Origin of the sequence: Bacillus vallismortis (assembly GCF_004116955.1) — a bacterium.
Taxonomy (GTDB): domain Bacteria; phylum Bacillota; class Bacilli; order Bacillales; family Bacillaceae; genus Bacillus; species Bacillus vallismortis.
In genome coordinates, this window is sequence record NZ_CP026362.1 from 869,256 (window position 1) to 926,926 (window position 57,671).

55 protein-coding genes and 3 pseudogenes (2 of these 58 cut by a window edge) are annotated in these 57,671 nt (G+C 40.2%); 34 read left to right on the forward strand and 24 right to left on the reverse strand.

The window, feature by feature from the left end:
• Positions 1 to 1,416: the 5' end (the start) of a formate dehydrogenase subunit alpha gene (gene fdhF / locus BV11031_RS04710; protein WP_082246272.1), read on the reverse strand. It extends 1,527 nt beyond the left edge of the window; only the first 1,416 of its 2,943 coding nucleotides appear in the window; the start codon lies at positions 1,414 to 1,416; its stop codon lies beyond the left edge, outside the window.
• Between the two features lie 314 nt (positions 1,417 to 1,730).
• Here fdhF and BV11031_RS04715 point away from each other — a divergent pair, with 314 nt between their 5' ends.
• From BV11031_RS04715 to cypB, 7 genes are all read left to right on the forward strand, one after another.
• Positions 1,731 to 2,099, forward strand: a complete 369-nt coding sequence (locus BV11031_RS04715) for a Na-translocating system protein MpsC family protein (RefSeq protein WP_010327850.1) — start codon at positions 1,731 to 1,733, stop codon at positions 2,097 to 2,099.
• A 256-nt stretch (positions 2,100 to 2,355) separates the two neighbouring features.
• Positions 2,356 to 3,156, forward strand: coding sequence for a formate/nitrite transporter family protein (locus tag BV11031_RS04725; protein ID WP_010327848.1), 801 nt, complete (start codon positions 2,356 to 2,358; stop codon positions 3,154 to 3,156).
• 388 nt (positions 3,157 to 3,544) lie between these two features.
• Positions 3,545 to 3,694 carry a YrzI family small protein gene (locus BV11031_RS04730; protein ID WP_010327846.1) on the forward strand — a complete coding sequence of 50 codons (150 nt, stop codon included), beginning with the start codon at positions 3,545 to 3,547 and terminating at the stop codon, positions 3,692 to 3,694.
• A 155-nt stretch (positions 3,695 to 3,849) separates the two neighbouring features.
• On the forward strand, positions 3,850 to 4,008 hold the full coding sequence (locus BV11031_RS04735) for a hypothetical protein (RefSeq protein WP_121642964.1): 159 nt from the start codon (positions 3,850 to 3,852) through the stop codon (positions 4,006 to 4,008).
• Positions 4,009 to 4,196: 188 nt separating this feature from the next.
• A complete protein-coding gene (locus BV11031_RS04740; protein WP_010327845.1) occupies positions 4,197 to 4,739 on the forward strand; it encodes a class I SAM-dependent methyltransferase in 543 nt (180 codons plus the stop codon).
• A gap of 219 nt (positions 4,740 to 4,958) precedes the next feature.
• Positions 4,959 to 5,543 (forward strand): transcriptional regulator FatR, encoded by a 585-nt coding sequence (fatR, locus tag BV11031_RS04745; RefSeq protein ID WP_010327844.1) that lies wholly within the window; start codon positions 4,959 to 4,961, stop codon positions 5,541 to 5,543.
• 20 nt (positions 5,544 to 5,563) lie between these two features.
• Positions 5,564 to 8,728, forward strand: coding sequence for a bifunctional cytochrome P450/NADPH--P450 reductase CypB (gene cypB, locus BV11031_RS04750; RefSeq protein WP_010327843.1), 3,165 nt, complete (start codon positions 5,564 to 5,566; stop codon positions 8,726 to 8,728).
• A gap of 231 nt (positions 8,729 to 8,959) precedes the next feature.
• Here cypB and BV11031_RS04755 read toward each other — a convergent pair whose 3' ends face one another.
• Together BV11031_RS04755 and BV11031_RS04760 are read right to left on the reverse strand one after the other, a co-directional pair.
• Positions 8,960 to 9,256, reverse strand: coding sequence for a YrhK family protein (locus BV11031_RS04755; RefSeq protein ID WP_010327842.1), 297 nt, complete (start codon positions 9,254 to 9,256; stop codon positions 8,960 to 8,962).
• Between the two features lie 346 nt (positions 9,257 to 9,602).
• Entirely contained in the window at positions 9,603 to 10,430 is an 828-nt protein-coding gene (locus BV11031_RS04760) for a TrmB family transcriptional regulator (protein ID WP_010327841.1), read from the reverse strand.
• 150 nt (positions 10,431 to 10,580) lie between these two features.
• Here BV11031_RS04760 and BV11031_RS04765 point away from each other — a divergent pair, with 150 nt between their 5' ends.
• Positions 10,581 to 11,213 (forward strand): LysE family transporter, encoded by a 633-nt coding sequence (locus BV11031_RS04765; RefSeq protein WP_010327840.1) that lies wholly within the window; start codon positions 10,581 to 10,583, stop codon positions 11,211 to 11,213.
• Positions 11,214 to 11,344: 131 nt separating this feature from the next.
• Here the strand turns inward: BV11031_RS04765 and BV11031_RS04770 are convergent, their stop codons facing one another.
• Complete coding sequence (locus BV11031_RS04770; RefSeq protein WP_010327839.1) at positions 11,345 to 12,733, reverse strand: amino acid permease; 1,389 nt, start codon at positions 12,731 to 12,733, stop codon at positions 11,345 to 11,347.
• Between the two features lie 701 nt (positions 12,734 to 13,434).
• On the opposite strand from BV11031_RS04770, the gene BV11031_RS04775 reads away from it, so the two are divergent.
• The 7 genes from BV11031_RS04775 to BV11031_RS04810 all read left to right on the forward strand — a co-directional run bounded on the left by BV11031_RS04775 (position 13,435) and on the right by BV11031_RS04810 (position 21,973).
• Complete coding sequence (locus tag BV11031_RS04775; RefSeq protein ID WP_010327838.1) at positions 13,435 to 13,836, forward strand: hypothetical protein; 402 nt, start codon at positions 13,435 to 13,437, stop codon at positions 13,834 to 13,836.
• Between the two features lie 356 nt (positions 13,837 to 14,192).
• A complete protein-coding gene (locus BV11031_RS04780) occupies positions 14,193 to 17,000 on the forward strand; it encodes a sigma-54-dependent transcriptional regulator (RefSeq protein WP_010327837.1) in 2,808 nt (935 codons plus the stop codon).
• A 179-nt stretch (positions 17,001 to 17,179) separates the two neighbouring features.
• Positions 17,180 to 17,620, forward strand: a complete 441-nt coding sequence (gene levD / locus BV11031_RS04785) for a PTS fructose transporter subunit IIA (protein ID WP_010327836.1) — start codon at positions 17,180 to 17,182, stop codon at positions 17,618 to 17,620.
• Positions 17,620 to 18,108 carry a PTS fructose transporter subunit IIB gene (levE, locus tag BV11031_RS04790; RefSeq protein WP_010327835.1) on the forward strand — a complete coding sequence of 163 codons (489 nt, stop codon included), beginning with the start codon at positions 17,620 to 17,622 and terminating at the stop codon, positions 18,106 to 18,108. Before levD ends, levE begins: the two co-directional genes overlap by 1 nt.
• Before the next feature lie 16 nt (positions 18,109 to 18,124).
• The gene (gene levF, locus BV11031_RS04795) at positions 18,125 to 18,931 is read left to right on the forward strand and encodes a PTS fructose transporter subunit IIC (protein ID WP_010327834.1); all 807 of its coding nucleotides are present in this window, start codon (positions 18,125 to 18,127) and stop codon (positions 18,929 to 18,931) included.
• A 21-nt stretch (positions 18,932 to 18,952) separates the two neighbouring features.
• On the forward strand, positions 18,953 to 19,780 hold the full coding sequence (gene levG / locus BV11031_RS04800; protein ID WP_010327833.1) for a PTS fructose transporter subunit IID: 828 nt from the start codon (positions 18,953 to 18,955) through the stop codon (positions 19,778 to 19,780).
• Positions 19,781 to 19,939: 159 nt separating this feature from the next.
• Complete coding sequence (locus BV11031_RS04810; RefSeq protein ID WP_010327832.1) at positions 19,940 to 21,973, forward strand: levanase SacC; 2,034 nt, start codon at positions 19,940 to 19,942, stop codon at positions 21,971 to 21,973.
• 101 nt (positions 21,974 to 22,074) lie between these two features.
• On the opposite strand, the gene BV11031_RS04815 is transcribed toward BV11031_RS04810, so the two are convergent.
• From BV11031_RS04815 to BV11031_RS04835, 5 genes are read right to left on the reverse strand one after another with little or no spacing between them, the layout of a single operon-like run.
• Positions 22,075 to 22,374, reverse strand: a complete 300-nt coding sequence (locus BV11031_RS04815) for a spore coat protein (protein WP_010327831.1) — start codon at positions 22,372 to 22,374, stop codon at positions 22,075 to 22,077.
• Between the two features lie 15 nt (positions 22,375 to 22,389).
• Entirely contained in the window at positions 22,390 to 22,587 is a 198-nt protein-coding gene (locus BV11031_RS04820; RefSeq protein ID WP_010327830.1) for a hypothetical protein, read from the reverse strand.
• Positions 22,588 to 22,605: 18 nt separating this feature from the next.
• Complete coding sequence (locus BV11031_RS04825) at positions 22,606 to 23,742, reverse strand: zinc-dependent alcohol dehydrogenase (RefSeq protein WP_010327829.1); 1,137 nt, start codon at positions 23,740 to 23,742, stop codon at positions 22,606 to 22,608.
• An 18-nt stretch (positions 23,743 to 23,760) separates the two neighbouring features.
• The gene (locus tag BV11031_RS04830; RefSeq protein WP_010327828.1) at positions 23,761 to 24,129 is read right to left on the reverse strand and encodes a spore coat protein; all 369 of its coding nucleotides are present in this window, start codon (positions 24,127 to 24,129) and stop codon (positions 23,761 to 23,763) included.
• A gap of 17 nt (positions 24,130 to 24,146) precedes the next feature.
• Complete coding sequence (locus BV11031_RS04835; RefSeq protein ID WP_010327827.1) at positions 24,147 to 24,392, reverse strand: hypothetical protein; 246 nt, start codon at positions 24,390 to 24,392, stop codon at positions 24,147 to 24,149.
• 328 nt (positions 24,393 to 24,720) lie between these two features.
• Between BV11031_RS04835 and BV11031_RS04840 the strand changes: the two genes are divergently transcribed.
• Together BV11031_RS04840 and BV11031_RS04845 are read left to right on the forward strand one after the other, a co-directional pair.
• Positions 24,721 to 25,476: a ZinT family metal-binding protein gene (locus BV11031_RS04840; protein WP_010327826.1), complete on the forward strand. Its 756-nt coding sequence runs from the start codon at positions 24,721 to 24,723 to the stop codon at positions 25,474 to 25,476.
• A gap of 386 nt (positions 25,477 to 25,862) precedes the next feature.
• The gene (locus BV11031_RS04845) at positions 25,863 to 27,638 is read left to right on the forward strand and encodes a phosphatase PAP2 family protein (protein ID WP_010327825.1); all 1,776 of its coding nucleotides are present in this window, start codon (positions 25,863 to 25,865) and stop codon (positions 27,636 to 27,638) included.
• On the opposite strand, the gene BV11031_RS23165 is transcribed toward BV11031_RS04845, so the two are convergent.
• From BV11031_RS23165 to nikA, 6 genes are all read right to left on the reverse strand, one after another.
• The gene (locus BV11031_RS23165) at positions 27,621 to 27,743 is read right to left on the reverse strand and encodes a hypothetical protein (RefSeq protein WP_276569932.1); all 123 of its coding nucleotides are present in this window, start codon (positions 27,741 to 27,743) and stop codon (positions 27,621 to 27,623) included. The genes BV11031_RS04845 and BV11031_RS23165 overlap by 18 nt on opposite strands.
• A gap of 132 nt (positions 27,744 to 27,875) precedes the next feature.
• The gene (nikE, locus tag BV11031_RS04850) at positions 27,876 to 28,694 is read right to left on the reverse strand and encodes a nickel import ATP-binding protein NikE (protein ID WP_010327824.1); all 819 of its coding nucleotides are present in this window, start codon (positions 28,692 to 28,694) and stop codon (positions 27,876 to 27,878) included.
• Between the two features lie 30 nt (positions 28,695 to 28,724).
• Positions 28,725 to 29,552 carry a nickel import ATP-binding protein NikD gene (nikD, locus tag BV11031_RS04855; RefSeq protein WP_026014420.1) on the reverse strand — a complete coding sequence of 276 codons (828 nt, stop codon included), beginning with the start codon at positions 29,550 to 29,552 and terminating at the stop codon, positions 28,725 to 28,727.
• A 17-nt stretch (positions 29,553 to 29,569) separates the two neighbouring features.
• Positions 29,570 to 30,400 (reverse strand): nickel ABC transporter permease subunit NikC, encoded by an 831-nt coding sequence (gene nikC / locus BV11031_RS04860; RefSeq protein ID WP_010327822.1) that lies wholly within the window; start codon positions 30,398 to 30,400, stop codon positions 29,570 to 29,572.
• A complete protein-coding gene (nikB, locus tag BV11031_RS04865) occupies positions 30,397 to 31,341 on the reverse strand; it encodes a nickel ABC transporter permease subunit NikB (RefSeq protein ID WP_010327821.1) in 945 nt (314 codons plus the stop codon). Before nikB ends, nikC begins: the two co-directional genes overlap by 4 nt.
• 9 nt (positions 31,342 to 31,350) lie before the next feature.
• Positions 31,351 to 32,970: a nickel ABC transporter substrate-binding protein gene (gene nikA, locus BV11031_RS04870; protein ID WP_010327820.1), complete on the reverse strand. Its 1,620-nt coding sequence runs from the start codon at positions 32,968 to 32,970 to the stop codon at positions 31,351 to 31,353.
• 86 nt (positions 32,971 to 33,056) lie between these two features.
• On the opposite strand from nikA, the gene BV11031_RS04875 reads away from it, so the two are divergent.
• Positions 33,057 to 33,290, forward strand: coding sequence for a hypothetical protein (locus BV11031_RS04875; protein ID WP_010327819.1), 234 nt, complete (start codon positions 33,057 to 33,059; stop codon positions 33,288 to 33,290).
• 630 nt (positions 33,291 to 33,920) lie between these two features.
• On the opposite strand, the gene BV11031_RS04880 is transcribed toward BV11031_RS04875, so the two are convergent.
• Together BV11031_RS04880 and BV11031_RS04885 are read right to left on the reverse strand one after the other, a co-directional pair.
• Positions 33,921 to 34,709, reverse strand: coding sequence for an SDR family oxidoreductase (locus BV11031_RS04880; protein ID WP_010327817.1), 789 nt, complete (start codon positions 34,707 to 34,709; stop codon positions 33,921 to 33,923).
• Positions 34,696 to 34,947: an Atu4866 domain-containing protein gene (locus BV11031_RS04885; RefSeq protein ID WP_010327816.1), complete on the reverse strand. Its 252-nt coding sequence runs from the start codon at positions 34,945 to 34,947 to the stop codon at positions 34,696 to 34,698. Before BV11031_RS04885 ends, BV11031_RS04880 begins: the two co-directional genes overlap by 14 nt.
• Before the next feature lie 125 nt (positions 34,948 to 35,072).
• On the opposite strand from BV11031_RS04885, the gene BV11031_RS04890 reads away from it, so the two are divergent.
• The 8 genes from BV11031_RS04890 (at position 35,073) to BV11031_RS04925 (ending at position 42,261) form a co-directional block, all read left to right on the forward strand.
• Positions 35,073 to 36,026 (forward strand): AraC family transcriptional regulator, encoded by a 954-nt coding sequence (locus BV11031_RS04890; RefSeq protein WP_010327815.1) that lies wholly within the window; start codon positions 35,073 to 35,075, stop codon positions 36,024 to 36,026.
• Positions 36,027 to 36,212: 186 nt separating this feature from the next.
• Positions 36,213 to 36,872 carry a helix-turn-helix transcriptional regulator gene (locus BV11031_RS04895; protein ID WP_010327814.1) on the forward strand — a complete coding sequence of 220 codons (660 nt, stop codon included), beginning with the start codon at positions 36,213 to 36,215 and terminating at the stop codon, positions 36,870 to 36,872.
• A gap of 11 nt (positions 36,873 to 36,883) precedes the next feature.
• The gene (locus BV11031_RS04900) at positions 36,884 to 37,258 is read left to right on the forward strand and encodes a RidA family protein (RefSeq protein ID WP_010327813.1); all 375 of its coding nucleotides are present in this window, start codon (positions 36,884 to 36,886) and stop codon (positions 37,256 to 37,258) included.
• 76 nt (positions 37,259 to 37,334) lie between these two features.
• Entirely contained in the window at positions 37,335 to 38,441 is a 1,107-nt protein-coding gene (locus tag BV11031_RS04905; protein WP_010327812.1) for a threonine synthase, read from the forward strand.
• A gap of 43 nt (positions 38,442 to 38,484) precedes the next feature.
• On the forward strand, positions 38,485 to 39,459 hold the full coding sequence (locus BV11031_RS04910; RefSeq protein WP_010327811.1) for an asparaginase: 975 nt from the start codon (positions 38,485 to 38,487) through the stop codon (positions 39,457 to 39,459).
• Between the two features lie 21 nt (positions 39,460 to 39,480).
• Positions 39,481 to 39,870 (forward strand): RidA family protein, encoded by a 390-nt coding sequence (locus tag BV11031_RS04915; RefSeq protein WP_010327810.1) that lies wholly within the window; start codon positions 39,481 to 39,483, stop codon positions 39,868 to 39,870.
• Positions 39,867 to 40,973 carry a D-TA family PLP-dependent enzyme gene (locus tag BV11031_RS04920; protein ID WP_010327809.1) on the forward strand — a complete coding sequence of 369 codons (1,107 nt, stop codon included), beginning with the start codon at positions 39,867 to 39,869 and terminating at the stop codon, positions 40,971 to 40,973. The genes BV11031_RS04915 and BV11031_RS04920 overlap by 4 nt, the downstream gene beginning before the upstream one ends.
• A gap of 73 nt (positions 40,974 to 41,046) precedes the next feature.
• Positions 41,047 to 42,261, forward strand: a complete 1,215-nt coding sequence (locus BV11031_RS04925) for an alanyl-tRNA editing protein (RefSeq protein ID WP_010327808.1) — start codon at positions 41,047 to 41,049, stop codon at positions 42,259 to 42,261.
• A gap of 135 nt (positions 42,262 to 42,396) precedes the next feature.
• On the opposite strand, the pseudogene BV11031_RS04930 reads toward BV11031_RS04925, so the two are convergent.
• Positions 42,397 to 42,795 (reverse strand): annotated as a pseudogene (locus tag BV11031_RS04930) (sigma-70 family RNA polymerase sigma factor); the annotation flags it as partial.
• Positions 42,795 to 43,313, reverse strand: a complete 519-nt coding sequence (locus BV11031_RS04935; protein ID WP_010327807.1) for an ImmA/IrrE family metallo-endopeptidase — start codon at positions 43,311 to 43,313, stop codon at positions 42,795 to 42,797. The pseudogene BV11031_RS04930 and the gene BV11031_RS04935, both read right to left, overlap by 1 nt.
• 171 nt (positions 43,314 to 43,484) lie before the next feature.
• On the opposite strand from BV11031_RS04935, the gene BV11031_RS04940 reads away from it, so the two are divergent.
• A complete protein-coding gene (locus BV11031_RS04940) occupies positions 43,485 to 43,973 on the forward strand; it encodes a GNAT family N-acetyltransferase (RefSeq protein ID WP_010327806.1) in 489 nt (162 codons plus the stop codon).
• Positions 43,974 to 44,450: 477 nt separating this feature from the next.
• On the opposite strand, the gene cdiI is transcribed toward BV11031_RS04940, so the two are convergent.
• The 4 genes and pseudogenes from cdiI to BV11031_RS04965 all read right to left on the reverse strand — a co-directional run bounded on the left by cdiI (position 44,451) and on the right by BV11031_RS04965 (position 47,415).
• Positions 44,451 to 44,810 (reverse strand): ribonuclease toxin immunity protein CdiI, encoded by a 360-nt coding sequence (gene cdiI, locus BV11031_RS04950; protein ID WP_010327805.1) that lies wholly within the window; start codon positions 44,808 to 44,810, stop codon positions 44,451 to 44,453.
• Between the two features lie 130 nt (positions 44,811 to 44,940).
• Positions 44,941 to 45,382 (reverse strand): annotated as a pseudogene (locus tag BV11031_RS23250) (SMI1/KNR4 family protein).
• A 9-nt stretch (positions 45,383 to 45,391) separates the two neighbouring features.
• A complete protein-coding gene (locus tag BV11031_RS04960) occupies positions 45,392 to 45,784 on the reverse strand; it encodes an immunity 50 family protein (protein WP_010327804.1) in 393 nt (130 codons plus the stop codon).
• Between the two features lie 20 nt (positions 45,785 to 45,804).
• Positions 45,805 to 47,415, reverse strand: coding sequence for a T7SS effector LXG polymorphic toxin (locus BV11031_RS04965; protein WP_010327803.1), 1,611 nt, complete (start codon positions 47,413 to 47,415; stop codon positions 45,805 to 45,807).
• Positions 47,416 to 47,878: 463 nt separating this feature from the next.
• Between BV11031_RS04965 and BV11031_RS04970 the strand changes: the two genes are divergently transcribed.
• The 4 genes from BV11031_RS04970 (at position 47,879) to BV11031_RS04985 (ending at position 52,279) form a co-directional block, all read left to right on the forward strand.
• Positions 47,879 to 48,751 carry a LysR family transcriptional regulator gene (locus BV11031_RS04970; protein ID WP_010327801.1) on the forward strand — a complete coding sequence of 291 codons (873 nt, stop codon included), beginning with the start codon at positions 47,879 to 47,881 and terminating at the stop codon, positions 48,749 to 48,751.
• Positions 48,752 to 49,142: 391 nt separating this feature from the next.
• Positions 49,143 to 49,811 carry an aspartate/glutamate racemase family protein gene (locus BV11031_RS04975; RefSeq protein WP_010327800.1) on the forward strand — a complete coding sequence of 223 codons (669 nt, stop codon included), beginning with the start codon at positions 49,143 to 49,145 and terminating at the stop codon, positions 49,809 to 49,811.
• Positions 49,812 to 49,900: 89 nt separating this feature from the next.
• The gene (locus BV11031_RS04980) at positions 49,901 to 50,968 is read left to right on the forward strand and encodes an isocitrate/isopropylmalate dehydrogenase family protein (RefSeq protein ID WP_010327799.1); all 1,068 of its coding nucleotides are present in this window, start codon (positions 49,901 to 49,903) and stop codon (positions 50,966 to 50,968) included.
• Positions 50,969 to 51,128: 160 nt separating this feature from the next.
• A protein-coding gene (locus BV11031_RS04985) for an IS3 family transposase (RefSeq protein ID WP_129550692.1) occupies positions 51,129 to 52,279 on the forward strand; the annotation gives its coding sequence in 2 pieces (ribosomal slippage) (positions 51,129 to 51,402 and positions 51,402 to 52,279; 1,152 coding nt in all).
• A gap of 199 nt (positions 52,280 to 52,478) precedes the next feature.
• Here the strand turns inward: BV11031_RS04985 and BV11031_RS04990 are convergent.
• Entirely contained in the window at positions 52,479 to 53,702 is a 1,224-nt protein-coding gene (locus tag BV11031_RS04990) for a cytochrome P450 family protein (RefSeq protein WP_129550693.1), read from the reverse strand.
• A 1,206-nt stretch (positions 53,703 to 54,908) separates the two neighbouring features.
• On the opposite strand from BV11031_RS04990, the pseudogene BV11031_RS04995 reads away from it, so the two are divergent.
• The 3 genes and pseudogenes from BV11031_RS04995 to pssA all read left to right on the forward strand — a co-directional run.
• Positions 54,909 to 55,729, forward strand: a pseudogene (locus tag BV11031_RS04995) (MerR family transcriptional regulator).
• A 183-nt stretch (positions 55,730 to 55,912) separates the two neighbouring features.
• A complete protein-coding gene (locus BV11031_RS05000; RefSeq protein ID WP_129550694.1) occupies positions 55,913 to 56,500 on the forward strand; it encodes a TetR/AcrR family transcriptional regulator in 588 nt (195 codons plus the stop codon).
• 1,162 nt (positions 56,501 to 57,662) lie between these two features.
• Positions 57,663 to 57,671, forward strand: partial view of a CDP-diacylglycerol--serine O-phosphatidyltransferase gene (gene pssA, locus BV11031_RS05005; protein WP_010330743.1) — the 5' end (the start) only. 483 nt of this gene lie beyond the right edge of the window; the window shows 9 of its 492 coding nt (coding positions 1-9); the start codon lies at positions 57,663 to 57,665; its stop codon lies off the right edge, out of view.

The window sequence follows — 57,671 nt, forward strand, 5'->3', positions numbered from 1 at the left end:
GAACAGGTCAGACCGCTCAGCCATTTCATTTTTACGCAGGTCGGCAACAATCAGTTTTTGGCCATGGAGCTTGTGCGCCCGTTTGACACGTGTTGCAAGCACAGGGTGTCCTTCCGCCGGATTGGCGCCGACAATGATGACGAGCCCCGCTTTGGCAATATCTTTAATCGTGCCGGCGTCGCCGCCCATCCCGACAGTGCGGAACAATCCGTCTGTAGCAGGAGACTGGCAGTAGCGTGAGCAGTTATCGACGTCGTTTGTTTCAAATACCTGACGCGCTAACTTTTGAATGGCATAGTTTTCTTCATTCGTAATCTTAGAAGAAGAAATAAATCCGACAGAACCTTTGCCGTACTGCTCCTTAATTGATCCTAATCTGCTTGCGACAAGATCGAGGGCTTCTTCCCAAGAAGATTCAACAAAAGCCCCATTTTTACGGATTAAAGGCTTTGTGATCCGCTCTTCAGAATTGACGAAGTCCCAGCCGAATTTTCCTTTGACACATGTAGAAATCGCGTTAACCGGAGCGTCAGAAACAGGCTGGATCTTTAAAATATCCCGTCCTTTTGTCCATACTTCAAAAGAACATCCGACACCGCAGAACGTACATACCGTTTTTGTTTTTTTCGTTCTCGTTTCACGCATAGCCGCTTCGACTTCAGAAATGGCAAAAATGCTGCCGTAATCGGGTTCAACGTTTTTTACGAGATCAATCATCGGTTCCATGACATCCTCTTTGATGCCTGTCATAAAGCCAGCCTGCCCGAGCATTGATTTTTCCATCAGCGCATTACATGGGCATACGGTGACACACTGGCCGCAGCTGACACAAGAAGATTCATTGATTGAAACTCCCTCATCCCATATGACACGAGGACGTTCACGTTCCCAGTCGATTGAGAGTGTTTCATTTACCTGAAGGTTTTGACATACTTCAACACACTGGCCGCAGGCGATACATTGGTTTGGATCATAGCGGTAAAACGGATGAGACATATCAACAGCGCAAGACGGATCTTCTTTTGGCGTGTATGGGTATTTTTGATGCTCGATCCCCATCATTTCCGCTGTGTTGTGCAGTGTACAGTTCCCATTGTTGTTATCACAAACTGTACAATACAGCAAATGATTTTCAAGAAGGCGATCCATCGCTTCAGTTTGCGCTTCTTTCACCCGATTTCCCGAAAGATCAATTGACATTCCGTTTTCTGCGATAGTAGAGCATGAACGAACCAGCTTGCCGTTGGCCTCTACAATGCAAGTATCACAAGTTTGAATCGGGTCAACCTCTGGAACGTGGCAAATCTGCGGGTACTCAATCTTGTGTTCATTTAAAATATCTAAAATTGTGGCCCCTGCTCGTGCTTGAATTTCTGTTCCGTCTACACGGACACTGATCGACTTAACGTCCATCATATTCATATTCCCCTCCATCTTTCTTTCAAGAAGTCAAAAAAAGCCATGTATAGATACACCTGCCCTTAATGCTAAGAAGGTGTAAACACACATGGCGGAATAGTTCACTAGCAAGTCTTACTAACAGACCAATCCTTGATTTTTATAAACCGATAGACTCATAACAAGATCCTATTACAAATCCATCAACACTGCTTTTATTATAAAGTGATATTTATTATAATACAATATAGCAGGAAAATTTTAACCAAGTGAAATGTCCTGAGGGGAACCGGGAAAAGCCTTACGAGGCAATATCGGAAGGGGTAATCAGCGTGTCTAAAAAAATTCATGAGTTCAATGATATTATTCGAAAACTTCGCAAAGAATTGTTCGGCAAAGGGCCTGAACGGATACATACTGTATTTGTGGAAAACATGGCGGTCTCAACACTGTACGGAAATCTGAGTGCAAGCGAGCAGTTTATCGCCCGCACACCTGAAGGCAGAGAAATGGTGCATGCGGCCCGGACAAGCCTGATTCAAGATCTGTATTCCAAACAAACGCCGGAAGGAATGGAGGAGCTGATCGGGGCTAAGCTAGTCCATTTGTTTTCTGATATAAAAATTGAGGAAAATATCGCTGTATCTGTGTTTGTCTTTGATCAAAAAATAGATGATCAAAAAGAAGCGGTGCAAAGCTAGCACATTTGTCGTTGACACATTTTTGTCACATTTGATATGATGTGGCTACAGTTATAGAAGGCAAAAACAATGGAATGTATGCACGAACTGTATATATTCTCTTTCAATATCTCAATTCTGCTTGATATTGTTGTATGGGTATGCATACAAGTTAGGCAGCATTCGAACGCCTGGTTGACAGGTTATTTGAGTGCTGCCTTTTTTTATTGCCTTTCTGCCATAACTGAGAAAAGAAGAAATAATGGAGGGTTTTAGTATGGGTTTTCGGAAACCGGATGAAATAGCGGATGCAGCAATTGAAGCAGGGGCGAAAAAAGTAAAGCTCCCGCTGCCGTCTCTGCTTGTATTGGGGTTTTTAGGCGGCGCATTTATCGCGCTCGGGTACTTGCTTGATATCAGGGTAATCGGTGATTTGCCGAAAGAATGGGGAAGCCTGTCCAGCCTTATCGGAGCTGCGGTATTTCCTGTCGGCCTGATCCTTGTGGTGCTCGCTGGCGCTGAATTGATAACAGGGAATATGATGTCCGTTGCGATGGCTTTATTTTCGAGAAAAATATCACTAAAAGAATTGGCGGTTAACTGGGGAATCATCACGATTATGAACTTAATCGGCGCCTTGTTTGTTGCTTACTTTTTCGGGCATTTGGTTGGGCTGACTGAAACAGGCCCTTATTTAGAAAAAACAATCGCTATTGCGCAAGGAAAGCTCGATATGAGCTTCGGCAAGGTTCTCATATCCGGCATCGGATGTAACTGGCTTGTATGTCTCGCAGTGTGGCTTTCTTTCGGGGCACAAGATGGAGCAGGAAAAATCCTTGGCATTTGGTTCCCTATTATGGCTTTTGTGGCAATCGGATTTCAGCACGTTGTCGCCAATATGTTTGTGATTCCAGCAGCCATTTTTGCAGGCTCGTTCACGTGGGGGCAGTTTATCGGAAACATCATTCCGGCTTTTATCGGCAATGTCATCGGCGGAGCCGTGTTTGTCGGTCTCATTTATTTTATTGGATATCACAAGAAAGACCGCTCCAGAAAAGAAATGAAGCAGGTCTCATAAAAAAGGGGCAAATCCACTTGATGAATCGCACAATTTCCGTCCATTTTTAGAAAAAGATGTTTACAAAATGGAATTTGGTGGATATACTTACAAAGGAAGAAAAAAGCAAAGGAGGCTGAACAAAATGACAATGAGACAGCGACGTCAACCTGTACGTGATACACAAGGAAAAGTTCATGGTTCATTCAGCCTGTGGAAGAGTTCGTGTCCTTCCTTAACCGATGCTTATCGCACGCATTAAATTCGGAATAGACGGACATACGCAACTCCCCGCAGGCAGTAGAGGCATTGGTGTCTTCTTTTGTCTGCGGTTTTTATTTGCCCGCGGCAGAAGGAATGATGCCGGGGGTTATTTCGCTTGAAGCGGATTTGAAAGGGGGTGAGCGATATGACGATTAACCTATTCTTTTTAACGTTAACGATTAACAAACGGTTTAAAAGCCCGGAAGAATTCGAACGAGAACAGCAGATTGAGCAGATCTACGGTGAAATGAAAGAGTCTCAGTTAAAGCATCTTTATTTAACAAACTGGCGCTAAAAGCAATGAAAAACTGAAGGGGGAGATGACAAATGCTTAGAATGGAATTATTGATGCATTATACAATGGAGAAGGACCAAGTTTAGCGAAACAGCTGTCAAGAAAATGCCGGCCTGCATATGATAAATCAACGTTACGGTAAGGCAGGTGATGGCATGATGGGCGATTATCAAAAAAGGCTGCCGTCGATAGGCCATGGTTATGCGTCCATGCCGCATTCCTTCAAACATGGTTATGGAAATCCATTCCGCCAGCAGAGGCTGATGGCCATGCAGCAGCAAAGGTTGTATGTATTCCCTTATTATTGGGGCTAGAAAGAGGGCAGAAAACATGTTGTTTTCTGCTTTTTTTGCGGGAAAAAATGAAAAAGTTCAGTTCAGTTGAAACATTTTTAAACACATTGCCGTCTAGTTGATACCTTCATTCCTATTTGGAAATGAAGGGGATGTTTATTTTTAAAATATAATAAATAAACATAGGAAACCAAAAGCAGGTGTTTAAAATGCTAGAAAATAGACTCTATAAACGAACGAATCTTTTCACATTATTTTCTCGGAAATATAAGCAGGCCAAAACAATTGAGCATATGATGATTGACTTTATAGACATACAAGGAAATGACAGAATTTTAGAAATTGGAACCGGAAATGGCACTCTCTTTAAGAACATAACCGAGAAACTAGAAAAGGGAAGCCTAAAAAGCATTGACCCTTCTAAGCGAAAGGTAAGGAACATATCACGGGCGAATCGAAAGAACATGGGGACAGGGGAGATTATTCATGGCCATCCTGAGAACATTCCCTTTGATGACCGTACCTTTAATAAAGTGTTTTCGTTACATACGGTTCAGAGCTGCACTGATATGAGGCTTGCATTAAGGGAAATTTACCGTGTGCTTCAGATTGACGGCCGATTTTTCATCAATATTGATACAAATACCGGTGAAAAAGAGAAAAAGTATATTCAATTGCTGAAAGACCAGCATTTCAGGGATCTTTCTGTCATTAGGCGTGATTCCTGCCTTTGCATTGTGGCTGTTAAATAAAATCATTTCTCGGGAAATATATCCAGATCCTTCATTTTGGGATTTGGGTATATTTTCTTAATTTTTTATTTTTTGCATATACTTTATATTAAAAAAAGTTTTTTTCTTATAAACTGATAACATAAGAAAGAGTAAAGAGGTGATATCAGCCAGATCGGACATTATGATGAACAAGCGGAATGAATATTCATTCCGCTAAAATGGGGGTTGTAAGATTACATGTTATCCGCATCCAGCAGTAAGTACGACATGATTATGAAAGCATCGGTTTCATTATTTACGGAAAGAGGATTTAACGCTACTACTATCCCTATGATAGCTGAACGGGCTCATGTGGGGACAGGAACGATCTACCGCTATTTTGACAGTAAAGAAACGCTCGTCAACGTATTGTTTCAAGAAAGCATCCAGCGCTTTATGGAAAAGCTGAAGCAAGATTTTTCGGAATTGCCTGTCAGAGAAGGCTTTCACCACGTATTTTGCTGTCTCGTTCAATTTACGAAAGAGAGTGATTATGCGCTGTTTTTTCTTGATACGAAGAAAGATGCTCACTACTTAAATGCGACAAGCAGAACCATGATAGAACATCTGACTCAAATGCTTGATGACTATTTTAATAAGGGAAAAGCGGAAGGTGTCATTCGCAGCCTGCCCTCAAACGTGTTAATTGCGATTGTGTTAGGGGCGTTTCTCAAGATATATCAGCTTGTCCAAACGGGTGATATAAAGATGGACACTGATTTAATGACTGAGTTGGAACAATGCTGCTGGGACGCCATTAAGCTTCATTCATGTACTTCATAAAAAAAGAAAGGAAGATGTTGATGAAACAGGCAAGCGCAATACCTCAGCCCAAAACATACGGACCTTTGAAAAATCTTCCGCATCTGGAAAAAGAGCAGTTATCTCAATCTTTATGGCGATTAGCTGATGAATTAGGGCCGATTTTCCGATTTGAATTTCCTGGTGTTTCCAGTGTTTTTGTATCCGGTCACAGTCTTGTGGCTGAAGTGTGTGATGAAAGCCGCTTTGACAAAAACCTTGGCAAAGGCTTGCTAAAGGTGCGAGAGTTTGGCGGAGACGGTTTATTTACAAGCTGGACGCATGAGCCGAACTGGCAAAAAGCCCACCGCATTTTGCTGCCGAGTTTCAGTCAAAAAGCGATGAAAGGCTATCATTCTATGATGCTGGATATCGCAACCCAACTGATTCAAAAATGGAGCCGCCTTAATCCCAATGAAGAAATTGATGTAGCGGATGACATGACCCGTCTGACGCTTGATACGATTGGATTATGCGGGTTTAACTATCGTTTCAACAGCTTTTACCGTGATTCTCAGCATCCGTTTATCACCAGTATGCTCCGTGCCTTAAAAGAGGCGATGAACCAATCGAAAAGACTGGGTTTGCAAGATAAGATGATGGTGAAAACGAAGCTGCAGTTCCAAAAGGATATAGAAGTCATGAACGCACTTGTCGATCGAATGATAGCGGAGCGAAAAGAGAACCCGGATGAAAACATTAAGGATCTTTTATCACTTATGCTTTATGCCAAAGATCCAGTAACAGGTGAAACGCTGGATGATGAAAACATTAGATACCAGATCATCACATTTTTGATTGCAGGCCATGAAACAACAAGCGGTTTGCTATCCTTTGCGATCTACTGTCTGCTCACACATCCGGAAAAACTGAAAAAAGCCCAAGAGGAAGCGGATCGCGTGTTAACGGATGACACGCCGGAATATAGACAAATCCAGCAGCTGACATACATTCGGATGGTTTTAAATGAAACGCTAAGACTGTATCCAACAGCTCCGGCCTTTTCACTCTACGCGAAGGACGATACTGTTCTAGGCGGAGAATATCCGATCAGCAAAGGGCAGCCCGTCACTGTTTTGATTCCGAAACTGCACAGGGATCAAAACGCTTGGGGCGAGGATGCGGAAGAGTTTCGTCCGGAACGCTTTGAAGACTCTTCACGTATTCCTCACCACGCGTATAAGCCGTTTGGAAACGGACAGCGCGCTTGTATCGGCATGCAGTTTGCTCTCCAAGAAGCGACGATGGTTCTCGGTCTTGTATTGAAGCATTTTGAATTGATAAACCATACTGGATACGAGCTGAGGATCAAAGAGGCATTAACGATTAAGCCGGATGAATTTAAAATCACGGTGAAACCGCGGAAACGAGCAGCAATCCATGTACAGAGAAAAGAACAGGCTGACATCAAAACAGAAACGAAGCCAAAAGAATCAAAACCTAAACACGGCACACCTTTGCTTGTTCTTTACGGTTCAAATTTGGGGACAGCGGAAGGAATAGCCGGTGAACTGGCTGCTTACGGCCGCCAGATGGGCTTTACAGCTGCAACCGCTCCGCTTGACGATTATATTGGCAAGCTGCCAGAACAAGGCGCAGTCGTCATCGTTACGGCTTCTTATAATGGGACGCCGCCAGATAATGCAGCCGGCTTTGTAGAGTGGCTGGAGGAGCTTGAGGAAGGGCGGTTGAAAGGTGTTTCCTATGCGGTATTCGGCTGTGGAAACCGGAGCTGGGCCAGCACGTATCAGCGGGTTCCCCGATTGATAGATGACATGATGAAAGCAAAGGGGGCAACGCGTTTAACAGCGATCGGGGAAGGCGATGCCGCCGATGATTTTGAAAGCCATCGCGAGTCTTGGGAAAATCGCTTCTGGAAGGAAACGATGGACGCATTTGATATCAACGAAATATCTCAGAAAGAAGACGGGCCTTCATTATCGATTACTTTTCTCAGTGAAGCGACAGACACGCCGCTTGCCAAAACATATGGCGCGTTTGAAGGGATTGTCTTAGAGAACCGGGAGCTCCAGACAGCAGAAAGCCCGCGTTCGACCCGCCATATTGAATTGCAAATTCCTGATGCCAAAACCTATCAAGAAGGCGATCATATCGGAATATTGCCGAAAAACAGCCGGGAGCTTGTTCAGCGGGTTCTCAGCCGATTCGGTTTGGAAGCCAATCATGTCATAAAAATGAGCGGAAGCCCCCATATGACTCATCTTCCGATGGAACGGCCGATCAAAGTGGCGGATGTATTGGCATCCTATGTGGAGCTGCAAGACCCTGCTTCAAGGCATCAGATTAGGGAACTTGCTTCTTATACAGTCTGTCCGCCGCATAAAAAAGAGCTGGAACAGCTCATTTCAGATGATGGCACTTACAAAGAGCAGGTGCTGGCAAAACGACTCACCATGCTGGATCTTTTAGAGGATTATCCTGCCTGTGAAATGCCGTTTGAACGGTTTTTAGAACTTTTGCCATCATTAAAACCAAGATATTATTCCGTCTCAAGCTCACCGAAAGCCCATTCCAATATTGTAAGCGTGACAGTAGGTGTTGTTAAGGCCTCAGCATGGAGCGGGCGAGGCGAATACAAAGGCGTCGCCTCTAATTATTTAGCAGAGTTGAATACAGGTGATGCAGCAGCCTGTTTCATCCGTACGCCGCAATCCGGATTTCAGATGCCGGACGACCCTGAAACACCTATGATTATGGTTGGGCCGGGTACAGGAATTGCGCCATTCAGGGGCTTTATTCAGGCAAGATCTGTCTTGAAGAAGGAAGGAAGCACGCTTGGCGAAGCTATTTTATACTTCGGCTGCCGGCGCCCTGATCATGACGATCTATACAGAGAAGAGCTGGATCAAGCGGAACAGGATGGTATTATCACCATCCGCCGATGCTACTCACGCGTCGAAAACGAACCAAAAGGATATGTCCAGCATCTGCTCAAACAAGATACGCAGAAATTGATAGCACTCATTGAAAAAGGGGCACACATATACGTATGCGGTGATGGATCGCAAATGGCTCCTGATGTAGAAAATACGCTGCGTCTGGTGTATGAAGCTGAAAAAGGAGCGAGCCGGGAAGAATCAGCTGAATGGCTGCAGAAGCTGCAAAACCAAAAACGATATGTGAAAGACGTTTGGACAGGAATGTAAAAAAAATCCCGCCAATCAGATTGGCGGGATTGCTTTGCATGTGAGAAAACCGGCACGATAATGAAATCTACTGAAAAGGATGTTATAGGGAGTATCGCGCCGGCCTTATTGTTCATATCGTCAAACCAGGACAAAAGTTTAGGTTTTTGGCTTATTTTTAAAATTAAATAGTCTAAAAGACTTGTTTTTGATTTTGCATTCATTTTATGGAAATTTGTTCTCGCTTATGCCTCAAGATGAGCCATCTGTTGAAGATCGATGTTTAAATTGGCTTTCCACATGTTTACGGTAATGAACGTCATGAATCAGCCGAATCGTCGGCCTGATTAACAGCAGCAAGCTCCCAATTGCAAACAGCCATATCCCTGCTGACTTGAACTGCTCATAAAAAAAGAAAAAGCTCCCGACAAGAAACAGGGCACCAATGATAAAGTCATTTACTGTATAGAGGATCTTATATCGTTTTTTGAAAAATTGCTCGTATCGTTTCAGTTCTTGTTTGATATCATTTTCTTCTTTAGGTGCCATCATTCTCCCTCCATTCAATCATTCATTACCCTAATAGAAATTGTAGATAAACATACAGTGAAAAAGGAAAGGGAGATATTTAAGTCTCCAGTCAATTCCTTCATACTTAACAGCTGGCCCAAAAGGATGCTGGTTTTATACAATGAATTCTGTAAGGTGTTCAACATGACTCAGCTTGAACATATAAAAGAAGTATTTTTTACAAAAAAAGGCTTACAAAAACTGGTTTTTATAAAAGGAGGCAGGCTGTGAATGATCTTGCAGCCGTGTGCCAGACTGACCAACCGATAAAGAAAATAATGTGTAAAAAAAGCTTGCCAAAAAAATCGACAAGCTTTATGTTGCCCTATTCCAGATAATGTTTTTTGAAATCGGAATGGATAGAAAATTTGCGGCGCAGCTGGATGAGATTTTCCCCAAAGCTTTCTTCTAAAAGCCCTCTATGCTTTTTCAGGATTTCCATGAGGTACAGATCATGAATGATCACCTCAGTAATGGGCATAACCAAACCTACATGCATCGTCCATGCAGCACGGCTGTCGTTGCCAAGGGAGACGATGCCTGCTACTACTTCTGAATCATCTCCGCTATAGACAAGCCACCTTCCGTCATACTCTTCTGTGATTTCACTGCTCATATCATGAAGGTAAACAGAAGCAAAATCAGATGTGATGTCTCCGTACGCAATAATGGTGACAATGACGCCTTGATTTGCCGCCTGTCTTAGCTCTGATTCTATCTCTTCAAAATCCTCTTTCCATATTTCTAATAGAATCCTTTTTTTGGCGGATAAGATACAAGCTTTCACCTTTTCAAGAATTTCATTGCGTCCGGTGATATTCCAGATATTTTCCCGGTCGTTTGCGGTCTGCTCGAAGTTTTCAAAGTATTTCTCAGCCTGGTCAAAATGCTCTTCCGCTTTGAGCCGACGGTTTTTAATCAGTTCCTTGGCGGGCACAGGCACATACTGAGGCGTATTTCCATGGCTTACAAAAACATCTCCTCTTAAGACAAGGCTTTCTAAGACTTCATAAATTTTAGAACGGGGCACTCCGGAATTTTTGGCGACGGCATAGCCTGTTAAAGGCGATTCCTGCAATAAAGCAAGATATGCTTTTGATTCATACTCTGTAAAATTAAGGTTTTTTAAAATGTCTAACATATTTTCCTTCATAGATCCTCCAATATAAAAGCAGTCGCTGCCTTTGTCATCGCTATTTTAACAAACGATATTGATTTATTCCAAACGCATTGATACAATTTTATGAGTAGTTACTTTCGTAGTCACTATATGGTGCAGGGATATATCAAAGGGGGAGAAGAAATGCACAGCTTACTCACATACATACCGATTGCGGCCATGATGGTGATCATACCCGGAGCTGATACGATGCTTGTGATGAAAAATACGCTTAGATATGGCGCAAAAGCTGGCCGTTATAACATTCTAGGATTGGCAACAGGACTTTCCTTTTGGACGGTTATCGCCATTTTAGGTTTATCGGTCGTTATCGCAAAGTCAGTATTTCTTTTCACGACAATTAAATATTTGGGCGCAGCATACTTAATTTATTTAGGAATCAGAAGTTTTTTTGCCAAAAGCACGTTTTCTTTAGATGACATGCAATCCCAAGCAAAAAGCAAGGAACATTCTCCGAAACGTTATTATAAAACTTCCTTTATGCAAGGATCACTCAGTAATATTCTCAACCCTAAAACTGTCTTGGTTTATGTGACAATCATGCCCCAATTTATCAATCTAGAGGGAAATATAAACCAACAGCTTATTATTTTAGCTTCAATCCTTACCTTACTAGCGGTGTTATGGTTTCTCTTTCTTGTTTATGTAATTGATTATGCGAAAAAATGGCTGAGAAATTCGAAGTTCCAGAAAGCCTTTCAAAAAGTAACGGGCATGATATTAGTAGGTTTTGGCATCAAAACCGGTATGAATTAAATTCCTAATAGGAAAGAATCAATATGGTAGATGTAAAGCAGTTGTTTTGCCTGTTTGAATCTTCTTTTTGTTCCGGCAGTATCATTTTCTATACAAAAAAGACAAGGGCGTGTAAATCCCTTGTCTTTTTGTTATTTCCTCACATGTCCTCTGCTCGTCTGCACCTTATACATGATAATCAATAAAAAAAACCAGACCGGAGTGACAAACAGAGCAACGCGTGTATCATTCGCCAGTGCCAATACGACAAGAATGAACGCGAGAAATGCGAGCGTGAAGTAGTTGGATAATGGGTAAAAAGGCATTTTAAATGTATTTGCTTTCGCTTCATCCTGCCTTGTTTTTCGATATTTCAAATGGCAAATCACTGTAATGCCCCAAATGAAAATGAAGCATATAGTAGAAACACTTGTAATCAGCGTAAAGACTTGTTCCGGCATGATATAATTCAGGCTAACGCCAATCAGAATGGCGATGGTTGAAAAGAACAGCGCATTGCTTGGAACTTTAGATGAAGTCAATTTCTGCAGTAATCCAGGTGCGTGATGATCCTTAGCAAGTGAATAGACCATGCGGCTTGTGCTGAATAAAGCGCTGTTGGCCGCTGATGCAGCTGATGTGATGACAACAAAATTGATTATACTGGCGGCGGCAACGATGCCTACGACAGAAAAGACTTGAACAAATGGGCTTTCACTTGGGTTCAAAACATTCCAAGGGTAGATGCACATAATGACAAAAAGTGCGCCGACATAAAAAAGTAAAATCCGGGCAGGGATTTGGTTGATGGCTTTAGGGATCACTTTTTGGGGGTTATCTGTCTCACCTGCGGTCAGTCCAACAAGTTCAATTCCCACAAAAGCGAAGACAACCATTTGGAATGAAAGGATAAACCCATGCCATCCATTTGGAAACATGCCGCCATGGCTCCAAAGATTCGTGATGCTGGCTGAGCCGGAAGCTGTGGAAAAACCTTTGGCAATTAAAATAATACCAGTTACGATAAGAGCCAGTATGGCAATAACTTTGATCAATGCAAACCAGAATTCTAATTCTCCGAACAGTTTAACGGTGGCAAGGTTCATGATTAGCAAGATAATCAGGGCAAGAAGACCAGGCAGCCATTGAGGCACCGCAGGAAGCCAATATTGCGTATAAATCCCGACCGCCGTTAAATCAGCCATCGCGAGAGAAATCCAGCAGAACCAGTAGGTCCAGCCAGTGATAAATGCCGCCATGTCGCCTAAATAGTCTCTTACGAAATCAACGAAAGAGTGATACCCCGTATTTGACAATAGCAGTTCTCCGAGCGAACGCATAATAAAAAAGCAAAAGACTCCGGTGACCAAGTAAGCAAATAAAATGGATGGTCCCGCAAAGTGGATTGATTTTCCTGAGCCTAAGAATAAGCCTGTTCCGATTGCACCCCCAATCGCCATTAATTGTATATGCCTGTTTTTAAGGCCTCTAGACAATTTTTGTTGTTGTCCCAAATTGTCTCTGTTAGAATTGCCAATCAATTTTATGTTCCTCCAATAATAAAAGATGAATAAAGTTTTATCGGATATTATAACATCTAAAAGATAAAAAGTTTTATTTTTAAATTTTTAAAATAATTGATTTGCAAGTGAAAACTGCTGAAGGCCTCTAGCTGTATCAAGGTCTTGGTTCACCATCTATCTGGCTGTATAAGGATACGCCGGGAGTCGGTTTGGACGGTATTTCCGGTGCAAAATCGATTATTGTGATACATGATTGGGACGGTTTTATGTACCAATATCATGTAGGCGCAGATAACTGGGCATTCATTCGGTTTCCATTGCGGATTTCGATGCTGAACCAAGAAAGAAGATCTCGATGAAACGTCCTACTGGCCTACCTGTCTGTCATGAGCGAGTAAAAACAAACATATATGTAATAGCAAAAAGACATCGTTTTGGCGGTGTCTTTTTCAATCTGTTAAGATGTATCTAATCACCAATTCAGTGAAATGAATGATACGAGGCAGGACAGATCATGAAATGACAAACGGCACGGCTATTGAAAATCTTATCTGTATCAGTTTTTTGATTGGGAACACCAAGAGAAGAATAAACATCGCATTGTAATTGGCCTTTCGGAAAATAAGCTTGAAATAAAAGATTTCTATCAATCATTCGGTTTTGAATCAGTCGAGAATCCGTATTCACACATAAAAATCTCGAAAAAACAGTGGGGCCATTTGGAAGATCTATTTTTTCAATGGATATCTCCTGATCTTTCCACTTTCAGTCAAACGGTTGTTACACCATTTTTAAATCATGATTGGGAGGGGAAATGTCACCTTGGCGATTTGCAGGATGATGAGTTTACTGATGCTTACCAAGTGTGCAAGGCTTTTTTAATGCGTAACGATCTCTATGATCATTCGCTCTCTTTTGCGGAAAACAGCAGGGGATATCGCATCGACCATACAGACGATTTTGAAACCCTGGGTAAGATGGCTGCACGAAATGATCACTATTATTTATTTTTTGCAGATAGAGATAAAGTTTTTATGTTTACAGATGCACTGACCTTACAGATGTATTGTAAAGATGAAGACGTTTTGGATCATGAAAAGAAGATGGAGCAGAGCTGCTGAAACCTCATTTCTGATCGTGAAATCACTGTGGCGGACACAAAGAGTGTCCGCTTTTATATTTTTTAGGACATTTGGCCTGATCTGTTAGATTCATTTTTTGTCATTCATGATTTTGCCATCATGACATTCCTTAAGAATGATAAACTGTTTACTGATTATTACTTTGGGAGGAGCACAGTCCTGAAGAACGGAGATTCTAAAATACTAGTATGGGATGGAAATGATCAATACCTAACATAGAAGGCCAGTTTGTCAATCTGCTTTAAGACCTTTCTGGAAGTATCAGGCTGTCTGTTGTGAAAGATTCGGAATATTCTTGTTAATGGCTTATCTAATAAGGAAAAAGGATGATAGACGTGAAAAGAATAGATAAAATATACCACCAGCTCATGCATCATTTTCATGATGTCAATTTAGATCATCTTTTAAAGGTACAGGGGAGTTCAGCAAAGGAAATTGCTGAGCAGCTGAAAATGGAGCGGTCCAATGTCAGTTTTGAGTTGAACAATCTCGTCCGATCTAAAAAGGTCATAAAAATTAAAACGTTTCCTGTGCGATACCTCCCAGTCGAAATAGCGGAAAGGTTATGTAACAAAAAATGGGATACAGAGATGATGGAAGTGAAAGGCCTTGAGCCGTTTGCTGAGAATCCAAAACAGAATCATCAACCTATCGCTACAAATCCTTTAGAGCTTATGATTGGGGCAAAAGGCAGTTTGAAGAAAGCAATCTCCCAGGCACAAGCAGCTGTCTTTTATCCGCCGAACGGCCTGCATATGCTCCTTTTAGGCCCGACTGGTTCCGGTAAATCCCTTTTTGCCAACCGGATTTACCAATTTGCCATTTACTCAGACATTCTGAAGGCCGGCTCCCCATTTATTACATTTAACTGTGCAGATTATTACAACAATCCTCAACTATTGCTATCTCAATTATTTGGACACAAAAAAGGTTCATTTACAGGTGCCGGTGAAGATAAGGCTGGTTTAGTCGAACAGGCTAATGGAGGCATTCTTTTTATGGATGAAATCCACCGTCTCCCTCCTGAGGGCCAGGAAATGCTGTTTTATTTTATTGACAGCGGTTCTTATAACCGGCTTGGAGAATCTGAACATAAACGAACATCAAACGTATTGTTTATTTGCGCCACTACAGAAAATCCGAGTTCTGCATTATTGAAAACATTTTTGCGTAGAATCCCTATGACCATTCATATTCCTTCGCTTGAAGAACGATCGCTTAAAGAAAGAGTGGATTTGACGACGTTTTTATTAGGGAAAGAAGCAGAGCGAATCAAGAAAAATCTAAGTGTGCACATTGATGTCTATAATGCGCTGATTCATTCTGCTAAATTTGGCAATGTGGGACAGCTGAAATCAAATGTCCAGTTAGTTTGTGCACACGGCTTTTTGCACAATCTTGACAGACATGAGGTTATTGAGCTGACTGTTCGGGATCTGCCGGATGAAATCAAGCAAGAATGGATGTCCAGCAGTAAAAACATGCAAAGAAGCAAAGCCATTTCTGAATATGTCAATATTACAACGATTATATCTCCGATTATAGAAGATGAAACGACAAAAATTGACGAAGACCTCTCATTTAACTTGTATCATTTGATCGAGGAAAAAGTAAAAACCCTCCAAAAAGAAGGATTATCCAAAAAGGATATTAATCAGTACATCTTGACTGATGTCCATTTGCATGTGAAAAGTTTTTTTCATCACCGGGCGTTTCAAAAGGACAACTTGATGACATTCGTAGAAGATGACGTGATTCAATTGACAAAACAGTTAAAAGAAATAGCTGAACATGAGCTGGATTGCACATTTGACCGTAAATTTATTTATTTCTTGAGTATGCATATTGACGCATTTTTAAAGCGCGGAAAACACATAGATGTTTTCAATACACAGGAGACGGATGAAATCCGTGACACTCATATGCAAGAGTATCGGGTGGCGATGATTTTTAAAGATCAAATTCAGGAATATTTTAAAGTGGCCATCCCCGAAATAGAAGTCATCTACTTAACAATGCTGATTCATTCCATCAAATCATTAAAAGAGAACAAAAGGGTCGGGATTATCGTGGCTGCACATGGAAATAGCACGGCGAGCTCAATGGTTGAAGTCGCGACAGAGCTGTTAGGGAGCACCCCAATTGCAGCAGTTGACATGCCGCTTTCGGTTTCGCCTTCGGACATGATTGAATGTGTAGCGGAAAAAATGAAACAGGTTGACGAAGGTGAAGGTGTTTTAATGCTCGTGGATATGGGGTCACTTGCGATGATGGAAAGCAAGCTGGAGGAAAGGACAGGCATTGCCGTCAAAACCATCAGCAATGTGACGACCTCAATGGTGCTGGATGCTGTCAGAAAGGTGAATTATTTGGATTTGAATTTGCATGCGATCTATCAATCGGTCACGAAAGATTTTATTGAGTTATGGGAGCGGCAGCCAGCGGTATCCGGCAAAAAGAAAGCATTGGTTTCCATCTGCACGACAGGCAGCGGGACGGCCAAAAAGCTGGAAGACATCCTGACTACGATCGTGAACAAGGCCTCTGATACCCAGATTCACATATTGACCGTCTCATCCATTAAACTGGCAAACAGCATAAAAGAAATCGAAAAAAAGTATGACATCCTTGCGACAGTTGGAACGAAAGACCCTAAAATCAATGCGCCCCATGTATCATTAGAAGTGTTAATTGAAGGGGAGGGGGAAAGGCTGATTCAACAGGTGATTACAAAGGGCAGCATTCCGTTGAGCAATGGGTTAAACGAAGCTAATATCATTGTCAGGGAGCTTTGCGAGGATAGCTTGAAAAAATATCTTGTCTTCTTGAACCCCCACCATATGATCGAGATGTTATTAGAGTGGCTGCAAACTGTTCAAGGTGAGTTGGGAGTTATTTTCAATAATGCTGTTTTGATCAAAGTCATCATGCATACGGCTTTCGCTTTTGAAAGGGTGTTAAAGCAGAATCCGATCGCATTCTCAGAGGAAGATGAAATAAATGAAAAGCTAAAAAGAATGTTAACCGTGACAGAACGGACATTAGCCCCATATGAACAAAAGCTTGGACTTCGCATAAGTGATGATGAAAAATTATTTATAGCCGCGCTATTCGCTGAAGAAGTGCCTGTCCAGCTGTTTTAATAGCGATTTTTTTCTTCAAACCTGTATTAAATGGAACGCCATTTTAATACAGGTTTATTTTTTTCATTTTAAGTGTTTCAACAAAAGGCGAAAAATAAATGAAAACGCTTAACACAACTTTGTTGGCACGATCCTTGCATTATATATGGATGTACGAAACAAGGAAAGGAGCAATGGATATGATTTCAGTTATTATCAGCGGCCATGGAGATTTTCCCATCGCATTAAAAGAGTCTTCGGGGATGATATTCGGTGAAGAACATAACCTGATTGCAGTGCCGTTTTTGAAAGGGGAAGGCATTCAAACGCTGCAAGGAAAATATCATCAGGCGCTCAAGGGCATTCCGAAAGAACATGAAGTGCTTTTTCTAGTCGATATTTTTGGAGGAACGCCTTATAACGCAGCAGCGTCTTTCATTGCTGAGGATCAAAGAATGGATATGGCAGCCGGCGTAAACCTGCCGATTCTGCTGGAGGTATTAAGCTTGAGAGAACACCTGACGCTCAAAGATTTGCTGAACAACTTAAAAACAATGAGCCAGCAAAGCTTTCAAGTGTGCAGTGAACATTTAGAAAAAGTGAAAACAGCCAATCAAGAAACAAGAGAGGATGAATTGTGATGAACATTGTGTTAGCCAGAATTGATGACCGCTTTATTCACGGCCAAATCCTGACAAGGTGGATTAAAGTCCATGCGGCAGACCGAATTATCGTTGTCTCCGATGATGTCGCACAGGATGACATGAGAAAAACGCTGATCCTGTCTGTTGCACCTTCAAATGTAAAAGCGAGTGCCGTTTCGATTTCAAAAATGGCAAAAGCATTTCATAGTCCGCGCTATGAAGGAGTAACGGCGATGCTCTTGTTTGAAAATCCGTCCGATATTGTATCCCTTATAGAAGCAGGCGTGCCGATCAAAACCGTAAACGTCGGGGGAATGCGGTTTGAAAATCAGCGCCGGCAAATCACAAAATCAGTCAGTGTTACAGAACAAGACATAAAGGCATTTGAAACATTAAGTGACCTGGGCGTGAAACTGGAATTGAGGCAGCTGCCTTCAGATGCCAGCGAGGATTTTGCACAGATTCTACGGAACGTAACAAAATAATCAAGGGGATGAGAATATGTCTTCATTACAAATTATTTTGTTGTTAATCATTGCAGCCATCACCGGCATCGCAAGTGTATTGGATGAAGGGCAGACACACCGTCCGCTTGTGGCCTGCACGCTGGTTGGCCTGGTGCTCGGGGACTTAAAAACAGGAATTATTCTAGGCGGCACACTGGAGCTGATGGCGCTGGGCTGGATGAACGTCGGCCTTGCCATGGCACCTGATACAGCGATCGCCTCTGTCATCTCAACCATATTAGTCATTACCGCTGATCAGGGAATTGGCGAAGGCATCGCCGTTGCTGTTGCTTTGGCAGCTGCGGGTCAGGCGCTGACCATTTTTGTGCGGACGATCACTGTCTTTTTCATTCACCGCGCTGATCGCTACGCAAAAGAAGGGAATATAAAAGGAATTGAAATCATGCATATTACCGCGATGGTATTTCAAGCACTGCGCGTCATGATACCGACATTAATTGTCGCATTGATCAGTGTCAGTGCGGTTCAGGCGTTTCTGGGCAATATTCCGGACGTGATTACAAAAGGGCTGCAAATAGGCGGCGGCATTATCGTGGTTGTCGGATATGCCATGGTGATCAATATGATGAATATTCCTTATTTGAAGCCATTTTTCTATATTGGATTTTTATTAGCGGCGTTTACCGATTTCAACTTAGTGGGATTTGGGGCCCTTGGTCTCTGTCTGGCGCTTTTATACCAGCAGGTCATGCAAAGACAAAACGCCCACGGAGCGGTCGCAGCTGCTTCAGACGGCGGCCGTGTTGCTGTTTATGATGACGATGACGACCTTGACGCCTAAACCATGAGGGGTGACGAAAAGATGGAGAAAGAAAAACGATTAACGAAAAAAGAGATTTTCAGCATGTTTATTCGTTCAAATTTTTTGCTCGGTTCCTTTAACTTCGAACGTGTGCAGGCCATGGGATATTGCTATGTGATGATACCGGCGATCAAAAAACTGTACGGTCCCGGTGCAAAAAGAAACGAAGCCTTGCAGCGGCATTTGGAATGGTTTAATACACATCCGTGGCTGACAGCGCCTATATTTGGCGTGACGGCAGCCATGGAAGAAGAAATGGCGAACAACAAAGGAATTGATGGAAAAGCGATCAGCGGAATGAAAATCGGTTTGATGGGCCCAATAGCGGGTGTAGGCGATCCGATTTTCTGGGGAACGATTCGCCCGGTCTTAGCTGCGTTAGGGGCGTCACTAGCTTTAGGCGGAAACATTGCCGGGCCTTTGCTATTCTTTTTCTTGCTGAATGCCATAAGATTAAGCACTAAATATTACGGGTTAAAGTATGGCTATGTAAAAGGAATCGAGATTCTGCAGGATTTAGCGGGGAATCGTATTCAAAAGCTGACAGAGGGCGCGTCGATTCTTGGGTTATTTGTTATGGGGGCTCTCGTTTCCAAATGGACCACGATCAACATTCCCATCGTTGTGTCAAAAATTAAGGATGAAAGCGGCAAAGTGGATGTTCAAACCGTACAAAATGTATTAGACAGCATTATGCCGGGTGCGCTGCCTCTAGGGTTAACGTTGTTAGTGGCATGGATGCTGCGCAAAGGGGTGAATCCTCTTCTCATTATATGCGGAATTTTTATCATCGGGATTGTTGGGTATTGGGCTGGATTCTTAGCATAAGCTCTGTGGAATGTAAGAAGAGGGAGACTGCCGCAGTCTATCATATAACATTCACTCGGATAAAAGCGGAAACCAGGGGAGAATGGCTACAAACTCACCAACTTGTACAGCAGTCTCTCTTGAAAGTGTTCAAACAAGAAGAGAGGAGCGAAGAAACAAATGAAAAAGAGACTTTCTCAAGGCATCATCATGTTGACCCTGCTGTTTACGATGGCATTTCCTGTTGAGGCAGCCGATTCAAGCTACTATGATGAGGATTATCGACCTCAATATCATTTTACGCCGGAGGCTAACTGGATGAATGACCCAAACGGGATGGTATATTATGATGGAGAATATCACTTGTTCTATCAATACCATCCATACGGGCTCCAGTGGGGGCCCATGCATTGGGGGCATGCCGTGAGCAAAGATTTGGTTACGTGGAAGCACCTTCCTGTTGCACTGGCTCCGGATGACAAAGGCACGATCTTTTCTGGAAGCGCAGTTGTAGACAAGAATAACACAAGCGGTTTTCAAACAGGCGAAGAGAAGCCGCTTGTGGCCATTTATACACAGGATCGGGAAGGGCATCAAGTACAGAGCATCGCCTATAGCAATGACAAAGGGAGAACGTGGACGAAATATGCAGGCAACCCGGTCATTCCAAACCCGGGGAAAAAAGATTTTCGCGATCCAAAAGTCTTTTGGTATGAAAAAGAAAACAAGTGGGTGATGGTGCTTGCGGCCGGTGACCGAATTCTTATGTATACGTCCAAAAATCTGAAGCAGTGGACATATGCAAGTGAATTTGGAGAGGGGCAGGGAAGCCATGGCGGAGTATGGGAATGCCCGGATTTGTTTGAGCTTCCGGTAGACGGCAATCCGAATCGGAAAAAATGGGTCATGCAGGTCAGTGTCGGAAACGGAGCGGTTTCGGGAGGATCAGGCATGCAATATTTTGTAGGGGACTTTGATGGAACTCATTTTAAAAATGAAAATCCGTCAAACCAAGTTCTCTGGACGGATTACGGCAAAGACTTTTATGCGGCTGTATCCTGGTCCGACATTCCATCCTCAGATGGCAGGCGGCTTTGGTTAGGCTGGATGAGCAATTGGCAATATGCGAATGATGTCCCTACATCCCCATGGAGAAGTGCGGCATCCATTCCAAGAGAGTTAAAATTGAAAACGCTTACTGGAGGGACTAGAGTCGTCCAAACACCGGTGAAAGAGCTGCAAACCATTCGCGGGAACGCTAGGAAGTGGAAGAATCAGACCATATCGCCTGCAAGTCAAAATGTGTTAGCGGGCCTATCTGGTGATGCGTATGAATTGCATGCAGAATTTCAAGTAACTCCAGGTTCGGCAGCTGAATTTGGTTTTAAAGTTCGAACAGGCAAAAATCAATTCACAAAAGTCGGCTATGATCGAAAGAACGCCAAATTGTTCGTTGACCGGAGCAAGTCGGGGAATGTCACCTTTCATCCAACCTTTAACACAGGAAAACAAACAGCTCCGCTGAAGCCGGTCAATGGAAGGGTAAAGATGCGCATTTTTGTCGACCGCTCTTCAGTTGAAGTGTTTGGGAATGACGGACAGCAGGTCATAACCGATATCATTCTCCCGGATCGATCGAGCAAAGGTCTTGAGTTATATGCGGCGAATGGCGGTGTAAAGGTGAAATCATTAGCGGCATACCCTTTACAAAAGGTGTGGGGAACGTCACCTTTTATCTCGAATTTGTCTGGCTGGACGACGGTCAATGGCACATGGGCTGACACAATTGAAGGAAAACAAGGAAGATCGGACGGTGACTCCTTTACGTTGTCTTCAGCTTCCGGATCAAACTTCACCTATGAATCTGATATCACCATTAAGGATGGAAACGGAAGAGGGGCGGGGGCGCTTATGTTCCGCTCTGACAAAGGCGCCAAAAATGCTTATCTTGCCAACGTGGATGCGAAGCATGACCTGGTGAAATTCTTTAAATTTGAAAACGGCGCCGCTTCTGTCATCGCCGAATACAAAACGCCGATAGACGTGAACAAACAGTATCATTTGAAAACTGAGGCCGAGGGCGATCACTTTAAAATTTATTTAGATGATCGTCTTGTGATTGATGCGAATGATTCCACATTCTCAGAAGGTCATTTTGGCTTGAATGTGTGGGATGCGACTGCTGTCTTTCAAAATGTAAACAAGGGGCCTTAAAATGGAATTTCATGTAGCAGACACTCAATAAAGCCCTTCATAAAACAGAAGCTGAGGGACAGTGGGTCAATCCATACTGTTCCTCAGCAAATCAATGTTTGTTAAAGGGTTGGCAACTTTATCGCGGTTTCGATATTTTGTAAATTCATCTTAACTTGTTCATCTGTGTTCCAAGGGTGGTACCAGCCCTTTTCCATCATATAGCTAGAGATTTGTTCATGCATATCGAGGGCTTCCTCTAAATGGCGGATCAGGACCTCTTTTACTTCAGGCGTTCCAGCTTCCGTTGCGGCCATCGCATAATTTCTGACGCCGTTTTTTGCGGCAATCAATAAATCCATGGCGATGATTTGGTCTGTCAGTACATTCATGCCGGTCAGATATTCAATGATAGGATTCATTATTCACTCATCTCCTCATTCATGCTTTGCTTTAGATAAAATCGAGGCAAATTCCTGTAGCTGCCGTGTGGTGGTGTCAACGTCTTGCTGCATGATTTCCTTCAGCTTCGGATCTGATACCAGCGCCTTCATTGTTTTGGATTTCGTTAAACAAAGTGTCTTAAATGCAGTCATTTCCTGAACCTCAAGCACTTCATGTAAGGCATAGTTCATTTCTGTAACCTCCGTTTTTTAAGGTTTTAACACAACTTTTATACAGTCATCCATTTTTGCATCAAAGATGTCATAGCCATGCTTGGCTTCACTAAGAGGCAGGACATGGCTTACAACGTCACCGGGGTCAATTTTGCCCGTTGACACTAATTCAAACATGTATGGCATATAATGGATCACCGGAGCTTGTCCAGAACGTATATTGATGTTTCGCTGCATGATATCTCCTAACGGGAAACCGTTATATCTGCCGCCGTACACGCCTGTAATTTGGATGGTTCCTCCTTTGCGGACGGCTTGGGAAGCAATGACCAACGCACTCATCGTTCCGCCATGAAGCTTTAATCCGCTTGCAAGGAATTCGAGGTCGCTCATTTTCCCATCCATCCCAACAGCGTCAATGACAACATCAGCTCCGCCTTTGGTGATTTCCTTCAAGTAACTCCCTGTATTCTCATGATCTTCAAAATTAACGATTTCTACTTGATTTGTTCGTTTGGCATGCTGTAAGCGGTAGTTTACATAGTCAACCGCTATAACGCGCTTTGCGCCCTTTAGCCAACAAAACTTTTGAGCAAAAAGGCCGACTGGCCCGCAACCTAGAACGATAACTGTATCGCCTTCTTTTACGCCGGCATTGTCAACACTCCAGAAACCGGTTGTCATGGCATCGGATATCACGCTTAACTTCTCATCGGGCTCCTCACAGGTTTCAGGAATTTTAAAATGGGTAAAATTCGCAAATGGCACTCTTAAATATTCAGCCTGTCCGCCCGGATAACCGCCTGTTTGTCCCGAATAACCGAAATAGGCGCCCATTTCTCCATTGTCATTAGATTGATCACACTGGCTTTCCAGCTGATGTTTACAAAAAAAGCATTCACCGCAGGCGATTGTAAAAGGAATAATGACGCGATCGCCTTTTTGCACTTTTGTCACGCCCGGCCCAACTTCTTCAACGATGCCCATCGGTTCATGGCCGATGACATAGTCTTCTTGCAGATTTGGAATGAATCCATGGATTAAATGTAAATCTGATCCGCAAATGGCTGTACTGGTGACTTTTATAATCATGTCATCGGACTTTTCAATCTTTGGATCTGGCACATCTTTGACAACAACATTTTTAATGCCTTGATACGTTACGGCCTTCATGCTAAAAAACCTCCAATGTTAATGTTCATCAGGTGTCCGGTCAAACATCCCTTTTCGATTTGTTTCAACAGGAAAGAGATTCATGTTGCCGACCATGATCGTATTTTTTGCAGAGAGCTGATCCAGTTTATATTGTTCGCTCAGCTCATACGGGTGGAACCATTTTTTGCTTATCATGAGTTCCGTTATTTCTTGATGCATTGCGATTCCTTGCATCAGCTGTTTCCGTAACAAGGCTCTTACATCAGGTGATGCGGTTTCAGTCAAAGCTACTGCAGTATTTCTCACGCCTTCTTTTGCTCGTATCAGAAAATCTAACGCGAATGTGGTATCTGCAAGTTCAGGCACATTCAGCGAATTAATAGGGTCTAAATGATCTTGGTTCAATGGTGCTCACCTTCCTTTCAATCAATGATGGGCGTTGGGCGGCTTTGAGGGACAGGAGCCTGAAATGGCGCACGCTCATAAACCGCTTGTAAATCAGTAAGGTCTTGCATGGCTTGCTGCACATCTTTCTGCATCAAGTCCTTTAGATCTTGGTCAAATACAAGTCCCTGCATTAATTTTGATTTCGCTACACAAAGGGTTTTAAAATTAACGATTTCATGTAAATCTACCGCTTCGTGAGCAGCTAATGTTTGATGATCCATAGTGATGTAACCTCCTTTAATCAACGTTACATTTCCCGAAATGAGGGTGTAGCATACGGATAGAACTGTTCACTGTAAAAAAGGGCGCATTCCATATATATAATTGAAGTTGTTTTTTGGAGAGGTTTATACGCTTCATTCAAAAGAATCCGGTCTTTCATCATCAAATAAGGATATAACAAAACGCCATTAAGATTACATAACAAACCTGGCTAATAGAAAGCCTCTAAAACCTTGGGGACTTGGGTCTTTTTACCTTTGTATTTTGCACAAAGTAGTGTATAATACAAATCGTAATTATTTCGTTTTGCGGAGAAGGAGTGTTGTAATGGGAATGTTATCTGTAAAGAGGTTAGGCATATTAACGATTGGTTCATTACTGGTATTGGCAGGGTGTCAGACATCAGGTTCGTCAAAAGGTGAGTCTAATCCATCATCCTCAGCAATTGAAGAAAACTCTTCTAAAACGCAAGAGCAAACATCAGAAGCTCATGATCATGAGCACGATCACGGCTACGACCATAGTCATGTACATGATGAAGAGACAGAAAAAATTTATGAAGGCTATTTTAAAAACAGCCAAGTAAAGGATCGCCAGCTTTCTGATTGGGAAGGAGACTGGCAATCTGTGTACCCATTTCTTCAAGATGGCACTCTTGACGAAGTATTTTCACATAAATCCGAGCATGAAGGTGACAAGACAGCTGAAGAATATAAAGAATATTATAAAAAAGGGTATAAAACAGATGTTGATCGTATCGTAATCCAGCAAGATACAGTAACGTTCTTCAAAAATGGAAAAGAATCTTCTGGTAAGTATACGTATGACGGATATGAGGTTTTAACATATGATGCGGGCAATAGAGGGGTAAGATACATATTCAAACTAGCTGAAAAAACTGAAGGCCTTCCTCAGTATATTCAATTTAGTGATCATAGTATCTATCCGACTAAAGCTAGTCACTACCATCTGTATTGGGGTGATGACCGTAAAGCTTTACTTGATGAAGTTAAAAACTGGCCTACCTACTATCCGTCAGAAATGGACGGCCACGATATTGCCCATGAGATGATGGCGCACTAATCCTATGAAATATGATTTTACCTATGAATAAGGTAGTGCTTAGACGCCAGCTGCTGACTTCTCGTCAGCAGCTTTTTTCCTTCTTTCGTTTCTTCCTCTCCGTCCGATCAACTCATGAAACGTTTTAAGCTGTTGATTTCTCATATTAGGAGATCGTGAGTTCCTTCGCGTTATATTCTTCGTATCGTAAGCAATATATCGCACTACGCCTGACATCTTCGTTTTTCGATCACTTATAAAAACTTTACTGAAGTCTAGAAAAAATAAACAAAACATTAATAAAACGATGCTATTTCATTAACAAAGGTAAGATACGATCAATATAACTTTATGGTTGGCAAAAAAGTGTTGTAGAGAGAATGAAAAGTAAGGGAGAGTATGAAAGTATGACATTACGAAGGATGAAGAAACATGTAATAGTGGCTTTATTTGCTTTGGTATTATTTCAAAGCTCTGTGAGTGTATGTGATGCGAGCGCAACAGCTAAAGCAAAAACAGTAACGCCGCCGCCACCTGCTTCAGGATACTTTGTGGATCATTACAAAAATAACAGTTCTGCTAATATGACAGTGAGTTCCAATCCCGCGATCGGAGTGCTTTCAGAATTTCAAAAGCTTTGGTCTCCCGGAAGTACTTGGGATAGCGGAGTGAAACGAAACAGCAGCGTGTTGGATGCTAATATTCAAAAAGTGGCTGACTTTGCTAAACACCGCACCCCGCTCGAGGAAAATGCTGCATACTTTGATGATCGCAGGAATCAGAGCTACAGTGTGATTGACGGCCTTGGTCCGCTTACTGATATCTATCGAATAAATGCGGGCGCGACGACAACAATTAACAGTATCCCTGCAGATGCCGCGATAAAAAAATATCATGATGAAGGAACCAATTCCGGCAGCACGAGTTCCAGTCTCGGCAGCATCGTCAGTTTAGTCAATACGTTACGAGGCCCCTATTCTTCAACGAACCCGGCTAAGGGATATTTTCAATATCCACGCCCGTTTCGCTGGGAAAGCAATTCTATTCTTGTCCCAACCCTTGTACCCGCAATTAATCCTGATCCGGCCAAAGACGGAGGATTTCCCAGCGGACATACAAATGCCGCATATCTCAGCGCTTTTGCCATGGCTTATGCCGTGCCGGAGCGTTATCAGGAACTCCTTACCCGGGCTTCAGAGCTCGGCCAAAACCGTATTGTTGCCGGTATGCATTCCCCGCTTGATGTCATGGGAGGACGTGTCATGGCAACTGGATTGGCGGCCGCTATTCTATCTGATCCAGCCAATCAAAGCTTGAAAAAGGCTGCTTATGATGAAGCTCATCAGAAGTTGTTAACGCAAACCGGCACGGCTGAAGATCGATTCAGTGATTATAACATGAATAAAAATCAGTACACCCAGCGATTGACATACGGATTTGGGCGAATGAATTCAATTGCTAAACCTATGGTGGTTCCAAAGGGAGCTGAAGTCCTGCTTGAAACCCGTTTTCCTTACCTTGACAAAAAGCAGCGCCGCTCGGTTTTAGCTACAACAGGCCTTCCTTCCGGCTATCCTGTTCTCGATGATGCGGAAGGGTGGGGAAGGCTTGATCTCTTTTCCGCTGCCGATGGGTATGGCGCTTTTGACAAAAACGTTACCGTGGCCATGGATGCTTCCAAATGCGGCTTTTATGCACTTGATCGTTGGCGTAACGATATCTCCGGCAAGGGAAAGCTGACCAAAAAGGGGACAGGCACATTAAAGCTGGAGGGGAACAATACATATTCCGGCGGCACGAGGATTGATCAGGGAACGCTTGAGGGCGGTTCAGAGACAGCTTTTGGGAGAGGCGATGTTTCAAACAACAGAGGCATCCTGAAGGAAGATGTGTCAGGTAAACTGATCATAGGCGGAGATTACAAGCAATCAGCCAAGGGTATCCTTGAACTCAACCTTAGCGGTAAACATGATCAGTTCCAAATCAAGGGCAAGGCAAAAATAAAGGGGACATTACGCCTCCATTTTTCGGATAACTATATCCCGGAAGACGGCTCCACGATCATCACCTATCATAAGCGTAATGGATCCTTTTCTTCAATCGAAACCACGGGCTTGCCAAGCAAGTACAAAGTGAAGGCCATCTATAAATCCAACCGGATTCAATTAAAAGTTGCAAAATAGATCCAAAGCATCTTCCAGCATTAAAAAGCGGATGGAATACGGAGCGACTGTTTGATGTGTATCCGTCGCTTGAGAAATGATATTAACGTCTGGATTTTTTTCCATAACAAAGCACCTGTCAATGACAGGTGCTTAGATTGTTGACAATATCTTAAAACAGCTATCGTTTTAGGATATTGTCATTTTTTCAGCGTGATGGAGACCCTAACATGCTTTTTCCGAGACACGATTTTCTTATTATAGCGTCGGCTTTCTCCCTATCGAACGAAAGCGCGGGTGTTCTGCAAGGATGGAGCTTTTCATTTCTTTTACTGCTGGATGGTCTGATGCAAAGAATTGATGTTTGGATTCGTAAAGCTCAACTAATGTTCCGTTATCCAGTACACCTAGTGTGTCACTCAACTGATAAGCGGCTTTTAAATCATGCGTAATAAAAAAATACGATAACCCAAAATCGTCTTTTAGCTCTTTTAACAAATCTAATATTCGTGTTTGAGTTACCATGTCCAGACTGCTGACTGATTCATCTAATACGATCAGCTTCGGTTTGAGGGAGATTGCTCTTGCGATATTGATTCGCTGCAATTGACCGCCGCTGAATTGGTGTGGATATTTTGTTAAATCGTCTTCACGTAAGCCTACTCTTTCCAACAGCTCGATGATGGTTCGCCTTTGCTCGTCGATTGTGAGCCTTTCATAGTTTTCTAATGGTTCTGCTATAATCTGTTCCGCCGTCATCCTTGGGTTGACGGCGGAGTGTGAATCTTGAAAAACCGCTTGAAGATCGCGGCGTATTTTCCGGCGGATTGATTGCTCTGCTTGATATATGTCATGTCCTTGAAAAAGTATTTGGCCCGATTGCGGCCGTTCCAAACCGAGCAGCACCTTTCCTAATGTGCTTTTACCGGCTCCGCTCGGCCCAAGCAAACCAAAGCATGTACCCTTCTCAATCGAAAAGCTGATACTGGATAGGACTTGTTGAGATTGGAATTTCCATTTGAATAATGAACGCTCCGCATAACGATGAGAGACTTCTTTCACTTGTAATAAACTCACTTGTTCACCCCATTAAAATGCCGCTCTTTGTCAAACTGGCCCAATGGCACGGTCATCAATTGGCAATGTCAAACGTGCATCCAATAGCTTCTTTGTATAGTCATGATGTGGTGCATCAAACAGCTGAAACACATCTGCTTTTTCTGCGATTCTCCCTTTCTGCATCACAGCAACTTCATCCGCCATTTCTGCAATGACGCCCAGATCATGTGAGATGAGCAAAATCGCCGTTCCACACGTAGAGCGCAGGTCGTCTAAATGTTTCAGCACGGTCTTCTGATTATTGACGTCTAGAGCAGTGGTGGGTTCATCCGCAATGAGAATGGCTGGATGTAAGCATACAGCGGCTGCGATCATCACCCGTTGAAGCATTCCGCCGCTTAATTGAAAAGGATAAGATTTTAAAAGTGTAACAGGATTGGATAAGTTCACATGATGCAATGCTTCGATTGCAAGCTCCTTCGCCTGTTTTTTGTTAACAGACGTATGAGTGCGAATGGTTTCGATCATTTGATGACCAATCGTAAAAACGGGTGTAAAAGCGTTCATCGGATTTTGCATAATATAAGCGATATCTTTGCCGCGGATCTTGCGCATTTCTTGATCTGCCAATCCGTTTAATTCTCGGCCTTGTAATGAAATGCTTCCTTCCACCTTGGTTGTTTTTTGATTGAGCATCTGAAGAATGGACATGCCCGTTACCGTTTTTCCGCATCCGCTCTCACCAATCAGGCCAAGGATTTGACCGCGCTTCAGTTCTAAATTGACGTCTTGCACAAGGGTTGACATGCCTCTTTGCGTTTTGGCCTGTACATGCAAATCTTTCACTTGCAGCACCGGTGATTGTTCTGTTTCCAACTTCTCATTCCTTTTTATCATCGACGTTTGACTCCGTATTTGTCTGATAGACTCTCGCCCAATATATTGAATGTTACAACCACAAGCATGATCATCATCCCTGGGTAAATCATCAACTCAGGGTTCGTCCGAATGTATGATTTTCCTTCATGAATCATCGCTCCCCATTCCGCAGCCGGTGGCTGAACGCCTAACCCAAGAAACGACATAGCGGATATATCCATAATGGCCCAGCCCATTTCCAATGTACCCATCACCACGAGGGGAGGGAGGACATTAGGTATGATATGTTTTTTCATAATCTTCCATTGTGATGATCCGTTGATTTTTGCGGCTTTAATAAAGTTTTCCTCTTTCAGGCTAAGCACCATTCCTCTGAAGATTCTTGCATAATAGACCCATTGCACAAGCATGAGGGCCAGAATGACTTGAGGAAGTCCAGGCCCGAATATGCCCACTAGACCAAGAACTAAAATTAAGTTCGGAAAGGCCATCACACCATCACAAAATCTCATTAACAGCTGATCAATCCATCCGCCTTTATATCCCGAAATCGTACCGACAATGAGGCCGATCACGAGTGAGGAAATAAAAATGAGCACCGCAAATCCTAGAGAAATTCGTGCGCCGTACAATAGGCGGGATAAGTTGCATCTTCCTAAATGATCAGTTCCTAAAGGGAATTCCCAGGATGGAGGATGCAGCTTATATGACAAATGAACAGCAACAGGGTTGTTCGGCGCAATCCAAGGGGCACATACAGCGATTAGAAACAGAATGGACAATATGGTAATACATACTGTTATCACTTTTTGACTTTTGTATATCCTGCGTATGCCTCTGATCATCGATACTGCCCTTCTTTCCTGGAAATGCGTGGATCAATATACATTTGAATAAGATCAACGATTAAGCTGCTCACTATAAAAAAGGTGGCGGCGATGAACACATAGCATTGAATGACTGGGATGTCACGATTGAATATGGCCTCAATAAAATAACGGCCAAAGCCAGGCCAAGAAAAAACCACTTCAACAATAATGGTTCCGGTGAGCAGCTTGCCAAGATTCATTCCCAGGCCTGTAATCATCGGAGAAATGGCCATTTTCAATACATGCTTAGCCATAATGCTTTTCTTTTTCAGCCCTCTGATTTTTGCGTATTGTACATACGGTTCTTGCAGATTTTCTATAACACTGGCGCGCAAAAGCCTTGTATACATCGCGATTAAAGGTATCGCCAGCGTCAATGACGGCAGTACGAGGTGCTGCCATGTTCCAATTCCTTCTACTGGAAAAAGATCTAATTGAACAGAAAAGAAAAAAACCATCATATACCCTAACCAAAAAGTCGGAATGGATGCCCCGAAAAAGGAAATAAAGCGACTGATATGATCAACTGCACGATTTCTTTTGATCCCCGCAAAGAAGCCGAGAGGCACACTGACAAGCACCGCGATCAATAAGCTCCCAAGCGCAAGCTCGAACGTTGCTGGCATTCGGAGTGCAACCTCGTCCCAAACCGGCTGATTCGAAACATAGGATAAGCCAAAATCGAATTGGCATATCTTCAAAATCGAATTGGCATATTGGATAAAGAATGGTTGATCTAAGCCAAACTCATGTCTTTTTTGTTCTAAAATGTCATCGGTTGGCTGGATATGCGCTGCGGCTACATACGCTTCAGCCGGGTCAACCGGTGAGAGTTGTATCATTCCAGTTGTCAGAAGTGCAGCTATAAGAAACACTGGAATGATAGACATGATTCGTTTCAATATATAGATGCCCATAAAAGCCTCCTACTGCTTTATGCGGATACCTGTAAATGGATGTTCGTCACGATTAGCAGGGAAAGTGAAGTGTGTCATATTCTTTTTATAGATCGCTATCTTTTTCATATAAGAGATTGGAACGATGGCTCCCTGATCTTGAAGGGATGTTAAAATAGATGAGTAAAGCTTTTGGCGCTCTTTTTCATCAGTTGTTTGAGGAACCTTTTCCATCTGCTTTAATAACTCTTCTTTGTTTGGATAGGCAGAAATCGCTTCATTAAATCCAAACCCTTTTGACGCGACAATGTTTACAAATGTATGCGGGTCATAAGGCGCGCCGTAGTTGCTAAAGAAGTTCATATCAAATTCATTCGCTTTGAACCGTTTTACCTGAGTCGCCAATTCTACTCCCTCAAGATTCAGCTTCACTCCAATGGCCGCCCATTCTGCTTGCAGCGTTTCTGCCATTGCTTTTTGAATGGATTCCGCGGAATCATACATCATACTAAATTCAAGCAGCTTTCCGTCTTTCTCACGCACCGTCTTTCCATTCGGGAGCTTCCAGCCTGCCGCATCTAATAACGCTGCCGCTTTTTCCGCATCATATTTCATGGGCTTTATATGAATATCAGATGTATATGGGAAAGTTGTCGGCAAAATATAATCTGCTTTTTCTTCTAACCCGGAGGTAATGCCTTCCACCATGGCGTCTTTATTAAAGCCATAATGAAGGGCTTGGCGAACACGTTCATCAGACAGCTGTTCTTTTTTCGTATTCATAACAAGCTGTCTCGCCGCTACCGGTTCAGAAAGGCTTGTTTCATATTGGCCTGTCGATTGCAGCTGCTTATATGCATCCAAACTGATGACGCCTTCACCGTAAATGAAATCCAGTTCGCCTTTTTCAAACGCGAGCACTCTTGTTTCTGCGTCCGGGATGACTTTCACCTTGATTTTCTCGACCTGAGGCTTTTCACCCCAATAATTTTCATTTCGTTTAAAAATCGCATATTCATCGGTTTTATGTTCTTCCAATACCCATGGACCCGTCCCGACAGGTTTAGTGACGCCTTTTGATGTATCGCCGTCCTTCGGGAATCCATTCTCGCCTAAAAACCGAACAGGCCGTACAACTGCCAGCTCCTGAATGGTGGGATAATAGGGTTCAGTGAGTGTCAATTGAAATGTATGATCATCGATTATTTTTGTTTGAACTATTTTTGTCATAAACCCTAACCAGCTATGCAACTCAGGATGTTTTAAAATGGAATCAAAATTCTTTTTCACGATTTTCGCATTAAAGGTTGTCCCGTCTGAAAATGTTACATTCTTACGCAAATGAAACGTATACACTTTGCCGTCATTAGATAGATCCCAAGACTCAGCTAAATGCGGTTTAAGCTTTCCGCCCGCTTCATAAGAGACCAAAGGCTCATATACCATGGACTGCGTCATCAATTGGGAAGGGTTATAGACATGTGGATTCATTTCTCCTATATCTCTAGGCCAAGCCATTGTGACCATATTGTTATGATCTTTCTTCTCTGATGAATGTCCTGCGTTTGTACATCCTGCTAAAAAAATAGAAAAGATGAGCATGAATAAGAAAGTAATGTTAATTTTCAAACGAATCCGCCCGCTAAGCATCTGTGGTTTCCTCCTAAATGATGTTGATAATCATTTTCATTTTAAGGAGAGCGAAACACCTTGTCAATGTAAGAATATAGGTATTAATGTTGAATCCAGTGATGTGTCAACGGCTGTTTGTAGAAATCACAATAAAACAAGTATTGGAGAATACATGTAACGATAAAATGCCAAAGCTCAGTGCACCCCAGGCAGAGAATCCATGCGCCGTTGACACAGGCAATTATGAACAAACAACAAGCAGCTCAACCGTTGAAAACAGCGGTACACTTAAGGCAGGCTTCGCGGTTGCCAAACCGGCCAGCTTTGTCAAAATATAAAAACCCATCCGTGCTACAAACGGCAAAACCCTTACAACAAATGAGGAAGAGGTTCTCAAGTAAGGTTTTTAAGTCGAACCTACAACCTTATGAATATTTGAAAGGAAGGACGTATAAGATGGCAAATAAAGAAGGTAAGACGCTTCGGTTCCCCACGCCGCAATAGAAAGGAGGAAACCCCCCGTATGTACTGGGAGCCCATGAATGCAAGCGCCTAAACGAAAGGTCCATTTGAAGCTCCTATAGATGTAATAGTTCACTGCTGTTAATAAAACCTAAAACGCGGCATACCAATTCTTCAAAGTGAATCAGAGACAGGAGAGGGCTGTTGGCGCTGTCGAGCTTTTCAATGAAGTATTGGTATCTACACATAATGTCCACATACATATGCCATAATCGATCAAAATCCAATGGAGGTAATAAATGGTGCTCCTCTTCTTCGCCATACCTTGCTGGAGTCATCATCACCGACCTCTTAGTTAATCGACCATCAGTGTAGTTTCACTACCATAATGCTATAACCTGAAAGGCCGAGTTCAATTTCTCGGCCCCGTCTAACTCAGTTTCTCATTAGTATCAAAATTAATTCTTATCTTAAATCTTCTTATGATTCTACTTCTGATACACTTTTTATAGTGATAGAGTAGGTCTGACAATTAATTCACTTACATCGATCTCTACTGGCTGCGAGATTGCATATAGAATGGCCTGTGCAATAGCAGAAGCAGGAAGCGCTTGTCTGCGGTATTCGATCATAGCTTCACTCGCCTGTTTATCCGTAATATGATCGGCTAGTTCTGATTCCGTTACGCCCGGTGCAATTACAGTTGTTCGAATATTATTCGTTGCTTCCTGTCGCAAGCCTTCTGTGATGGCACGGACAGCATACTTGGTTGCGCAATAAACAGCTGCAGTGGGGGTAATCTCATATGAGCCTATGGAAGCTAAATTGACGATATGTCCGCTATTCTGCTCTTTCATTATAGGCAAAACAGCGCCAATACCATGCAGGACTCCACGAATATTTACATCGATCATACGATTCCATTCTGCGATTTTCAGAGATTCCAATTTAGATAATGGCATTACACCCGCATTATTTACGATGACATCGATTTTGCCGTATGCTTTTATAATTTCTTGGACGGTATGCTGCATTTGTTCAAAGTCTGTGACATCCAGTTGCTTGTAATCTGCATGATATCCTTTTTGGAGAAGAGTGGATACGAGTGTTTCTAACTTATCTGTTCTCCGCGCTGCTGCTATTACTGTAGCTCCATTCTCAGCTAATAAATCAACAGTTGCTGCTCCAATACCGCTGCTTCCACCGGTGACAAGAACAACTTTATTCTTTATACTCATCTTTGTATCATCCTCTTTTAAGTCATTTTTCTTTAAGAAATCTTTAGCTTCTTTCACGATGCAGGACCATCCCTGCGTGATATAAGATTCCGTTTTTAAAATCTCCATCAGCTGTGAATCCTGTATCATCTTGATATTCAATGTGGTCACCTGTTATTTGGTAATGACCTGTATAGGCGCATTCGACATTGCCGCGAGCTTCAATATAGCGACCATCGGACAGCAGTTCATGCCTGATATACCGATCTTTGGTAACCCAAAGCCCACCGTAAGAATAATTGTTTTTTTCATCCATATCATCAGCTCCTTTTCTGTTCTACTATTAGTATCAGGGAAAGATAACATGGAGTGGTAGCCGGTTTCTCTTTCATTCTTGCCCTATCCTCCAAAGTCGATAAGGTTTGTAAAAGGAGGGATTTCATGTCTCTAGAAGAGCAATTGCAATTGAAAGAAGAGGAGCTTACAAATCTAGTGTCATCCTTTGCTGCCAAGGAGGGTACGAACGTAACGTCAATCTCTGGGTTGGAATTTATTCGATCTGCCAAGCCGCTGGTGCCTGTACATATTATGCATGAACCTGCTTTGTGTATTGTTCTGCAAGGAAGAAAAGTGATTTCTATAATTGGAGAAGACTTCTTTTACGGAAAAGGGGAATACTTAGTCGTGGCAGTCGATCTTCCTGTTATCGGAGAAATTTTACAAGCAAGTGAGATGGAACCTTATTTATGTCTTCGATTGAATTTTAACTTGATGCAAATTGCAGAGGTCTCAAAAGAGTATAAGCAACATAGCACTAATCATCATGCTACAGGGCGAGGAATATTTGTTGATCAGACAGATGAGGTCATTCTGGATGCACTTATCCGACTTGTGAAACTACTTCATTCCCCTGATGATACAGAAATACTTGCACCTTTAATCATCAAGGAAATTCTATACCGCATTATGCAGGGAAAGCATGGTCATACAGTAAAAAGCCTTGTTGCCAAGGGGAGTAAATTATCCGAAGTGGCTGCTGCTCTGGATTATTTAAGAAATCATTTTTCTCATGAAATCAAGATAGATGGACTAGCTAAAAAAGTAAACCTTAGCCCATCGGCTTTATATCACCATTTTAAACAAATTACAACCATGACTCCGGTCCAATACCAGAGAGCTTTACGTCTTCATGAAGCAAGGCGGTTGATTATCGGGAAAAAAATGAGGGTTGCTGACGCTGCCTTTCTAGTTGGCTATGAAAGTCCTTCTTATTTTAATAGAGAGTATAGAAAGATGTTCGGCAAGCCTCCAGGGAAAGATCGTAAAGAGAATCTGAATTTATATAATGTGTATCAAATCAAGAAGTCGCATACGTTGCGACTTCTATCCATTTAACGAATGAGCTAACTGTTGATCTTATTTCCCCTTTTGGAATTTAAGATGGGATTTAATAAAAAGCAAAATTAAGGATCTGCGTGTTGTATAAAAAAATATATTTTTGTTCCATTTTCGTATAAAAAATTATATAATTAATTCAAGAATTGAATTTCTAGAGTTGAATGAAAGTTAGGTGTTTAGGCTTTGGCTGAAGCAAAACAGATTTTAGAAAGTTATATCCCATTTGCAAAAACGATAGGAGAAATGTTTGGGCCGAATTGTGAGGTTGTCATTCACGATTTGACAACGCCTCAGTCTTCTGTCTTTTTTACAATGAACAATCATGTGACAGGAAGAGAGGTTGGTCAATCCTTTGATCACTTGGTGAAAAAGGTACTTTTATCAGACGAATTTAAAGAAGATTATTTAGCAGGGTATGAAATCGAAACAGAAGATCAGCGAACAATAAAATCATCGACTACCCTTATTAGAGATGATTGCCAGCAGGTAATTGGAGCGTTTTGCATCAACTATGACATGAATGTCATGATTCAAATGAAAAAAATAGTAGATGCATTTATGCCTGCCACTGAAAAGAAACATCACATACAAACCCCGAATACGACGGAACAGGAAACTTCCATTCAGAATGTAGAAGAGATCACAAATCAGTTAATTGAACAAATCGTGGCGAATCACAAACACTCTCTTATGAAGCGCCGGGAAAAAATTGAGCTGATCAGATTTATGGATGAAAAGGGAATATTCCTCATGAAAGGTGCCGTTGATAAAGTGGCAGAACAATTAGGTATTTCAAAGGTAACTGTCTATAGTTATTTGGATGAAGTGAAAAAAAGACAATAGGAGTGAGTAGAGTGGAGAGTATTTTTGAGGCAGGGAATTTAAAATCGAACGGACATTATGCCTTAGCTGTGATTCATCAAAACACGGTCTATGTATCAGGGCAATTTGCCATTGATCCAATCACGCAGGAAAAGAAATTTGGCACAATTGAAGAAGAGACTTTACAGGCATTGTCAAATATAGAACGTATTTTAGAAGAAGCCGGCAGTAATAAAGGCCGAATATTAAAGCTGACCTTATATCTTCACGATATCAATTTATTAGACCGTGTTGATAATGTCTGTCAGGGTTTCTTTGCCGATTTTCGTCCAGCATGTTCAATTGTTCCGACGAACGAGCTGCATTACGGTTTTCAAATTGAGATTGAAGCAATTGCCAGTCTGTAATATATTTTTTTGTCTATGTCATATAAAAAAATCTATAAAAGATAAAAAAATATACAAATAGAGGGAGGATCTAAACATGAAGGAGCAATATCAATGTCATTCTTGCGGTGCGAAATACAATGTGTCTGAACAGATATGGAAATGCCAGTGTGGCGGCGTATTAGATCTTCTGAAAGAAAAGATAGAATTTGATGATCTAAAAGTAAATAAAAACACCCCTTCAATGTGGAGATATATTGAAGCTATGCCATTTGGGCGCGACTCTGGAAGTTGGAGTGCGATTACTATGGGTGAAGGAAACACACCTCTCATCATGTTAGACAGCGAAGAGCCGAATACTTTTGTGAAAGTGGATTATATGATGCCTACTTTGTCTTTTAAAGATCGCGGTGCTGCTGTATTAATAGCTAAGGCAAAGGAGCTGGGAGTGAAGCATGTGATAGCCGACAGCAGCGGAAATGCAGGGACATCTATTGCAGCTTACGCCAAGCGGGCTGACATCGCATGTGACATCTTTCTTCGGAAGGGTACATCGCCTAAGAAAATCGCGCAGGTCAGAGCCCATGGGGCCAACGTTCGCGAAATTGAAGGCACAAGAGAAGATGTAGCTGAAGCAGCACAAAAGGCTGTGAATGAAGAGAAAAAATTCTATGCCAGCCATGTGTATCATCCATTTTTCTATGAAGGAACAAAAACATATGCCTATGAAATTTGGGAACAAATGAACGGAGCGCCTGATACGCTTATGATTCCAGTTGGAAATGGTACGTTATTGCTCGGGGCCTACTATGGATTTCAAGAATTATTAGAGAACAAATGTATCGAAAAAATGCCAAAACTCGTTGCGATACAGGCCGAGAATTGTGCACCGTTAGCGAAAGCATTTGTCAGCAATCAACAATCAGCTGAACCTATCGAAAACAGCGGCACACTTGCAGAGGGCATCGCGATTGCCAAACCGGCAAGATCTGCCCAAATCTTAGAAGCCATCCGTGCCACAAACGGCCAAATCATTACAACCAATGAGGAAGAGATTTTAAAAGCCCGTACAGCATTAGCTGGTAAAGGCTTCTATGTTGAACCCACAACAGCAGCAAACTATGCAGGTTATTTAAAATACGAACATTCTTCTGATGAAAAAATCGTGATCCCATTATGCGGTGCCGGGATTAAGTCTAATTAGGAACTCAGAGAGAAACCTTTCATATGAAAATGGGGGAGTTAACATGGAAAACAAGAAAATTATTTTGCTGAGTACCGGCGGTACAATTGCAAGTAAGCCTGATCCTGAAACAGGTCTATTAGAAGCAGGTGCCATGACAGGCGAAGAGCTTTCTGAAATGTGTCAGCTGCCTTCTCATATAGAGGTCGAAATCAAGTCAGTCTTTCAAATGTCAAGCAGTCATATGACTTTTCATCACCTTGACGTTCTAAAAGAAAATATAGAAAGTTTCTTCCGGAGTAAGGATGTTGCTGGAATTGTGATATCGCATGGGACAGATACCCTTGAAGAGACCTCATATTTCCTTGATCTAATTATTTCTGATGAAAGGCCGGTCGTGTTAACGGGGTCACAAAGAGGACCGACACTTGAAGGTACAGATGCATTTGTGAACCTAAGACAAGCTTTCTTATTAGCGGCACATCCTGATGCGCGAGGCTTAGGGGTAACAGTGTTGTTTAATGAGAGGGTCTTTGCTGCTCGATATGTGAAAAAACAGCATGCGTCAAATGTTGATGGTTTTTTCTCGCCGGGATTCGGTTATTTGGGAACGGCTGATCAAGATGAGATCGCAATTCATCAAAGATTAATCAAGCGTGAGACGTATCAGCTGATTCAACCTTTGCCAAATGTAGAACTTATTAAGTGTGCACTTGGATCAGATGGAAAGTTTATAGATTATGCAGTTGAGTGCGGAAGTGCAGGCATCATTATTGAGGCGCCGGGAAGAGGCCATACGGCTCCAGCCATATTAGAAAGTGCAAAGAAAGCTGTACAGAAAGAGATTCCTGTCGTTTTGACAACAAGTGCTAACGAAGGTGAAGTCAAGGGAGTATATGGATTCAAAGGAAGTGCTTCAACATATGCAGATGCCGGAATCATACTTGGCGGCAGCTATGACAGTAAGAAAGCAAGGGTCAAACTGGCTGTTTTGCTGGCTGCTGGCCAGAAGATTGATGAGGCTAGCTTTAAATATTAAGAATAATAGGGGGAGATTATATTGAAGCCTGTACACACGAAGTATTCAACACGGGATGGGGGCCATTACGTGCCAGCTATGGAACACAATGATGTTCTCTATATTTCAGGGCAGTTGTCGATGAGTCCGGAAACGGGGAAAATCCCGGCTGGGGGCATAAAAGAAGAAGCAAAACAGGCATTGGCAAATATGGAGCTTGTCCTCAAGGAACGGGGATTAGCCAAGGAAGATGTGATATTATGCCGACTTTATACCCCAGATGTAAAGTATTGGCCGGATATCAATGAAGTGTATGCTCATTTCTTCGGCGATCATAAACCGGCAAGAGTAGTTGTTCCATCAAATCATTTATATGCCGGATGTCTTGTTGAAGTTGAAGCCATTGCAGCGATAAAGGAGGAGGTACAATGAAGTATTTAGAATTAGATACACCAGCTCTTTTAATCGATAAAGATGTGATGCTAGGCAATATGAAGGATATGCAAAATTACGCTAATGAACAGAAAGTAAACTTACGACCTCATACTAAAACACATAAAATGCCTAGATTAGCGAAACGACAAGAAGAAATGGGGGCTAAAGGAATCGCTGTAGCGAAAGTAGGAGAAGCTGAAGTGATGGCGAGAAATGGTTTGAAGGATATTTTTATTGCAAATGAGATTGTTGGGAAATCAAAGCTTGAACGTATTAAAAAACTATCTGAAACAATTGATATCTCCTTTGGTATTGATAGTGCGTATCAAGTGCATGAGATTGAAGAAGTATTTGAAGGAGCCACAAAGAAAGCTCAGGTGTTAGTGGAAATTGAAGTAGGAGAACAACGCTCTGGAATTATTGAGGAACATGATTTTCGTACTTTATTAGAATTCATCAAAACGTGTAAAAATGTCGAGCTTAAAGGAATCTTCTCACATGACGGGCATTCTTATAAAGCGAAAAGTATAGCACATTGTAAAGAACTCTATAATGAAAGTGTAGAACGAACATTACATTTCGCCCGAATAGCGGAAGAAATGAACCTTAAGCCGAGAGTAATTAGTATTGGCTCTACACCTCCCTTTATGTTTAAGTTTGATATTCCAGAAGGGGTGACAGAAATTAGACCTGGCACTTACATTTTTATGGATGCCTCACAAGCAAATGTGATTGGCGCGTATGATCGCTGTGCAGCTTCTGTCCTCACAACCGTGATTAGTAAACCAACAAAAGAACGAGTCATTACAGATGTAGGGGCAAAGGGTATTACTGCCCAAACACGAAGTGAAGGGATCACTGCAACCAAAGGGCTTGGCCGTATCAAAGAATACGAGGGCGTTTATATTCATGGCGTATTCGATGAACATGCTATCATTTATAATGAAGACTTTCGCAACCAAGTAAGTATAGGAGACAAGGTTCAAATTATTCCTAATCATATTTGCCCGGTTGTTAATTTACATGAAAAAGCCTACTTAGTCTCTGATGGAGAGGTGATAGAGGAATTAGATATTGAAGCTAGAGGGAGACTTCAATAATCGAGGAAAATCATGTCTAATTAAAAATATCCTTACCTGATTTGTTAAATGTAAATATATATAGGAGGATGCCATGAATCATGACAAGCTATTTTACAAAGATCCCTATCTAAAAGCGTTTGAAACGAAACTCTTGAAACAATTTCAGGACAAAAAAGGTGATACGTATATTACTTTAGAGAAAACAGCCTTTTATCCAACCGGCGGGGGCCAGCCACATGATATAGGGACTGTGAATGGAGTCAAAGTTTTAAACGTTGAAGAAGTTGATGGAGAAATTCGTCATTATATAGAAAGGGCTTTACCTCAATCAGATGATAAGGTCGTTGGGGTTATTGACTGGGAACGACGCTTTGATCACATGCAACAGCACGCGGGTCAGCATATTTTGTCGGCAGCATTTGCTCAGTTGTATGATATTCATACAGTCGGATTTCATCTTGGACATGATATCGTTACCATTGACCTTGATCTATCAGAATTAACAGAGGAAATAGTAGGGAAAGCAGAAAAACTCGCAAACGACATGATCATGCAAAACAGACCAATAGTTACAAAGTGGATAGAATATGATGACTTAGTAAATTATCCAATTCGCAAAACCCCATCTGTAAAAGAAAATATTCGTCTTGTCATCATTGATGATTTTGATTATAACGGATGCGGTGGAACACACCCGAGCGCTACAGGGGAAGTTGGAGCAATCAAAGTATTGAATTGGGAAAGACAAAGGAAAAAAATTCGTTTGTCTTTTGTTTGTGGTAATCGGGTCATAACCCAATTCGATCAAAAACAAAAGGTAATGGTTGAATTGACGGGATTGCTTAATCGTCCTGAAGGGGAATTAAGTGAAGCTGTCAAACGGTTGCTTGAAAATGTAAAGAAGCTTGAGAAAGAGCTTCTAGAATCTAATGAAAAAAACCTTCAGTATGAAGCCAATGATTTATTAGCCAAAAGCACCATTCAAAATGATGCTGTAGTCATGATAGAAACCTTCTCAGATCGATCGATCCAAGAACTTCAAAAGCTAGCAAAAATGATTGCCGACCGAGAAAAAAGAGCCCTTATTTTTTTCATATCAGAAAACCATAATCGCTTCCAACTGGTTTGTGGGCGAGGATCAACAAATAAAATGGACATGAGAGTCCTTATGCAAGAAAGCCTTTGTCTTATTGATGGAAAAGGTGGAGGAAATCAAACGTTCGCTCAAGGTGGAGGGACTGCGTCATTAAAAGTAGAGGAATTTTTAAGGCACATCATTAACATTATAGCTAAACTATTAAAGTGAGAAGAAAATACGACAGTCAAATAAGAGGTAACTCCTTATGTTCATTTATTAAATGAGATCCAGGAGTTGAGCATCGACAGCCATATCGAGGCCTGCATACAGAAAGCCGGAATATGAGATCCGGCTTCTTCTCCATTATTTCCCCTTCGCTTTCTTCCTTTTCTCTTTCTCCGCCCGGTAAAACTCATGAAACATCTTCATCAGCGCCCGCTTTTCGATCCGCGACACATAGCTGCGCGAAATACCAAGTTCTTTGGCAATCTCCCGTTGCGTTTTTTCCTTCTTCAAATCAAGCCCAAACCGCCCGACAATCACTTCCTTCTCACGATCATCTAAAATGTCGATGTATTGCTTCACTTTTTCAAGCTCCATGTTGAGCTGGATCGTATCAATCACGTCTTCATTTTCTGATTTTAAAACGTCGATTAGGCTTATTTCATTCCCTTCTTTATCCTGCCCGATTGGATCATGAAGGGAGACGTCTTTTTTTGTTTTTTTCAATGCGCGCAAATGCATGAGGATTTCATTATTCATTACAAAAGGGGGGTGCACAGATTTCCCGTAACTGTTTGATTAAATAAATGTTGAGTCAGCTTCCTGTAGTAAAGGTTCAAACGTTTCTTTGCGAAAGAAGGGGATACCTTAAATAGCCAAGCCACATTTTCAATTGCATGTGATTGTATGTACGAAAGATTAATATTACGCAACATGAAAGTTGGAATGCAAAAGTGATATGTAAAATAATTGGACTGCCATTCTAAATAATCAGTCCAAGTTGCAGGCATTGTTTTTTTTATGCCTTCATGTCTATATATATGACAAAATTCATGAGCGAAATCATACCATTGTTCAGTTCGGCTTTTTCGGCTGTCCAGGCATATGTTATAAATTCCGCTGTATTTAAGTGCGAAGCTTGTAACAGGTTTAAACGAAAGCCTGATATCTAATGACTCAGCAATCCGTTCAAAATTAATTTGTTCAGGTTCTGTAATATCAATCTTCCTGTATAAGTTTTCAATCCAATCCTCTAAATGACTGTTTGTATACCTCAAGATGAAAACCTCCTTAAACACGACAATCTAAAAATTGGATTCGTTAAATATTATAGGGAAAACTAAGACTTTTTTTTCATAGGGAAATGCATCTAAATAGAATTGACTTCACAAGGAAAAAGGAATGTTTATGAACGAGATTGTATTTAGTACTTGTAAGGAGGGATTATGATGATACATATTTGCAAGGCGAATTTCACCCATGTGCAAGGGATTTCAAAAGTTTGCTCGGATGCCAATTGGGCAACATATCGAGATATCTATCCAAAAGATTACTTAGAATCAATTATAAGAGAGTTTTATAATCCAGATAGAATATTAAAAGAAGTGTCGAGTTCAACCAAAGGATGGGGCGGTTATTTTGTTGCTTTGGAAAATGACACAGTTATTGGAGCAGGAGCGGGTGGAATGATTAGTGATACATCCGGAGAAATATATGTTTTATATTTAAGTCCAGACAGGAGGAATGAGGGAATTGGCAGTCTATTGCTCGAGGCGATAACCAAACAGCAAAAAGAATTTCATGCTACTGAACAATGGATTTCTGTACAGAAAGGAAATCAAAAAGGGATACCTTTTTATGAAGCAAAAGGTTTCACGTTACAATATGAGGAGAATGCAGATGGATATATCTCTTTAAGGTATAAAAGGCAAATATAAACGAAGTTAATTGAAGCTTCATAAAGTTATAAAAAGAAGACCTGTTTCTATTGTTATAGTTGCTGCTTTGTTGGCGTCATAGCCATATTGTTTTAAGTTTTCTTTAGCCCATTGTTACTGTAACCCATGATGAGATTGCAACCGCCCGCCATTCGGGCCGGTACCTTTAGGTTTTGGCATTGAATTTTTATGGGTCTTATTAAAAATAACAAATTCTTTGATTTGCTACTTGCTTTTGCATTCAACTTTTTGCTAACGCCACCTACACCAAATGGAACTAGCATTGAAAAACATTAGTTATACTTTGCTCTTGTTGTTCCTTGGAAATCTTGTTCCCGAACATATCGCGTCCAGTTATAGCCCTTACCATTTGCTGAAGCAGGCCTTCTTGAAATAGAACAAAGCCCCTTAGTAATTTCATGGGGCTTCAAAACAAATAACATAACAATGTACAACATAGAAATATTCAGCTTTTTTCTATAGCTTAATATTAAATTTCTCTTTAATGGTTCCCATGTATTTTTCTACTTCTGATTTATTTTCTGGGTGCCGTTCTAGATATTGACCAACAATTTCATTTAAATATTTATAGATATTTTCGTAATCTAATATGACTTCTTCACCTTCTTCGACTGATGGGTAATCGAAATAAAAAGCTATACCCTCATCTCCAAAGTAATCTTCTTCCCACTCTTCGTAGTCATCAGCAAATACACACCAGACATTCTCTATACCATAACCTTCTCCGTTGGAGAAATTCTCTAAAATTCGTATAAATCGTTCATCACCCATAACCTTAAAGAAATAATTAATTAATTCTTTATTTTTATTATCCATTTCATTTTCACTCCGAATTAATTAATCATTTACCTCCCTCCCATAACGAGAAGGGCTTTCCACCTTTTAATACCGGAGAACGTATTAAAGAGCCTTTCTCCTCAAAAAGCAGGGGAAAGGCTTTATTCGTTTATTCCTCGTATAGTTTATTAACCAACTCTGTAAACGAATTACATATATGACTCAAAGCTTTATAGGATCTTCATATGCAATTCTCGTGATCCCAGAAAACTACGTACGGATTCTCTATATTCAGATGATAATCGAAGCAGATTTCGTTACCGAAAGGATCACAAGCAAAAGGAACTATCCCAGGAAGCATTCTTCCATCCAGATAATCTTCTAAGACCTCTAAAATATAACTTGAACTATCCTCAGTTAGACCATGTAATCGATTAAAAACAAACACTTTTTGTATTTTTAAAGTCAAATATCTTTTTACTTGGGCGCGCCCCATTGTTGTTTAATATAGTTGTAACGTAGTCGCTAGGGAACTTAATATCTAATGCCTATTCGATTTTTTTAACAGTTGTTTCCCCAATAGGTTTTTCGACAAATCTCCACTCTGTCATATTATCCAGTTAAGAGCTCCCCAATAAACCTGGAGTGATGTTTTCGATTCTGGCCCAATCAAAAAGACATTCGAGTTGCATTTGATTATTGCACTTTATTTTTAATATGCCATTACCATTAAGTTCACTAATTTCAAATTGATCAACAATATTATTTGTTCCGAGATTTTTTATCAGTAAATCCTGAACGCCTATAAAAGACATTTCTACATAAACAACATCCCACTTTCCCCAGCGTTTAGGTTTATTCTCAACAACTTCTTTTGTCATAAGACGCACAAATAAGCAGGGGCCATCTCTATTTAATTCAACATTCATTAATTCCGCGTCAGTAAAATTGGGCATACTCCCAAATATATTGATAATAGCTTGAGGATTCATGAATTTTTCTTCATTAATCATTTTAATGCTCCTTATTTCAATTATTTTCTGTTTCTTCTATCAAAGTAGTAATGGTCTTCCATACCATCTACTTTACCATTTCGTGTATTGTTTTCAGGTCTAACATTGTGATGGGAAGGTTGATTTCCAATGCCGCCCTCACCAAAATCATGGCCATGTGAGTGATCTTGTATTACAATTTTTTTGCCATTAATTTCGTAGGTTAATTCTCGAGTCATAACAGGTTGTTTTTTCTCATTAAGTATCCTATTACCGTTGCTGTCCGTTAGAGGAACCATTTTCTGACTAGCGGGTTGTTGCGTTCTGGGGATATTTAACTGTCGTTTGATTTCTCTTAGACTAGCACTTCTGGATTCATGATAATTTTTATTTGAGCCGCTTGCAATGCCGCTGGTGGATTTAGACTTCGCATTTAGTTTCCCACTTACCCCATGGACTCCAAACGGAACAAAAGCAGACAAGGCTAAATTAATACTATTTTGTCTTTGTTCATCAGAAACTTTATTTCCGAGCATGTCATGTCCTGTTATAGCCTCACTAAAACCATTTGCAGAAGCAAGTCCATAAAGTCCTTTGCTGGAGTTTTGAAGGGCATGGAATGTCTTAGGTGTTTTGTATACATCGAGAGCTTTATCTGCTCTATACAATGCTTTACTTGTTGAATAAACAGCTTTTCCACCTTTAGCTAATTTACCTGCCCATCCTACGATAGGGATGTACCCTGCCGCAGCCATTGCACCGGCAGCTACCCGTTGTCCAGCAGTTAGCTTTTCGCCGGTAACAGGATCAACCCCATCAGCGGCTCTTTTATAATCATAATATCCAGAGACCTCTCCTGTAAAATGACAAACAGCATCCCAAGATTTTTCATACCATGGTCTGTTCGCAAGTTCTTCTTGTTCTTTAGCAATTCTTCTTTGTTCCGCCTGTTGGTCCTTAAAAGAGATGTAGTCTGTTGATTGTTTCTTTACATCCTCAGTCATCTTGTGAATCTCACTGTCTCTATAAGCCTTCGCATTATAGTGAATAGGAGAGGCGCTTTTGCCTTTTGCTGTCGCATTCATTAAAGCTTGATAATCAGCTTGAATCATTTGTTCATTTGCTTCTGATAGTCCGTATTCTGATGTTAAGTTTTCGTCAACCTCATCCATTTTCTCAATGGCTTCTGTTCGTTTCTTTTCGGCAGACGAAAGTTCATTTTTAAAAGTTTCTGTCGAGAACAGATCCAAAGGCAGTATATCGTTGATATCATTTAATATATCTTTCATGGCATTTTTCTGTTCAGACATGATGGATTTTGATTTGGTGTAGGCGTTAGCAAGCTCATGCGCTAAAAAGGTTTCTTCTATGTAGGCATCTGATAAGTTGGCATCTTCTAAGAAACCAGGAATACTCGTTAAGAAAGAAATTTTCATCTCAATTAAATCAATCCATTGGTCAGCAATGCCAGCTTGATCTTCATAAAATGATTTGATGTTATTAGCACCTTTGCCTGAAAACTCGCTATCATCTAAATCTGCAACAGCTTTGAACGCTTTTTTTAATTTGACCATTTTACTTTTTAAATCTTTGTATTCCTTTGCTCGCTTTTTAGCCTCGGAGAGCAAGGTTTTGGCTTCAAATACTTTCATGATCATATCCTTTCATTTAATCGTCATAACAAAATATTACCATGGAAGAATGATGAAACTAACTGTTATGTGGATCAAAGGGTGGAAATGAATCATTCGATCTGTGTCTTTTGACCTGTTTCGGGGGATTGGGATAGTTGGTCGAGAGTTTCTTGATATCTCCTAAAACTCGCTTTATCTACTTAAATGAAAAGAAAAAGATCAAACTTGTTGGTATTCAAAGTCAAGTCATTACCTATGAATTATTTGTGGTATACCTATTGATTAATAAAAAACTTCATATTAAAAAAGAAGAAGGAACAAAAAAATACGTGTTTAAAAGGGTTCTGGTGCAAAAAATTAAGTGGGCCCACACTATTGAAATATGAAAAGAAGTTCCGACATAGTCAGATAACTTTTAGGTTATGAAATATGATGTGAATCTTTAAAATATTTGATTGAAAAATCAAAGAGGAGAAGGAAAGTGGAAAAAAGAGATTGGATCATTTTACAAACCGTTTACGAAGAAAAAAACATTACAAAGGCAGCAGAACGTTTATTTATTTCACAGCCAACTTTAACTTACCGCCTTCAGCAACTTGAAAAAGAATTTAATATTAAAATTTTAAATAGAGGCAGAAGAGGTGTGGAATTCACGCAGCAAGGAGAATATCTTGTCACCTATGCAAAAGATATGCTAAGGCAATTGAAAATAATGGAAGAAAACCTATGGAATATTGGGGACCATATTAACGGAACCATTCGTTTATGTGTCTCCAGAGCTTTTGCTTTATATAAGCTGCCGCATATCGTAAAAAAATTTACCGAAATACACCCATTTGCGCAGTTTTCCATCAAAACTGCATTAAACTTGGAGGTCATTAAAGCAGTATATAAGCAAGATGCACATATTGGTTTTGTCAGAGGAGAACATCATTGGAGCAACGAAAAGAAAATGATCAGCCAGGAGACCATGTGTATTATTTCTAAAGAAGAAATAAAGTTTCATCAAATTCAAAGGCTAAACAGAATTACTTATAATACCGATCCAGCATTAAACATGGTGATCGATAATTGGTGGAATCAACATTTTAATAAACCTTCGAATGTCTTAGTTCATACAGATAATATGGAAGTTGCAAAAAAATTGGTTATGAAAGGTATTGGATACGCAATTGTTCCGAGTACAGTTTTAGAAGGTCGTGACTCACTGCACACAATCGTTTTAAAAGATAAAGAAGGCAACCCTTTAATGTGGCGGACTTGGATGCTCTATCTAAAAGACAATTTAAATTTATCTATGGTAAATGAGTTTGTTAATCAAGTTGAAAGGTTTTCAAATATAGATTCTGTTTAGAAACGAACTTAGCTTCAGCAAAAGCAGTAGGCTATAACAGCACGATTATTGCGTCAGACAGAGGTCAAATTGAAAACCCTCTTTGGAAGGATTATATTAATGAGTATATACAATACTTTAAAGACAATGGTGTCTCTTAACAAGATATTGATGCCATGACAAAAACAAACCTAGAAAAACTATTAGGGTATGCTAACGAATAATGCAGTAACCATCGAAAAATTCTATCGGATTTCATTATAAAGTGATATTTTATCTATTTCATAGTTTGTCTTACAGTAAAGATAACAGGGTGGCTTATATAAATTTCAATAACGTACACTCTGTTTTTTAAGGAATTGTAAGCGTTATATAAAAATGAATGCTGTGGGACACAAAAGGAGGGACATCATTGACAAACCTTCGCATTGGATTAATCCATGCCACAATGAATTCAGTTGCTCCAATCCATCGGGCTTTCTCCATGCATTCAGAAGACGTAGATCTCATCAATTTTATGGATGAAGGATTGATTTACGAGCTGAATACAACAAATAAAATTACAACACGGATGATCTTGCGGCTTTGTGAATTAGCTGGAAAAGCAGTAGAAAGCAACGTGGACGCTATACTATTTACATGTTCATCTTTTACGCCTTACATAAGCAGAATAGCGTCTTTGCTTCCTGTTCCTGTTCTGCCATCTGATATTAGTATGCTTCAGGAAGCAGTGAAAAGAAGTGCAAATATAAGTATTGTGGCAACTGTTCAGACTGCAGTCCCGACAACAAAAGAAATGCTGTTCGAACTGGCAAAAATACACAAGAAAAAGATAAAGGTTAACACGTATTTCATTCCTAAGGCATTTCATGAGCTACAGAAAGGTAATGAATCAGGTCATGATAAACTCATTCAAGACAAAATTGACGAAATAGACGCCTCCAGCGAAGTGATTATTATAGCTCAATATTCAATGGCTCGTGCAGTTGAGAAAATAGAAAATCAAAAGGTTTTAACGGGACCACGAATAGGTGCTGATCACGTTATACGATTGGCAAAAGAATTTAAATCAGGTTCATAGTTAGTGGGACGGTTAAAGAGCCGTCTAAACTGTTTACAGCCTTTGTATTTTATATTTTGTAAGCGAATTAGTATCAAGGAGATGGTTATATGACAACATATCGCATTGGAGTTTTACATGGAGATGGAATTGGACCGGAAATTGTAAAAGCGACAACTTTGGTGCTGAAGGCCGCAACTCAAAAAGCAGATATGTCTCTGGATTTGGTTGATTTACCAATGGGATGGGATGCAATAAAAAAATATAATGATCCAATGCCAGATGTAACCGTAAAAGAATTAGAGAAGTGTCATGGATGGATATTAGGCCCACATGATTCTGCTGCTTATCCAGAAGAACACAAAGAAAAACGTAACCCAAGCGGAGAACTTCGTCACCATTTTGACCTTTATGCAAATATAAGGCCGGCAAAGACAATACCTGGAACGAAAAGTGTTGTAGGGGAAGCAGATTTGGTCATTTACCGTGAAAATACTGAAGGCTTCTATGCTGACAGAAATATGTATATTGGTGTAGGAGAATGGCAAATTACGCCGGAGGTGGCTGTATCAACAGGGGTTTTTACTAAAAAAGCTATTTCACGTATCGCACATGCAGCATTTCAAAGTGCGATGGAGCGCCGTAAGAAAGTTACCATCGTCCACAAAGCGAATGTAATAAGACTTGGATCGGGTCTCTTTTTGAATACGTGTCGTGAAGTGGCAGAACAATACCCGGAAGTAGAAATAGATGATTATCATATTGATGCAATGACCGCGCATTTGGTTCGTCGTGCAAAAGATTTTGATGTTATTGTGACGGAAAATATGTTTGGGGATATTCTTTCGGATTTAGCAGGCGAGTTAGTTGGCAGCTTAGGACTTGCACCGTCAATTAATTCAAACGCAAAGCAGGCAATGGCACAGGCTGCTCACGGTTCGGCACCTGATATTGTAGGGAAAAACATCGCAAACCCTATTGGAATGATGCTTTCAACAGCTATGTTGTTTGAATGGCTTAATACTCAACATCATGATAAAAAACTGAAAGAAGTTGCAGAACTAATAGAAAATTCACTTTTTGAAACCGTTAGGGCTGGAATCAAAACAGGAGATCTTGGTGGTAAATCTTCAACATCAGAGTTTGCAGAAGCGATTGTAGAGCGGTTCAGCCTTTAAGATGGGAAAAATGATAGTTTAGTAAGAGATTTAGTAGATTATTATCAAAACACCAATGGTTTGAGGGGACTGACCCCATAAGATGAGACAAATAAAAAACACCTTCAAGTTTGAAAATGGATGATTGTTATCCGAAATTAGACTTGGAGGTGTTTTTTCTATGGGGACAAGAGTGAGTTATCCGGTTGAAGTGAAACAGAAGGCTGTAGACATGAGATTGGCAGGCGTGCCGATGAAAGAGATCATGCAGAAATTGAATATTAAGAATAAGACACAGGTTCAGACATGGGTTAGATGGCATAAGGCTGGGGATACACATCGATTTGAACAGCCTGTTGGAAAGCAATATACTTACGGAAAAGGTCCGGAGTATTCTTCCGAATTAGAGAAACTGCAGGCAGAGAATCGTTACCTGAGACAACAGAATGAAGTTTTAAAAAAGTACAACGAATTGGAAAGGAAGTTGATAGCCAAACGTCAGTCGAACTTGTAGAAGTAATGCACCGATCAATGACCGTACAGGATATCTGTGTTCATTTAGGTATCTCCCGAGCGTCTTATTATCGTTGGAAGAAGAATCTGACGAAGGATCAACCTAAACGCCATTTAGAAAGACAAATCGGCACGTTGTGCCGAGAGCACAAGTATCGATATGGATATCGAAAAATCACAGCCATATTAAAAAAGGGAATGTGTATTAACCATAAAACGGTTCAGCGTATTATGCAGAAAAATCAGTGGCAGTGCCGGGTTAAGGTGAAAAAGCGCAAGAAGAATGGGCAGCCATATGCCGTGGTCGATAATATATTAGATCGGAACTTTCAGTCTGATCATCCTCTTGAAAAATTAGTAACGGACATCACGTATTTGCCTTATGGACAGAAGCAATTGTACCTTTCCAGTATATTGGATGTATACAATGGAGAAGTGATTGCTTTTACGATTGGAGATAAGCAGGACACAGACTTTGTCTTACACACACTTGATCAACTGCCAACACTGCCTGAGAACTGCGTGTTACATAGTGACCAAGGATCTGTGTATACATCTTACGAGTATCAGAAAGCTGTTAAAACAAAAGGCATTACCATGAGCATGTCCCGTAAAGGGACGCCCGCTGATAATGCCTCCATCGAATCGTTTCATTCCTCACTAAAGTCTGAAACGTTCTATCTTAACAGCATTGATCGAACCACGACCGCCATCGTAGAACGCACTGTCAAAGAATACATTTATTATTATAACAACATTCGTATTCAAACGAAACTAAACAACCAATCACCGATAAACTATCGGCAATTGGCTGTTTAAAAGGTGTTTTGATCCCTGTCTTAAAAACGGGGGTCAGTCCCACAGGTTTGCGCTTTTTTACTTTTTAGGTTTATTTATTGACTTATTTCTGGTAGATGTAAGTATTTAAACTCGTATGCCATTTTTCTATTTTTATTTTGAATTCTTAGGAAATGTATCCTTGTATTATTTTGTTTTGGATTATCTGTCTCCAGAATTTTTAAGGATTTGTTCTTACTAAGGGTAAAGAATTCATCCCTCTAAACGCTAAATTCTCTCTCCAATCTATTTCTTTCTGAGGTTCTTTAAAGCTTATTGTTGGAAGTTCTTCAATGAAATGCTCTAATGCTGTTTTACCTTCCATGCGTGCTAAGGGAGCTCCTAAACAATAATGAATCCCCTTTCCAAAAGCAAGGTGTTTGTTTGATTCCCTATGAAAATTCACTTGATCTGGATTTTTAAAGACATCGGGATCACGATTTGCTGATCCGAGAGAAAGTAACAGTAGATCACCTTTTTCAAAATGAAAACCTTTGTAAATATGATTTTCTACTACAAAACGAGAATCCATTGAAACTGGACTTTCATACCTTAGTAATTCTTCCACAGCAGCATCTAATAATTCAGGGTTATGTCTAAGTTCTTCTATTTTTTCTGGATTTTTTAATAATGTAAGCAACCCATTACCTATTAGATTAACTGTTGTTTCATGGCCAGCAACTATTAAAAGAACAACCATTGAAAAGAGTTCACTTTCAGAAAGCGAATCTCCTTCCTCCTCTACTTTTACAAGTTTGCTAATTAAATCTTCTCGGGGGTTTGAACGCCTTTTATCAAATAATTCTGATAGATAATCGGTGAATTCTTTTGCTGTAATCTGAATTTCTTGGTAAACAGAAGTATCCTGGTGGGGAAGTATACTATCAAATTTAATTAATGTATTTGACCAAACTCGGAATTTTTGATGGTCCTCATACGGTATCCCTAAAATCTCACTTATTACTATAATTGGGAGAGGGAAAGCATAGTCGTTAATTAAGTCAAATTCTTTTTTATTTTTAATTTCTCTTATTAACTTAAGAGAAACTTCCTTTATTCTAGAATCCATTTGTTTAATTATTTTAGGAGTAAAGGCTTTATGAACTAACTTTCTGAGTCTACCATGATCAGGAGGGTCAACTTCTAACATATTATTACCATATAGTAAATCTATTTCTTTACTAATAAAAAATGATGCTTTTTCTTCTGGAGACATGAATTTTCTTGTGTCACTTGAGTACTTTTTAGGATTAGTAAGAATATAGTCAATATCTTTATATTTAGTTAAAAGCCATGTTTTCTGCCCTTTATGTTCTTCTAACATGTATATAGGGGAGCTTTCTCTCTTTTCTGTTAAATAGGGATACGGATTTTGAAAAAAGTCTTCTGACAATTTATATTCCATGTTTATACACCTCGTATATCTAGAATAAAAAATTCAAAATTTATCTATCTTACTCTTATTGCACGTCTTTCATTTACCTTCGTGCATGATTAATTATAAAGTTTATTTATTAAACTAAGCTGAGTATATGGAGACTTTAAGTTCAATTTCCCTCACCTTTTTTCATAATGCACTTCAATGTCTCTATTATAGACTTTGTCTAAAGCGCTCATTAAATAAGAGCTAGCTACGTAAAACATAGAATGTTTTCATCAATAAAATAACTTGAAGACATGAGGGAACCCTTCATACTTCATCTCTTAATAGCCTTTGTTTCCTAACTATCTTGAAGAACCCTATCTCTTATCCCTAACTGTTCCAACATTCTGGTTGCACTAGCATTAAGTAAAAAGGTTGCTCCGCATTTTCCCATCACGGATAGCTCTGCTAAACAGACCTTTTGTTTTAAGAAAATGACCAATGATACTTGCAATGTCTACGCCTATTATAACTTGACTCCCTGTCCCCACCCCCTTTTTGAAAAAAACAGACCGTCCGGTTTATTATACAGTTAATTCTGAATGATTTCAACCTCGATCCAAGTTGAGTATATGTTTACTTATTCAATATATTCACAGTTAAAAAATCAGTAGAACAAATTAGAATGGTGGAAATTCAGTAATATATGTCGATCCCTCAATTCTCAACGTTACGAATAAAAATACTTATTATTAACAATATAAAAAAGGATGAATAGCGATACAATATTGAAATAACTGGTTAAGCAGAGGGGGTTTTCCTGTTGCCCAAGTGGTAGGGCATTTGATCCCACATAAGGTAAGCGAGCGTTACCAATATGATAATAATCACTAAGATGAACAGAAACGTTCTGAGCTTTTTTATTTTTCCTTCTCTTAGGGGAATAGAATAAAGTGCTCCCTCATTATTTTAATCTTGAGTGCAAGGGAATAAAACACATAGTAAATGGGGATGATCATGTTGAGTAGCTAGCCCTTTTGTCCATAGCACATGGCTGACAAATAAACTATGTTCATAAAACATTCCTATTGCAGAGGTAATTAAATACGGAAAAATAGTGGGATGGAATTCTCACTTTATCTAATAGTGAAATTATTTTTATCTCTATTTGATTGTGTGCTAAACTTTTTTTCGTTACAATAAGCAGCATAAAGTATATGGTTACTATATAGTAAGGAGGTGTTCACGATTGAAGGCAAAAAAAGATATTTTAAAACAGGGGAATTTGCATACCTCTGTCGCGCAAAGAAACAAACGCTCTTTCATTATGACGGGATTGGCCTTCTATACCCCGAAATTAAAAAAGTGAACGGGTATAGGTATTATTCTTATATAATCAATTAAAGCTCTTTCAAATTATTGTGTCATTCAAAGAAGTTGGTATTCCATTAAAGGAAATAAAGTTATTTTTAAACGGAAAAACAGCAGGAACTATGATTAATCTTCTTAAAGAAAAATCTATTGAAATTGAAAATAAAATCAAGGAACTTCAACAACTTATAACGATTATACAAACGAAAGTAGGACTAGCAGAAGAAGCTATGCAAACTGATTTTTCTTCAATTTCTCTTCAGTATTTAGAGGAGAAGGAATTCATGATAGGAGAAAAGGTGTTAAATTTTCCTGAACGAAAATACATTACAGCTATTTCAGATCTTATCCATTATGCTCAATCACATAAAGTTGATACAGGATATTCAGTTGGTGCCATTTTTGCACGTGAACAAATATTAAAAAAGGACTTCTATAATTACAGACATTTTCATCTCAAAATAAAAGGTGGAAGAGAAAATGTGTATTCTCATATAAGACCCAAAGGTCTGTATGTTGTCGGATATCAAAAAGGTGAGGAAGCTGAAGTAGCTTATAGTAGAATTATTGAATTTATTAAGAATAAGGGACTAAAGGTGGGTGAATATGCATATGAGGACTATATAATTAATGAAATAATGGTAAGTGGCTTCAACAATCAAATCACTAAAATTCACTTACAGGTTCAATCCGAGTAAAATTAAAACTACAGGGATATAGATGAATGGAACGAACTATTTATTTCGAAATAATCGTAATACCTACATATAAAAAACTTTAGAATTTTATGAAGATACAGTTGCTGAATACCACGATATAATAAATAGAAAGCATTTACTGCGAATAACATTCTTCAATTAGATAGGAAGTGAAGAGCAACCATGGCACGGCAGGCAGAGTCGAGTAAAAAAACAAAAGATAAGATAGTAAAGGTAGCACGAGAATTATTTATTAAAAAAGGATACTCGGAGACATCTCTACAAGAGATTCTAACGGCTGGAAAGATAAGTAAGGGTAATCTTTACCATCATTTTAAAGGAAAAGAATTTCTTTATTTATATATTATTGAACAAGATTATCTTGAATGGGAACTTCAGTGGAAAAAAAGAGAGAGTCATTGTAAGAATGCTATTGAAAAGCTATATGACCTCACTGATTTCTCACTTCAGATGAATTTTAACTCTCCCCTTATTCATGTGGCTGAAGAATTTTTTGCTAGTGCTTTTAAATCGAAAGAAGTAATTGAAAGAATCCTTGAAATTGATAGCAAGTATTCTAAGATGATAAGAAACATTTTAGAAGAAGGAAACCACGATGGTAGTTGGTCAATTTCTAATTTAGATTTAACTACTCAAATAGTGAGTTCACTATTCTATGGTTTGGAGATTACAGCTCAGGGCAGTTTAGATGAAGAAAAGGAAAAACTCTATCGAGAGTCTGCAAGGGTACTTATTGAGGGCTTAAAATAATCTTTAGTTCGATATCATGAGGAATCCCATTTATTGTAAATGCATAGAAATTTTCAGGCTTCTAGATCTATAAACGAGGTGAAGTTGGGAGAAGGATTAAATTATATAAAACAACTATTGATAAAAAGATCATGCATTTATATTTCAAGGGTATTTACTTCTGTTAACTTGATCACGAAGTGATAACTTGATATATCTAAGCCCCTTAAGTATAAACTTAACCAAAAAATTAGACAATTTATATTTAAGCAACCTCCAATTGGTTAGTTTATGTCTAACAATTGGGGCACAGTTCAGTATAAAGGGGGGGTTGGTTACTCTAAAATTCTTAAAATATTTTTAGAATAAATGTCTTGTATATGATGAAGCTAATTAAGTTTTATTTTTCTTATGTTAAGACAAACCCTTATCAATTATTCGCTTTTACTTACTGCATTTTAATAAATGCAGTAATATTCAAGATAATCGTCTTTACAACTGTCCACTTAAACCATCTTAATCTCACTAGTTTATTGATGAATTCATCATTTGTTTTAAATAAACAAGGGAGTTCTTCTGCAAAATAGTTAATTTGTTTAATAATGATGGTACTCATGTTCCAATTAGAAGACCAAACAATCCAATAAAAACAAGATAAATAATGAGAATGGCCGTAATCTTTGGTGCTTTTCTTTTAAAATTAAAAATGTAACAACAGGTTTTAGTAAATAAAAAAGAAAGTTTGATGTAAAAATTGGAAAAAGCAATGTAAAAACAAAAGTTACAACAGGATTAAATAAAAATGCAATCTTTGTACTAACATAGATAAGGATACCAATTAATAAAAAGCGATTTTGATTTAAACAAAATATATCCTCTTAACAAAATAAACGGGACAGTGTGAAACATTAAACATAAATAATGGGATTCAAAAATGGCTTTTTAAATTAGGTAATCCTCCTATCTCAACATCACCCTCCTATCTCAACATCACCCTCCTATCTCAACATCACCCTCCTATATGAAATAATCTTTTTTTTAATCCTTATTTCAAGGTTGCGAGGACTTAATTATTTAAAAACTTTCTTATTTAGTTTATAATAAACCGTACGGTCTGTTTATTTTTTAAAAGAAAATTTTATAATATTATTAAGTATTTAATTAGAAAGGAAGTTGAATATATTTGATTTAT

Coding starts and splice junctions, on each gene's coding strand:
- BV11031_RS04765 (WP_010327840.1), top strand. CDS start 10,581: ATGCACAGCTTACTCACATACATACCGATTGCGGCCATGATGGTGATC.
- levE (WP_010327835.1), top strand. CDS start 17,620: ATGAACATTGTGTTAGCCAGAATTGATGACCGCTTTATTCACGGCCAA.
- BV11031_RS04885 (WP_010327816.1), bottom strand. CDS start 34,947: ATGGATGAAAAAAACAATTATTCTTACGGTGGGCTTTGGGTTACCAAA.
- BV11031_RS04910 (WP_010327811.1), top strand. CDS start 38,485: ATGGAAAACAAGAAAATTATTTTGCTGAGTACCGGCGGTACAATTGCA.
- BV11031_RS04725 (WP_010327848.1), top strand. CDS start 2,356: ATGGGTTTTCGGAAACCGGATGAAATAGCGGATGCAGCAATTGAAGCA.
- cdiI (WP_010327805.1), bottom strand. CDS start 44,810: ATGGATAATAAAAATAAAGAATTAATTAATTATTTCTTTAAGGTTATG.
- cypB (WP_010327843.1), top strand. CDS start 5,564: ATGAAACAGGCAAGCGCAATACCTCAGCCCAAAACATACGGACCTTTG.
- nikB (WP_010327821.1), bottom strand. CDS start 31,341: ATGGGCATCTATATATTGAAACGAATCATGTCTATCATTCCAGTGTTT.
- BV11031_RS23165 (WP_276569932.1), bottom strand. CDS start 27,743: ATGGAAAAAAATCCAGACGTTAATATCATTTCTCAAGCGACGGATACA.
- BV11031_RS04920 (WP_010327809.1), top strand. CDS start 39,867: ATGAAGTATTTAGAATTAGATACACCAGCTCTTTTAATCGATAAAGAT.
- BV11031_RS04815 (WP_010327831.1), bottom strand. CDS start 22,374: ATGAATCCTATCATTGAATATCTGACCGGCATGAATGTACTGACAGAC.
- BV11031_RS04845 (WP_010327825.1), top strand. CDS start 25,863: ATGACATTACGAAGGATGAAGAAACATGTAATAGTGGCTTTATTTGCT.
- BV11031_RS04965 (WP_010327803.1), bottom strand. CDS start 47,415: ATGAAAGTATTTGAAGCCAAAACCTTGCTCTCCGAGGCTAAAAAGCGA.
- nikC (WP_010327822.1), bottom strand. CDS start 30,400: ATGATCAGAGGCATACGCAGGATATACAAAAGTCAAAAAGTGATAACA.
- BV11031_RS04960 (WP_010327804.1), bottom strand. CDS start 45,784: ATGATTAATGAAGAAAAATTCATGAATCCTCAAGCTATTATCAATATA.
- BV11031_RS04755 (WP_010327842.1), bottom strand. CDS start 9,256: ATGGCACCTAAAGAAGAAAATGATATCAAACAAGAACTGAAACGATAC.
- BV11031_RS04925 (WP_010327808.1), top strand. CDS start 41,047: ATGAATCATGACAAGCTATTTTACAAAGATCCCTATCTAAAAGCGTTT.
- BV11031_RS04730 (WP_010327846.1), top strand. CDS start 3,545: ATGACGATTAACCTATTCTTTTTAACGTTAACGATTAACAAACGGTTT.
- levF (WP_010327834.1), top strand. CDS start 18,125: ATGTCTTCATTACAAATTATTTTGTTGTTAATCATTGCAGCCATCACC.
- BV11031_RS04835 (WP_010327827.1), bottom strand. CDS start 24,392: ATGGATCATCAAACATTAGCTGCTCACGAAGCGGTAGATTTACATGAA.
- BV11031_RS04840 (WP_010327826.1), top strand. CDS start 24,721: ATGGGAATGTTATCTGTAAAGAGGTTAGGCATATTAACGATTGGTTCA.
- BV11031_RS04890 (WP_010327815.1), top strand. CDS start 35,073: ATGTCTCTAGAAGAGCAATTGCAATTGAAAGAAGAGGAGCTTACAAAT.
- BV11031_RS04760 (WP_010327841.1), bottom strand. CDS start 10,430: ATGAAGGAAAATATGTTAGACATTTTAAAAAACCTTAATTTTACAGAG.
- levD (WP_010327836.1), top strand. CDS start 17,180: ATGATTTCAGTTATTATCAGCGGCCATGGAGATTTTCCCATCGCATTA.
- BV11031_RS04940 (WP_010327806.1), top strand. CDS start 43,485: ATGATACATATTTGCAAGGCGAATTTCACCCATGTGCAAGGGATTTCA.
- BV11031_RS04905 (WP_010327812.1), top strand. CDS start 37,335: ATGAAGGAGCAATATCAATGTCATTCTTGCGGTGCGAAATACAATGTG.
- BV11031_RS04740 (WP_010327845.1), top strand. CDS start 4,197: ATGCTAGAAAATAGACTCTATAAACGAACGAATCTTTTCACATTATTT.
- BV11031_RS04810 (WP_010327832.1), top strand. CDS start 19,940: ATGAAAAAGAGACTTTCTCAAGGCATCATCATGTTGACCCTGCTGTTT.
- BV11031_RS05000 (WP_129550694.1), top strand. CDS start 55,913: ATGGCACGGCAGGCAGAGTCGAGTAAAAAAACAAAAGATAAGATAGTA.
- levG (WP_010327833.1), top strand. CDS start 18,953: ATGGAGAAAGAAAAACGATTAACGAAAAAAGAGATTTTCAGCATGTTT.
- nikA (WP_010327820.1), bottom strand. CDS start 32,970: ATGCTTAGCGGGCGGATTCGTTTGAAAATTAACATTACTTTCTTATTC.
- fatR (WP_010327844.1), top strand. CDS start 4,959: ATGTTATCCGCATCCAGCAGTAAGTACGACATGATTATGAAAGCATCG.
- BV11031_RS04820 (WP_010327830.1), bottom strand. CDS start 22,587: ATGAACTATGCCTTACATGAAGTGCTTGAGGTTCAGGAAATGACTGCA.
- BV11031_RS04825 (WP_010327829.1), bottom strand. CDS start 23,742: ATGAAGGCCGTAACGTATCAAGGCATTAAAAATGTTGTTGTCAAAGAT.
- BV11031_RS04980 (WP_010327799.1), top strand. CDS start 49,901: ATGACAACATATCGCATTGGAGTTTTACATGGAGATGGAATTGGACCG.
- BV11031_RS04875 (WP_010327819.1), top strand. CDS start 33,057: ATGTTGAATCCAGTGATGTGTCAACGGCTGTTTGTAGAAATCACAATA.
- BV11031_RS04735 (WP_121642964.1), top strand. CDS start 3,850: ATGATGGGCGATTATCAAAAAAGGCTGCCGTCGATAGGCCATGGTTAT.
- BV11031_RS04990 (WP_129550693.1), bottom strand. CDS start 53,702: ATGGAATATAAATTGTCAGAAGACTTTTTTCAAAATCCGTATCCCTAT.